The sequence below is a fragment of the Streptomyces sp. NPDC017979 genome (assembly GCF_044328175.1).
GTDB lineage: Bacteria > Actinomycetota > Actinomycetes > Streptomycetales > Streptomycetaceae > Streptomyces.
In genome coordinates this window covers 171,587-227,366 of record NZ_JBIRGU010000010.1, presented here as the reverse complement: position 1 = coordinate 227,366, position 55,780 = coordinate 171,587, and the positions used below count along the sequence as shown (strand labels likewise).

The following is a 55,780-nucleotide window of genomic DNA, read 5'->3' as shown; positions in this document are numbered from 1 at the left end:
AGGGCCGGCCCGCGTCGACCCCGTCCAACCGCACGCTGAGCGCGGTCTTCTCCGCGCTGGCGGGCGCCTTCACCTCGTTCAGGGACACGCTGAGGGGAAGGTTGACGGTCTTGTTGAGCAGGGAGACGTCCAGCCCGGTGCGCAGGACGACCGCGCTCGCGCGCCCCTCTTCGCCGCCGCCGGTGGCGTGGGCCGGGCCGGCGAGCGCCACGGGCGCCGCGACCAGGGCGACGGCCGCCGTGACGGCGGCGCAGCGGCGGGCGGGCACGCGCAAGGCATTGCTGTTCAAGGTGTGGAACCCCCACAAGAGGAATGACGTCGTCCGTCGACCGCGGGGACACGCGGCGACGACGACCGAGACGCCTCATCTTTACGCACTGAGAGTGAACTGACGGCTACCGGGGGTCAGTTCACTCCAAAGGGGGGTTTCCGGCCGTGCTTTCGATTCGTGAGGCACGTGCGTTCCTTCTGGCCCCTGTTTTCACACCGCACGGAGTACGTGACCCACCGCCGACCAGCCGTCGTTGGCTTCGGCCGAAAAGAGCTCAACGACGGCTCGCCGACGAACGTCACGGCCGGTCAACAGCGCGCCCCGGGCCGGACGGTGGCGGCTCAGCCGACGATCTGCCCGTCGAGGACCACCCGCAGCGGATCGGCCAACGCCCGGACGTCGGCGCGCGGATCGCTCCCGTACACCACCAGGTCGGCCGGTGCGCCTTCCTCCAGCGCCGGGCGGCCCAGCCACGCCCGCGCCTTCCAGGTGGTGGCCGCCAGGGCTTCGACGGGCGGGATGCCGGCCTTGACCAGCTCGCCGACCTCGGCGGCGACCAGGCCGTGCGGCAGCGAGCCGCCGGCGTCGGTGCCGACGAAGACGGGGATGCCGGCGTCGTAGGCGTTGCGGACCGTGTCGTAGCGGCGGGCGTGCAGCCGTCGCATGTGCGCCGCCCAGTCGGGGAACTTGGCCTCGCCGCCGTCCGCGAGCGACGGGAAGGTGGCGATGTTGACCAGGGTCGGGACGATGGCGACGCCGCGTTCGGCGAAGAGCGGAATGGTGTCGTCGGTGAGCCCGGTGGCGTGCTCGATGCAGTCGATTCCGGCCTCGACGAGGTCGCGCAGCGAGTCCTCGGCGAAGCAGTGCGCGGTGACCCGCGCGCCCAGCCGGTGGGCCTCGGCGATGGCCGCTTCGACCGCTCCGCGCGGCCAGCAGGCGGTCAGGTCGCCGGCTTCGCGGTCGATCCAGTCGCCGACGAGCTTCACCCAGCCGTCGCCGCGGCGCGCCTCCCTCGCGACGTAGGCGACCAGGTCGGCCGGCTCGATCTCGTGGGCGTAGTTGCGGATGTAGCGCCGGGTGCGGGCGATGTGCCGCCCCGCCCGGATGATCTTCGGCAGATCGGCGCGGTCGTCGATCCAGCGGGTGTCGGCGGCCGAGCCGGCGTCCCTGATCAGCAGGGCGCCGGCGGCCCGGTCGGTGAGCGCCTGCTTCTCGCTGGTGGCGTCGTCCACCGCGCCGTGCTGGTCCAGCCCCACGTGGCAGTGGGCGTCGACCAGCCCGGGCAGCGCCCAGCCCGTCACGGTCACCGCCGCACCGGCCGGCCGGTCGTAGGTGACGCGCCCGTCGACCACCCACAACTCGTCCCGGACGTCCTCCGGGCCGACGAGCACCCGCCCCTTCACGTGCAGCACCGCGTGATCGCTCATGCCTGCACTGTACGAGGCGGCTCGGCGCCGTACGAGGGGCTGCCGCGGCCTGGGTACCCTCGGTTGGGCGGCCGGATCGCACCGGCTGAAACCCATCGAAAGCGCCCCGGGGCCGCCCCGCCCCGGTGCCACCCGCTCGACGATCCGAAGAAGGCACCCACCGTGACCCATCCGTTCCTGGACCTGCCCCCGCTGACCGCCGAGCGCTTCGCGGCGATCGAGCGCCGGGTGGCCGCGCTGCTCGACACCGAGCAGGACGTCGTGATCACGCAGGGCGAGGCGCTGCTGCCGCTGGAGGGCTGCATCCGCTCCGGCGCCCGGCCCGGGTCGACCGCGCTGAACGTGGTCACCGGCCCGTACGGACAGACCTTCGGGAACTGGCTGCGGGACTGCGGTGCCACGGTGGTGGACCTGGAGGTGCCGTTCCACACCGCGGTCACCGCCGAGCAGGTGGCGCAGGCGCTGGCGGCACACCCGGAGATCGACTTCGTCTCCCTGGTGCACGCGGAGGCGGCGACCGGCAACACCAACCCGGTGGCGGAGATCGGCGAGGTCGTCCGGGCGCACGGCGCGCTGTTCATGCTGGACGCGGTGGCGTCGGTGGCCGCCGAGCCGCTGCTGCCGGACGCCTGGGGCGTGGACCTGTGCGTGATCGGCGCGCAGAAGGCGATGGGCGGGCCGGCGGGGGTGTCGGCGGTGTCCGTGAGCGGGCGCGCCTGGGAGCGCTTCGCGGCCAACCCGGCCGCGCCGCGCCGCTCGTACCTCTCACTGCTGGACTGGAAGGAGCGCTGGATCGACGGCGGGCGCCGGGCGCTGCTGCACGCGCCTGCGCAGTTGGAGATGTTGGCGCTGGAGGCGTGCGTGGAGCGCATCGAGTCGGAGGGGCTGGCTGCGGTGACGGCCCGGCACGCCTCCGCGGCGGCGGCCACCCGGGCGGGCGCGGTGGCGCTCGGCGGCGGCCTTGAGCCGTACGTCCACGACGCGCGGGACGCGGCGCCGGTGGCGACGACCCTGCGCGCGCCGTCCGGGGTGGACGCCTCCGAGCTGGTCACCCGGGCGCTGGCGGCCGACCCGTCGCTGCCCCTGGTCGCCGGCGGCGGGGCGCTCGCCAAGGAGATGATCCGGGTGAACCACTACGGGGTGGACGCGACCCGCGGCGCGGTGCGCTCCTCGCTGGCCGCGCTCGGCGCCGCACTGGTCGAACTCGCCCCGGGCACCACCGTGGACCTGGAGGCGGCCGGCCGCGCGGTCTCCGACACCTGGGCCTAGGGCGCTTCGGGGCGTATCCCCGCCGGATACGCCCCGACACCCGGCGAACCGAGAAATCAAAAGAAAATCCCGCGCAAAATCAAAATGACGGGGAGCCGCCTTTCAGTAGGCAGCTCCCCGTTTTCTTCTGCCCGGGTTCCCCCGACCTAAACGCTAAAGTTCCGACAGGGAAATCCGGCCGTCTTGAAGATGTGACGGACTCCACATCATGCCCGTTTAGCGGCTTATTTACCGGACAAAATGGCACATAGCACTGCCTCATCTTGGGCCAGGTCGCGCCCGCGCGATAACACATTACTGCGAATCACCCAACCCCTCGCCGCCATGCATATATCGAATTCCATCGGTAAATTGCCTGGACATGACCGCCGCGCAAGACGACCTTGTACGAGCCTCATCCTCCACCCCCCGAAGCGAATTCACCGTCATCGAAAGCCCACGGGTCGAAGACGGAGCCGCGATCTGGCGCATCGCCCGCGACTCCGAGGTCCTGGACCTCAACTCCCCGTACAGCTATCTGCTGTGGTGCCGTGACTTCGCCGCCACCTCGTTGGTGGCCCGGGACGACACCGGTGCGCCGATCGCCTTCGTCACCGGCTACCTACGCCCGGACCGGCCCGAGGCGCTGGTCGTCTGGCAGGTCGCGGTGGACCGGGACCACCGCGGACGCGGGCTCGCGGGCACCCTGCTGGACGCGCTGACCGCGCGCGTCACCGAGGGAGGGGGCGTGCACGAGGTGGAGACCACCGTCACCCCCGACAACACCGCGTCGGACCGGCTGTTCACCGCGTACGCCCGCCGCCGGGGCGCCCGACTGGAGCGCGAAGTGCTCTTCGCCGAAGAGCTCTTCCCCAGCCGGGAGACCGACCGCACCGGCGCGCCGGCCGGGGACCACCAGACCGAGATCCTCTACCGCATCGGTCCGTTGGCCGCCTGACCGGCGGCCCCGCGCACCGAAGCGCACCGAAGCGCACCGACGAACGGCACGGCGCGGCCACGGACGACGTCGCCCGCCTTTCACCTGCGCCCACCGCCCCGTCCGGCGACCACCCCCTGTTGGAGGCAGAGCCCCATGACCATCACCCCGCCCGCCATGAGCGTCTTCGAAGCCCTGGAGTCCGAGGTCCGCTCCTACTGCCGGGGGTGGCCCGCCGTCTTCGACCGCGCGCAGGGCAGCCGGCTGACCGACGAGGACGGCCACAGCTACCTCGACTTCTTCGCCGGCGCCGGCTCGCTCAACTACGGCCACAACAACCCGGTGCTCAAGCGTGCCCTGCTCGACTACCTCGAACGCGACGGGATCACCCACGGCCTGGACATGGCGACCACGGCGAAACGCACCTTCCTGGAAGCCTTCCAGAACATCGTGCTGAGCCCGCGCGACCTGCCGTACAAGGTCATGTTCCCCGGCCCGACCGGCACCAACGCGGTGGAGGCGGCGCTCAAGCTGGCCCGCAAGGCGAAGGGCCGCGAGCCCGTGGTCTCGTTCACCAACGCCTTCCACGGCATGTCGCTGGGGTCCCTCGCGGTCACCGGCAACGCCTTCAAGCGCGCCGGAGCCGGCATCCCGCTGGTGCACGGCACCCCGATGCCGTTCGACAACTACTTCGACGGCACCGTCCCGGACTTCCTCTGGTTCGAGCGGCTGCTGGAGGACCAGGGCTCCGGCCTGGACAAGCCCGCGGCCGTGATCGTGGAGACCGTGCAGGGCGAGGGCGGCGTGAACGTGGCCCGCCCCGAGTGGCTGCGCTCGCTCAAGGCCCTGTGCGAGCGGCAGGACATGCTGCTGATCGTCGACGACATCCAGATGGGCTGCGGGCGCACCGGGGGCTTCTTCTCCTTCGAGGAGGCGGGCATCACCCCGGACATCGTCACCCTGTCCAAGTCGATCAGCGGCTACGGACTGCCCATGTCCCTCTGCCTCTTCCTGCCGGAGCTCGACCTGTGGGAGCCGGGCGAGCACAACGGCACCTTCCGCGGCAACAACCCGGCGTTCGTCACGGCCACGGCGGCACTGGAGACGTACTGGACCGACCGCGAGATGGAGAAGCAGACCCTGGTGCGCGGCGAGCAGGTCGAGCAGGGGCTGCTCGCGCTCGCCGGGGAGAGCGCGCAGCCGGACTTCAGCTTCCGCGGCCGGGGCCTGGTCTGGGGGCTGGAGTTCGCCGACGGGGAGCGCGCGGGGGCGATCTGCGCCCGGGCCTTCGAGTTGGGGCTGCTGCTGGAGACCTCCGGGCCGCGCGGCGAAGTGGTGAAGCTGCTGCCCGCGCTCACCGTGACCCCCGCGGAGTTGGACGAGGGCCTGCGGATCCTCGCCCGGGCCGTGCGCGAGACCGCCTGACGCCCGCCGCCGCCCGGCACCTGACGTCCGTCGTCACCTTCGAGTTCAGAAAGGCACCAGCACTGTGATCGTACGTTCGCTCAAGGAGATCCAGGACACCGACCGCCACGTCAGAGCGGCCTCCGGGACCTGGGAGAGCAAGCGCCTGATCCTCGCCAAGGAGAAGGTCGGGTTCTCGCTCCACGAGACCGTGCTGTACGCCGGCACGGAGACGTCCATGTGGTACGCGAACCACGTCGAGGCCGTGCTCTGCGTCGAGGGCACCGCCGAGTTGACCGACGACGAGACCGGCGAGGTCCATCTGATCGAGCCGGGCACGATGTACCTGCTCGACGGCCACGAGCGGCACACGATGCGCCCCGTCACCGACTTCCGTTGCGTCTGCGTCTTCAACCCGCCGGTCACCGGCCGTGAGGACCACGACGAGAACGGCGTCTATCCGCTACTCACCGAGGAGGGCTGAAGCATGACCACCGCCACCCGCACCCCCGTCGTCGAGGACCTCTACCCGAGCCGCGGCCCCGCCGAGGTGGTGACGCCGCGTCAGGAGCCGGTCGTGTGGTCCGCGCCCGGTGCGCCCGGCCCCATCACCTCCGGTGACCTCGCCTCGTACGAACGCGACGGCTTCCTCGGCGTCGAGGACCAGATCACCGACGACGAGGTCCGCCTGTACCGCACCGAGATGGAGCGGCTGATCGCCGATCCCACGGTGCGCGCCGACGAGCGCGCCATCGTGGAGTCGCGGTCCCAGAAGGTGCGCTCGATCTTCGAGGTGCACCGGCTCAGCGAGGTCTTCGCCGCGCTGGTGCGCGACGAGCGCGTGGTGGGCCGGGCCCGCCAGATCCTCGGCTCGGACGTGTACGTCCACCAGTCCCGGATCAACGTGAAGCCGGGCTTCGGCGCATCGGGCTTCTACTGGCACTCGGACTTCGAGACCTGGCACGCCGAGGACGGCATGCCGAAGATGCGGGCGGTCTCGGTCTCCATCGCGCTGACGGAGAACCGGGACACCAACGGCGGGCTGATGATCATGCCCGGCTCGCACCGGACGTTCCTGGGGTGCGCGGGTGCGACGCCCGAGGACAACTACAAGAAGTCGCTCCAGATGCAGGACGCGGGCACGCCGTCCGACGGCGCGCTGACGCGGTTCGCCGACGACCACGGCATCCGGCTGTTCACCGGGCGGGCCGGCTCGGCGACCTGGTTCGACTGCAACTGCATGCACGGCTCGGGGGACAACATCACCCCGTACCCGCGCAGCAACGTCTTCATCGTCTTCAACAGCGTGGAGAACGCGTCGGTGGAGCCGTTCGCCGCGCCGGTGCGCCGGCCGGAGTTCATCGGGGCCCGCGACTTCACCCCGGTGCGGTAGGACGTGCAGCAACGGCGAGGGGCCCCGCGACGAACTGCGGGGCCCCTCGCCGTGCGGGCGTCAGCCGCGGCCGAGCGTCGGGTAGTCCGTGTAGCCGCGCTCGTCGCCACCGAAGAAGGTGGCGGAGTCCGGGGCGTTGTACGGGCCCCGGGTCCGCAGCCGCTCGGGCAGGTCGGGGTTGGCGAGGAAGAGCGCGCCGAAGGAGATCATGTCGGCGGTGCCGTCCTCGACGGCGGCGAGCTGGTCGTGGTCGGAGGGGGTCGGGGTGCCGTCGTTGAGGATCAGCGTCCCGGAGAACTCCTTGCGCACCGCCTCCACCAGTTCCCGGCGCTCCGGGCCGCACTGGAGCACGTGCAGGTACGCGAGCCCCAGCGGCTCCAGCGCGCGGACCAGCGCGAGGTACACCTCGTCCGGCTCGGGCTCGTGGACGTCGGTCATCGGGTTGCAGGGCGAGATGCGCAGGCCGACCCGGTCCGGGCCGATCGCCTCGGCCGTGGCGCGGACCGCCTCGACGGCGAACCGGATCCGGTCCTCGACGCTGCCGGCGCCCCACTCGTCGGTGCGCAGGTTGGTGTTCTGGCCGAGGAACTGGTGGATCAGGTAGCCGTTGGCACCGTGCAGCTCGACGCCGTCGAAGCCGGCGGCCACCGCGTTGCGGGCGGCGGAGACGAAGTCCTCGATGGTGGTGCGCACGTCCTCGCCGGTCAACTCCTGCGGGACGGGGAAGTCCTTCATGCCCTCGTGCGTGTAGAGCTGCCCGGCCGCGGCGACGGCGGAGGGGCCGACCGGGTGGAGGTCGCCCGGCAGCAGGTCCGGGTGGCCGATCCGACCGCTGTGCATCAGCTGGGCGAAGATCGTGCCGCCTTCGGCGTGCACGGCGTCGGTGACCTTGCGCCACCCCGCGACCTGCTCCTCGCTGTGCAGCCCCGGGGTGTCGGGGTAGCCCTGGCCCACCGCGGACGGCTGGACGCCCTCGGTGATGATCAGCCCGGCGGATGCGCGCTGGGCGTAGTACGTGGCCATGGCGTCGGTGGGCGAGAGGCCGGGGCCGTAGGCACGGGACCGGGTCATCGGCGCCATGGCGATGCGGTTCGCCAGCGTGCGGCCGGCGAGGTGGAGGGGGTCGAAGGCGGTGGTCATGAAGGCTCCCGAAGAAAGAAAGTATGGCCGGCCAAGCTTTGGCGCCGGAAGCAACCGTAACGCATTGATTGGCCAGCCAAAGATAAAGCTTGGTCAGCCAATGTAAAATTTCGGAGAAGTCCGCGAGACACTGGGAATCCACGGCCGGAGGACCGGCGGCGAGCGTGACCGGCGGAGTGAGGAGTCCCGATGACGAGCCAGGTCGAAGCGGAGGGCGTCGCCGTCCGGAACGCGCCCGACGGCGCGGGGCAGGCGTGCGACGGGGGCGGAGAGCCCGCGTGCAAGGCGGGCGGCCCCGTCGGCTACGCCGTGTCGCACGTGGCCCGGCTGCACCGGATGGTCGGGGGCAAGGCGCTGCGCGGCCTCGGCCTCTACCCCGGGCAGGAGTTCGTGATGCTCCACCTGTGGAAGTCCGGCCCGCTGCGCCAGTCGGACCTGATCAGGTTCGCGGAGCTGGACCCGTCCACCGTCACGAAGATGCTCCAGCGCCTGGAGCAGGCCGGTCACGTCCGCCGCCGGCCCGATCCGGCCGACCGGCGTGCGGTCCTCGTCGAGGCGACGGAGCAGAGCTGCGCCCTGCGGCTCGCGGTGGAGCAGTCGCTGAACACCCTGGAGGAGCGGATGCTCACCGGGCTCGACGACGGCGAGCGCACGGAACTGCTGCGGCTGCTGAACAAGGCCGAGCGCAATCTGTGCGCGGAGGCCGCGGAGTGCGACGAGGCGGGGTGACCCCGTAGGACGCGACCGGAGAGCCCGGCACAGGGAGCGCGCGGGGCTTTCCGGACCCGGCCCAGGAACTGCTAGGCGAGCGCGTCGAGCGCCCGGTCCACGTGCGCCGGCGTGTTGTAGAGGTGGAAGGACAGCCGCAGGTTCCCCGCCCGGGCCGAGGCGACGACCCCTGCCCGCGCGAGGTCCGCCAGCCGCTCGCCCTGCCCGGGCACGGCCACGATCGCCGAGTCCGTCGCCGCGGCCGGCAGGCCGAGCGAGGCCAGCCCCTGCGTGCAGCGCCGCGCCAGCCCGGTCACGTGCCGGTGCACCGCCGCCACCCCGACCTCCTCCAGCAGCGCCAACGACTCGACCGCACCGTGGTAGGCCGCGTACGCCGGTGACTCGTCGAAGCGCCGGGCGGTGGGTGCCAGGTGCTCGACCGGCCCGTACAGGGGCCAGTCGACGGAGGCGAAGGTCCCCGCGTACAGCGGCCGCAGCGTTTGCTGGGCCTCCTCGGTGACGGTGAGGAAGCACACCCCGCGCAGGCCCAGCAGGAACTTGTACCCGCAGGTGACGGTGTAGTCGAAGGAGCCCGCGTCCAGCGGCAGCCACCCCGCCGACTGGCTCAGGTCCACCAGCGTGCGCGCCCCGTGCACCGCCGCCGCCTCCCGTACGGCCGCCAAGTCGGCGATGCGTCCGTCGGCGGACTGCACCGCGGAGAACGCGACGAGCGCGGTGCCCGGGCGCACCGCGTCGGCGAGCGCCTCCAGCGGCGCGTACCGCAGCGCGAGGTCCCCGCGAACGGCGAAGGGCGTCACGACGGAGGTGTACTCGCCCTCCGGGAACAGCACCTCGGCCCCGGCGGGCAGGGCCGCCGCCACCAGCGCGACCTGCACGGCGAGCGAGCTGCCCACGGCGACCCGGTCCTCGGCGACCCCGCTCAGCCGGGCGAAGGAGGCCCGGGCCGGGCCGAGCACGGCATAGTCACCGGCGCCGCCCGGCCGGCCCGCGGCCAGCTCGTCGACGAGCGACGTGATCGCGGCGACGGCCCGGCGGGGCAGCACTCCGCAGCTCGCGGTGTTCAGATACGTCGAGGTCAGCGTGAACTCGGAACCGCCCGGAGTCTCCATGCGATCACCCTGCGCTGACCTGTGGGGCGGGTCAACCCCGCGCCTGCGCCGTGTCGGCGCCTTCCGCGGGGCGGCTCTGCCACGCCTTCTCCAGCACCTCGGCGAACAGCTCGGGCGGCTGTCCCCCGGAGAGCCCGTAGCGCCGGTCGACGACGAAGAACGGGACGCCACGCGCGCCCAGTTCGGCCGCCTCCCGCTCGTCGGCGCGGACGTCGGCGGCGTACGCCTGCTCGTCCGCGAGCACCGCGCGCGCCTCCGCGCCGTCCAATCCGGCTTCGACGGCGAGCTCGGCGAGGACCTCGTGGTCGAAGACGGAGCGCTGCTCGGCGAAGTTGGTCCGGTAGACGACGTCGAGGAGTTCGCGCTGTCGGCCGCGGGCCTTGGCCAGGTGCAGCAGCCGGTGCACGTCGAAGGTGTTGCCGTGGTCGCGTCCCTCGGTGAGGTACGGCAGGCCGTCGCCGCGGGCGCCCGCCGCGACGTGCTCCTCCTTCGCCTGCGCCTCCTCGCGCGTGCAGCCGTACACCTTCGTCAGCACGTCGATGACGGACGACGTCTCGCCCCGTGGCCGGTCCGCGTCCAGCTCGTAGGAGCGGTACACCACCTCGACCCGGTCGCGGTGGTCGAAGGCGGCGAGCCCCTTCTCGAAACGGGCCTTGCCCACGTAGCACCAGGGGCAGACGACGTCGCCCCAGATCTCGACGCGCATCCCGTCCCGTTCCGTCCCCATGTGTCGCCCTCTTCTGCTCTCTTGCCGTCGTCGTCGGAAAACCAGCGCGGCCGCGCCCCGAGGGGCGCGCCGTAGCGACGTCAACGCACGGCGGGCCCGACGCATTCCTGCGCCGGCGCGGTGGGGCGTGTCCGCACGGCCCCGCGACGTCCCCGTGCCGCAGGACTACGGTGCCTGTCCACCGGCACAGGGACATCCGCAGGACGGTGAAGACGGCCCTACGGAACGTCGAGTCGGCCGTCCACGCGGCGCGGCAGCCCGAGGGGGTTGTCCTCCGCGAGCTCCGGCGGCAGCAGTGCGGCGGGGGTGCTCTGGTACGTGACCGGGCGCAGCCAGCGTTCGACGGCGGTGGCGCCGACGGACGTGGCGGTGGAGGTGGTCGCCGGGTAGGGCCCGCCGTGGTGCTGCGCGGGGGCGACCGCCACTCCGGTGGGCCAGCCGTCGACGAGGATCCGGCCCGCGAGTGGCGTCAGTTCGGCGAGCAGCGCGGCGCCCCTCCCCCGCCCCTCCGCCTCGGCCGCCGACAGGTGCAGGGTCGCGGTGAGGTTGCCGGGGAGCCGGCCGAGCACCGCGGTGACGTCGTCGTCGGTGGCGTACCGGGCGACGACGGTGACGGGGCCGAAGCACTCCTCCAGCAGCAGTTCGTGCGGGCCGTCCGCGGTCAGCAGGGCCGCCGGGACGGTCAGGAAGCCGGCGTTGACGGTGTGCTCGCCGCCCGCGCCGGGGGTCAGCGGGGTTTCGACGGACGGCAGGAGGGCCCGCTCCCGTACGCCGTCGACGAAGGCCGCGCGCATCCGGTGGTCGAGCATCACGCCGGGTTCGGTGTTGCCGAGCGCGGCCGTCAGGGACTCCACGACCTGGTCGCCCGCGGCCGACTGCGGGACGAGGACGAAGCCGGGCTTGGTGCAGAACTGCCCTTCGCCGAGGGTCATGGAGCCGGCGAGTCCGGTGCCGATCTCGGCGGCGCGCTCGGCGGCCGCCCCTTCGGTGACGACGACGGGGTTCAGGGAGCCCAGCTCGCCGTGGAAGGGGATGGGGACGGGGCGGGCCGCCGCCGCGTCGAAGAGGGCGCGTCCGCCGCGTACGGAACCGGTGAAGCCGGCCGCGGCGACCGTCGGGTGGCCGACCAGCGTCACGCCGGCGTCGAAGCCGTGGACGACGGCGACCACGTCCTCGGGCAGCCCGGCCCGGGCGGCCGCGCGGCGCAGCAGGGTCGCGCAGAGTTCGGAGGTGGCGGGGTGGTCCGGGTGCGCCTTGACGACGACGGGGCAGCCGGCGGCGAGCGCGCTGGCGGTGTCGCCGCCGGGCACGGAGAAGGCGAGCGGAAAGTTGCTCGCCGCGTACACGGCGACGACCCCGAGCGGGATCTTGTAGCGGCGCAGGTCGGGCCAGGGCGGGGTGCGGCCGGCGTCGGCGTGGTCGATGCGCACGTCCAGGTAGGAGCCTTCGTCGACGACGTCGGCGAAGGCTCTCAATTGGGCCGTGGTGCGGGCGAGTTCGCCGGTCAGCCGGGTGGGACCGAGGGCGGTCTCCGCGTCGGCGACTTCGATGACCGGGTCCCGGGCCTCGTCGAGCAGGTCGGCCGCGGCGCGCAGTAGGGCGGCGCGGGCGGACCGGTCGGCGAGCGCGGCGGCGGACGCGTGCGCCGCGCGCACCGCGCGGTCGACCTCCGCGGCCGTGGACTCCACCGCGACCTGCTCCCGCGGCTTCCCGGTTCGGGGGTCGACACTCCAGACTGGTGCTGCTGTCACCGCGGCTTCCTCTCCGGTGTTCGTCGTCGCCGGCGACGTCAGTGCTGTCGTTGCCGGCACCGTCCACGACGTGCGTCGCATCGCACGGGCCGACCATCCCTCAGGGCTTGTTCGGTATCGTGAACGATGTTCCTGTTGATGAATGGCACGGGGGACTCCGGACTCTATTTCCGGGTGTTCCGGACGGTCAAGAAGGGGGCGTGGGGCCGATGTCGGCTGCCGATTCAGGCGGTTCGGGCGGTTCGGGCGGGGCGCAGGTCAAGTCCGCGGTGCGGACCGTGGAGTTGCTGGAGTACTTCGCCGGGCGTCCCGGGATGCACTCGCTCGCCGCGGTCCAGGAGGCGGTCGGCTACCCCAAGTCCAGCCTCTACATGCTCCTGCGGACCCTGGTGGAACTCGGCTGGGTGGAGACCGACGCGACCGGCACCCGGTACGGGATCGGGGTGCGCGCCCTGCTGGTCGGCACGTCGTACATCGACGGTGACGAGGTCGTCGCGGCGGCCCGCCCCACGCTCGACCGGCTCTCCGACGACACCACGGAGACCATCCACCTCGCCCGTCTCGACGGCACCAACGTGGTGTATCTGGCCACCCGCCAGTCCCAGCACTACCTGCGGCCCTTCACCCGGGTCGGACGCCGGCTGCCGGCGCACTCCACCTCGCTCGGCAAGGCGCTGCTCGCGACGTACAGCGACGAGCAGGTGCGCAAGATGCTGCCGAAGACGCTCTCGTCGCTGACGGAGCACACCGTCACGGACCGGGAGAAGCTCATCGAGGAGTTGCACGCGGTGCGGGAGCAGGGGTACGCGGTGGACCGCGAGGAGAACACCCTGGGCCTGCGCTGCTTCGGGGTGGCGATTCCTTACCGGACGCCGGCGCGGGACGCCATCAGTTGCTCGGTGCCGGTGGCCCGGCTGACCCCCGGGCACGAACAGCTCATCAAGGACGCCCTGTTCGACGCACGGGACAGGCTGACCCTCGCCACCAGACGGCTGTGAGGGCCGCCGACTTACGGGTTGACCGGGGGGCAGGAGTGGGGGGAGCTCCACAGGTACGGGTGGGGGCACGGGCGGTGTTGCGCGCGCTGTTCGGCAGGCGGGCGCGCGGGCGCTGGCTCCATCTGGTGCTGGGCGGCGCGCTGTTGATGCCGTTCTGGATGCTGGCCGGTGTGGTCGTCGGCCCGTTCACCGACGTGCGCTCGCTGGTGCCGACGTCCATCGGGGACCAGTTGCTGCTGTACGCGGTCGCGCTCCCACTGGCCACCGCGACGGCGCTGGTCTCCCAGCTGCGGCCGTTGTCGGTGGCGGCGGCACGGGCGCTGTGCACGCTGCCGGACGGGGCGCTGGCCGACGGGTCGGCGCGGTCGCGGGCGGCCCGGCTGCGGACCGCGGCCTGGTTCACGCTGCACACCGGGGTGGGTGCGCTGGTCAGCGGGGCGTCCTTGGCGCTGCCGCCGTTCGCGGCGAGTACGGCCCTGGTGCCGTTCGTCCCGCCGCTGCGCACCTGGCTGCGGGTGCCGGACCTCCCGATCTGGCTGCTCGCGCTCTTCCCCTTCGCCGGCGTCGCCATGCTGCTGGCGCTGGCGGGGGTCTCGGTGGCGGCCGGGGCGCTGTTGGCTCGGGCGGCACCGGTGCTGCTGGGGCCGACGCCCGCGGATCGGCTGGCGGCGGCCGAGCGGCGCGCGAACGAGTTGGCCGAGCGCAATCGGCTCGCGCGGGAGCTGCACGACTCGGTGGGGCACGCGCTGAGCGCGGTCACGCTCCAGGCCGGCGCCGCGCGCCGGGTCGTCGACCGCGATCCGGAGTTCGTACGGCAGGCGCTGGAGGCGATCGAGGAGACCGCCCGGCGCACGGTCGACGAGTTGGACGCGGTCCTCGGTCTGCTGCGGGACGACGGGGCGGCCCGGGCCCACGGAGCGGTGGCCGACGGACCCACGCTCACCGAGTTGGACGGGCTCCTGGCGCGCAGCGGGATGCCGGTGACGCGGGAGCGGGAGTCGCAGCGGATGACGGTCGGTGCGCTGGAGGGGATTCCGGCGCCGGTGTCGCGTGCCGCGTACCGCATCGTCCAAGAGGGGCTGAGCAACGCGCTGCGGCACGCGGGGGCGGTCCCGGTGTCCCTGCGGATCGCCCGGCGCGGCGCGGAATCGGATGGACCAGAAGCACTGGACGCATTGGAGATCACGATGGAGAACCCACTGCCGGGCCGGGCCCCGGTGGTCCGCCCGGGTGGCGGGCGCGGGGTGGCGGGCATGGTCGAACGGGCTGCGGCCCTCGGGGGCGTCGTCGCTGCGGGTCCCGCGGACGGAGTTTGGCGACTGTACGCCAAGCTCCCCCTGAACGACCGTTCGGGTGGCACGCTGGGATTCGATCGGTGAGCGCGGTGCGGGTCGTGATCGCCGATGACGAGCGGATGGTGCGCACTGCGCTGCGCGTGATCCTGGAAGCGGAGCCCGACCTGGAGGTGATCGGAGAGGCCAGTACCGGCGAGGAAGCCGTGTCCGCGGTGTGCGAGCTGCGGCCCGATGTGGTGCTGATGGACGTGCGGATGCCGGAGCTGGACGGCATCGGGGCGACCGAGCGGATCCTCGCCGCGTTGGACGCACCGCCGCGGATCCTGGTGGTGACGACGTTCGAGAACGACGCGTACGTGTACGACGCGCTGCGCGCCGGCGCGGCGGGCTTCCTGCTCAAGCGGGCCGAAGCGGACCACTTGGTGCAGACGGTCCGGCTGGTCGCCCGGGGCGATGCGCTGGTGTTCCCGTCGGCGGTGCGCGCACTGGCGGAGGCGTACGGCCCGGGGCCGTCCAGCGCTCCCCCGGCCTGGGTGGCGCGGCTGACCGAGCGGGAGGCGGACGTGCTGCGCCTGATGGCGAAGGGCCTGACGAACAGGGAGGTGGCCCGTGAGATGGAGGTGGGACCGGCGACGGTGAAGAGCCATGTGGCGGCGGTGCTGGCGAAGACGGGCACCCGCGACCGCACCCAGGCGGTGATCGCGGCGTACGACGCGGGGTTCGTGGCACCCCGCTGACCGGACGGGGCCGGCGGCACGTCTGAAGAAACTCTGAGAATCTCCGGAAAGGGAGGTGACGGGGAACCCGGCGGGGGACGCCGGTCGTCCTCAGGTGGGATGAACAGGACGATCAGACACAGCGCCGTCTTCTGTCTGCTGCTGGTGCTGGCCCTGCTGGTGCGGGCCACCTGGGTGCAGACGTACGACGCCGAGGCGCTCGCGGACAACGACAAGAACCGGCGCAAGGTCATCGACCAGTACGCACAGCCGCTGGGTGACATCGTGGTGGCCGGCACCCCGGTCACCGGCTCCACCCGCACCACCGGCAGCGACCTGGCGTACAAGCGGACGTACACCGACGGCGAGCTGTACTCGGCCGTGACGGGGTTCAGCTCGCAGGCGTACGGCTCGACGCAGTTGGAGGGCATTTACAGCGATGTGCTCGACGGCACGGACGACCGGCTCAAGGACCCGGTGGAGGCGCTCACCGGCAAGCAGTTGGCGCCCGGTGACGTCCTGACGACGATCGACCCCGAGGTGCAGCGCGCGGCGTTCGAGGCGCTGGGCGACATCAAGGGCGCGGCCGTCGCCATGGAGCCGTCGACGGGGAAGATCCTCGGCCTGGTCAGCACGCCGTCGTACGACCCGTCGACGATCGCCGGCACCTCCGACGGCAAGGAGTGGCAGCAGTTGCTGGACGACCCGGACAAGCCGATGGTCAACCGTGCACTGCGCCAGCCGCTGGCGCCGGGGTCGACGTTCAAGCTGGTCACGGCCGCCGCCGCGTTGGAGGAGGGGCTGTACGACTCGGTGGACGAGAAGACCGACAGCCCGATGCCGTACGTGCTGCCGAACAGCACCCACGTACTGCCGAACGACATCGCCGGCGCGCCCTGTGAGGACGCGTCGATCCGCACCGCGCTGCGCTGGTCGTGCAACAACGTCTTCGGGAAGATCGCGGAGGACCTGGGGGACGACAAGCTGCGGGCGATGGCGGAGAAGTTCGGCTTCAATGACGAGGAGCGGGACGTCCCGGTCCGGGCGTACGCCAGCGTCTACCCCGAGTCGCCGGACAAGCCGCAGACCGCGCTCACCGGCATCGGTCAGTTCGAGGTGACGGCGACCCCGTTGCAGATGGCGATGGTGTCATCGGCGATCGCCAACGACGGCGTCCTGATGGACCCGCACATGGTGAAGCAGGTGATCGACTCGGCGGGGACCGAGCTCCAGGCGTACGACGGCGCGCCGGGCGAGCGCATCGTCTCGAAGGAGACCGCGGAGCAGTTGCGCAGTGCGATGGTCACCGTCGTCGAGGACGGCACCGGCTCCAACGCCAAGGTCGGCGGCGCCGAGGTGGGCGGCAAGACGGGCACGGCGCAGCGGGGCGTGGACAACAAGGGCAAGCCGTACGCCTGGTTCACCTCGTACGCCAAGGACGCCGACAGCGGCAAGGAGGTCGCGGTGGCGGTGGTGATCGAGGACGCGGGCGGCCCCCGCTCCGAGGTCAGCGGCAACGGCCTGGCGGCGCCGGTGGCCCAGAAGGTGATGGCCGCCGCGCTGAAGTGATGCCCGGCCGGTCCGGGGCGGGGTCAGCCCGCGTACGGATCGGAGGTGTCCCCCGGGGAGGCTGAGGGCCTTCGCCTGCCGCTCCTGTTCGCCCTGAGGCCCTGGCGGGGCCTTCGGCTAGGGCAGTCGCCCGATCCCTCGCGGGGTCCTTAGTCGCCACGCTGGCTCGCGGCAGGAATGCGACGACGGCGGGGAACGAGCGGGGGACCACGGGTGGACAGGGGCTGGGCGGCCTTCGCGGTGCTACGGGACCGCAACGCCGGGCTGTACTTGGGCGGTGTGGTGGTCTCGGGTTTCGGCACGACCGCGCTCTGGCTGGTCGCCGGGATCTGGGTGAAGGAGCTGACCGGCTCGAACAGCCTCGCGGCGCTGACGACGTTCGCGATGTGGGCGCCCGTGCTGGTCGCGCCGCTGCTGGGCACGGTCGCCGACCGGGTGCGCCGTCGGCCGTTGCTCGTCGCGACGAACCTGGCGTCGGCGGCCGTCCTGGTGCCGCTGCTGGCGGTGGACTCGGCGGACCTGGTGTGGCTGCTGCTCGTGGCACTCGTGCTGTACGGGCTGTGCGCACAGGTCCACGACGCGGCGGAGACCGCGTTGGTGGCCACCGTGGTGGACGGCCGGCTGCTGGGTGACTTCAACGGGCTGCGGCTGACCGCCAAGGAGGGCACGAAGATGCTGGCGCCGCTGGTCGGCGCGGGCCTCTTCGCCCGGTTCGGGGCCGCGCCCGTGGTCCTGGTCGACATCGCCTCCTTTCTGCTCGCGGCCTGGGTGTGCGTCCTGCTGCGGGTGCGGGAGCCGCGGCCGGTGCGGGCGGCCGGCGGCGGTCTGCGCCGGGACGCGGTGGAGGGCGTCCGACAGATCCGGCGCTCGGCCGCGATGCGCCCGCTGGTGCTCGCGGGCGGGGTGACGATGTTCCTCGCGGGCGTCAACGGCGCCCTGGTCTTCGCGGTCGTCGACGCCGTCCTCGACCGCTCCCCCGCGTTCGTCGGCGTGCTGTACGCGGCGCAGGGCCTGGGCTCCGTCCTGGTCGGCCTCGTCACGGGCCCGCTGCTGCGCCGGCTGTCCGCGCGGCGGTTCGCCGCCGCGGGGATCGCGCTCTTCGCACTGGCCGCGGCGGCGCGGGCGCTGCCGTACGACGCCCTGGCCCTGGTGGGCAGCGTCGGCGTCGGTTTCGGGCTGCCGTGTGTCCTGATCGCCGCGATGACGACGGTGCAGCAGCACGCGCCGGCCGAGGCCCTGGGGCGCACCGCGGCGACCGCGAGCACGGTGATGTACGCGCCGAACGCGGTCGCGCTGGCGCTGGGCGCCGGGCTGGTCGCGGTGGTGGACGTGCGGGTGACGCTGGCGGTGTTGGGGGCGGCGGGCGTGGCGACGGCGCTGGTGCTGCTGCGGCGGCAACGCAGCGACGTGCCGTGATCCGGGCCCAGCTGGCGCGTGCCCAATCGGCCTGTGCTCAATCGACGGGCGCCCAGTCGGCGTGGCTCAGTTGGCAAGTGCCAGCGCCGCGGCGACGTGCGCCAGGTCCGCGTCCGACGCCAGTCCGGCGTGGTGCAGCCGCGCCTGCGTCGCCCCGGCCTCCTCGGCGCGCGCCAGGTCGTCGGCGAGCGTCTGCGGCCGTCCGCCCAGCGCGCTCACGACGGTGACGTTGGCCGCGACGACGGAGTCCGCCCGCCGGCCCGGGTCGACGAAGGGCTCCAGCGGCTGCGGCCCGTCGGTGCTGGGCATCACGACCCCGTCCGCGATCGACAGGACGTGCGCGGGGTCGACCCCGGCGTGGGCCCCGCAGTGGAGCGCCACGGGGTCGGCGTGCAGCAGCACCTGGAAGCCGCGCGGCGACCGTCTCCTCCTGGAAGGAGCGGGCGGTGCGGGTGCGGAAGGCCAACGTCGCGGTGGCGAGTTCGAAGCCGATGAGCTGCTCGATGCCCGCGTGCGCGGGGGCGTCGCCGCTCCAGACCGGTTCGAGTGCGGCACGCACGGCCGCGGCCAGCCGCTACGGCTCCAGCCCGTGCCGGGCGTACCCCTCGAAGCAGGACGAGCAGAAGCAGAGGGACATCAGGTACTGGGCGGCGTCCCCGAGCGCCACTCCGGCGATCTTGTCGTGGGCGTGCAGATGGGCGAGGCCGTACCAGCCGCAGGACTCCAACTCGGTGCCCGCGGCGCCGGGCCTGACGGCGGCTTCGGTGCGGGCGAGGGCGAGCACCGTCTCCGGGCTGAACAGGGCGTTGTCATGCTGGTAGACGATGACGTCGAGGTCGGTGGCGGCGGCCAGTTCGGCGTAGTGGCGGCGCAGCCCCGCCTGGTCGCCGACGACGAGGTACCGGGGGCAGGGCGAGGAGTCCGTCGGCGCCCGCGTCGGCGGCGAGCCGGGCGAACTCGACGGCGAGCGCCGTGCCGTAGCCGGCGCCCGCGACGACCGGGACGGCGCCGGCGGCGGCGCCCGCGGCCACCCCCCGCCGCACGTGGGTCCGGTAGACGTCGAGGTCGAGCACGCCGTCCGGTCCGTACGCCGTGACGGGGACGAAGAGCGGTCCTTGGACCCGGGTGAGCCGGGCGGCGAGCGGGGCTGTGGTCACGGGCGCTCCCTGAACCGTGCACCGGGGCCTGCATGCCCCCGTGCACCATTCTGATTGATGTCCATGTCCCTGAACGCCGTCACGCTAGGACAGCGCTCCAAGGCCGGCCAAGACGGAAAACCGCAACTCAGGGGCGGAATCGGCGCCCACGCGCAACACTTGACGGTGTTCGGCGCCGCTCCCTAGCGTGTCCATGCATGTGAATGGTGTTTGTCTATGTCTACAACCGTGAGCGTCCGCGGTCAGGGAGGCGCCGCGGGAGCCCCGGCCCGGCACAACGACGTACGGCATGACGACGTACGACGAGACGAGACGAAGCACGACGAGGAGACCCGTCCATGCCCGCTCCCCGCACGGTCCTGCTCACCGGCGCCGCAGGCGGACTCGGCACGCTGATGCGGGGACTCCTCCCCGCGTACGGCTACGAGCTCCGGCTCTTCGACGTCACCCCCATCGAGGGCGAGCCCGACGCCATCACGGCCGACCTGGCCGACCGGGCGGCGCTGCGCGCGGCGGTGGCGGGCGTCGACGCGGTGCTGCACCTGGCCGCCATCTCCCTGGAAGCGCCCTTCGAGAAGATCCTCCGCGCCAACGTCGAGGGGACGTACCACCTGTACGAGGCGGTACGGGAGGCCGGGGTGCCGCGCGTCGTCTTCGCCTCCAGCAACCACGCCGTCGGCTACACGCCGCGCCCCGCGGGCGGGCCGCCCGTCGCCCGTGACGAGCTGATCCCCATCGACACCCCGCGCCGCCCGGACACGTATTACGGCCTGTCGAAGTGCTTCGGCGAGGACCTGGCGCAGCTCTACTGCGACCGGCACGGGGTGGAGACGGTCTCGGTGCGGATCGGCTCCTGCTTCATGGAGCCCACCTCCGTGCGGATGCTGTCGGTGTGGCTGAGCCCCGGCGACGGCGCCCGGCTCTTCCACGCGGCGCTCACCGCGCCGGACGTGGGCCACAGCGTCGTCTACGGTTCGTCGGCGAACACCCGGCTGTGGTGGGACCTGTCGAGCGCGCGGGCGCTGGGGTACGAGCCGCAGGACGACTCCGAGCAGTTCGCCGCCAAGCTCGTCGCGGAGCAGGGCGAGCTGGACCCGGAGAACCCGGCCCACCGTTGCTTGGGCGGCCAGTTCGTCACCGACCCTCCGCAGTGGCCGCTCTGAGCCCGTCCGGGGCCGGCTCCGAGCCGGGCAAACGAGCGAAAAGTCGAAAGCGCGAAGGGTAAGGGAACGGCAAAGCGGTCCCGGTCGTTACTCCTGGCATGACCGTTATGACCCCTGGCTCGAACATCCCCCTCCCCACCGCGCGAGTGACGGTGGACGTCGCGGCCCCGGTGCGGCTCGACGTTTCGGGCCTGCTCCTCACCGCCGCCGGCAAGGTGCGCTCCGACGCCGACTTCATCTTCTACAACCAGCCGACGGGCCCGGGCGTGACCTATCGGTCCGGCGGAGGCTCCGCGCCGGACGCCATCGTGGTCGACACCTCCGCCGTCCCGCCCGGCATCGAGAAGATCGTGGTCACCGCCAGTCCGGACGCCGCGGGCCAGACCTTCCAGGGCATCGAGCCCACGGCCACCCTGCGCAGCGCCGACGACGGCACCCCGCTCGCCACCTTCACCCCGCCCCAGCTCGGCGGCGAGACCGCCCTCGTCGTCGTGGAGATCTACCTGCGCAACGGCGCGTGGAAGGCCCGTGCCGTGGGCCAGGGTTACGCCAACGGTCTGGCCGGCATCGCGACCGACTTCGGCGTCTCGGTCGACGAGGAGCCCACCCCGCCCCCCGCCGCCCCGGTCGCCCCGCCGACCGCCTTCTCCGCCCCCACCCCGCCGGCGCCGCCCGCTCCCCCGTCGGCCCCCGTCGCCCCTGCCGCTCCTGCTGCTCCGCCCGCTCCCGCGCCCGGCGCCGGCAAGATCAACCTCGACAAGGGCCGGGTCAACCTCCAGAAGAACCAGACGGTCTCCCTGGTCAAGGGCGGCCGGCCGTTGCTGTCCCAGGTCAAGATGGGCCTCGGCTGGGAGCCCGCCTACCGCGGCAAGGACATCGACCTCGACGCCTCCGTGATCGCCTACGGCCCCCAGCGCAACCACCTCGACAGCTGCTACTTCGGCAAGCTCGCCATCCTGAACGGCGCCATCAAGCACTCCGGCGACAACCTCACCGGCGAAGGCGCCGGTGACGACGAGGTCATCACGGTCGACCTCGGCCGCCTCCCCGCCGACGCCACCGGCCTCGTCTTCACGGTGAACTCCTTCTCCGGCCAGAAGTTCACCGAGGTCGCCAAGGCGTACTGCCGCCTGCTGGACGCGGCCACCGGCGAAGAACTGGTCCGCTTCGACCTCACGACCGCCGAGCCGCAGACGGGCGTGATGATGGCCAAGCTCATCCGCCAGTACTCCGGCGAGTGGGAGATGACCGCCATGGGCGACTTCGTGAAGTCCCGCACGGTCCGCGGCATGGTCAAGCCGGCAGCTCAGGCGCTGTAGCCGGCCCACTGGCGCCCTGCCGGGCACAGGGCGCCAGTGAGGTCGCCGGGACCCCGACGAGACGTCCCGGCGGTGGCGCTTTCAGGGGTTCCTGCCCCGGGCGCGGGGCGTCCGTCAGCTCAGTGCGCTGTACGCGTTCAGGGCCGGCTGGCCGCCCAGGTGGGCGTAGAGGACCGTGGAGGTCGGGGCGATCTCGCCGCGGGTGACGAGGTCGATCAGGGCGGCCATGGACTTGCCCTCGTACACGGGGTCGGTGATCATGCCCTCCGTGCGGGCCGCGAGGCGCATCGCTGCGAGGGTGGTGTCGTCCGGGACGCCGTAGGTGCCCGCGTGGTAGCGGTCGTCGAGTTCGATGGAGTCGTCCGTCAGTTCGCGGGTCACGCCGAGGAGGGCGTCGGTGGTGCGGGTGATGCGGGCGATCTGGGCGCGGGTGGCGTCGGGGGCCGCGGAGGCGTCGACGCCCAGGACGCGGCGGGGACGGGCGCCGGATCGTTCGAGGGCGGCGAAGCCGGAGAGCATGCCGGCCTGGGTGCCGCCGGTGACGGAGCAGACGACCACGGTGTCGAAGAAGACGCCGAGTTCGCGCTCCTGCTGGGCCACCTCGTAGGCCCAGTTGGCGAAGCCGAGGCCGCCGAGGGGGTGGTCCGATGCACCGGCGGGGATCGCGTAGGGGCGGCGGCCGCTGGCCGTCACTTCCTCAAGCGTCTGCTGCCAACTCTCCCTGATGCCGATGTCGAAGCCCGCGGGCGCCATGCGGACGTCCGCGCCCGCGAGCCGGCTGATCTGGATGTTGCCGACCTTGTCGTAGCCGGGGTCGGTCCAGTCCACCCAGTCCTCCTGGACCAGGACGCAGTCCAGGCCGACCCGGGCGGCGACGGCCGCGACCTGGCGGGTGTGGTTGGACTGGACGCCGCCGATGGAGACCAGGGTGTCGCAGCCCTGCGCCAGGGCGTCCGCGACCAGGTACTCCAACTTGCGGGTCTTGTTGCCGCCGTAGGCGATCGGAGAGTTGCAGTCCTCCCGCTTCGCCCACAGCTCGGCGCCGCCGAGGTGGGCGGTCAGCCGGTCGAGGCGGTGCACCGGGGAGGGGCCGAAGAGCAGCGGGAAGCGTTCGTACGCGTCAAGCGACATGGTCGACTCCAGCCGTGAGGTTCGTGAGGGAACTCCAGATGTGCGCGGTGACCGCGGTCGCCTCCGCAACGTCGCCCGTCTCGCACGCGGCGATCAGCCGCTCGTGCATCCCCGCCGACTCCCACGCGCCCCGGGTGGCGAACAGTCGCCACTCCAGCCGTCGGATCAGCGGGGTGTAGCGGGCGATGGTCGCCGTCACCGCGCGGTTGCCGCACACCCGCACCAGTACGTCGTGCAGCGCGTCGTCCGCGTTCAGGGCGTCACCGGTCGCACCGGCGGCGACGGCCGCGGCGAAGCGGTCGTTGGCCGCGCGCATCTCGGCGACGTCCGCGGCGGACAACGAAGGTACGGCGGTACGGGTCGCCAACTCGTGCATCGCGCCCACCACCGCCCCCGCTTCCCGCACCGCGCGCGTGTCGATGCGGGTCACCCGGGTGTAGCTCTGGGGCTTGGTCTCCACCAGGCCGTCTTCCACGAGCCGGGCGAGCGCGTCCCGCACCGGGGCCCGGGACAGGCCGAGGCGCGCGGCGAGTTCGACGTCGCGCACGGGCTCGCCCGGGGCCAGCTCACCGCAGACGATGGCGTCGCGCAGGGCGACGTACGCGGTGTCACGCAACAGGGTTCGCCCCACGGGCCGCAACGTCGACATGGCCGGGATGCTAGATGACTGACATGTTAGATGTCAGCCCCTGTGACAGCATCGCCCCGGCGGCACCGAGTCGTTCGGGCCGCCGGGGCGTGGTCGAAAGCCTCAGGCCGCCGCCGCGTCCTGCAGCCACGGCCAGTCCGCACTGCGCCCCCGTTCCAGCAGGGACACCATCCCGAACGCGGCGTCCGACAGGCCGCCGAAGGTGTGCCGGTTCGCGGTGCCCGACGGGGCGTGCCCCGCCCGGTAGCCCTCCAGGTTCCAGGTGTACACCGGCACGTGCGCCGGGACCTGGCTCGTCGGGTCGCCACCGCGGTGCGCGTCGGCCTGCTCGTCCGTGACGATGAGCACCCGGTCGTGCTTGCGGTAGTGCCGGCGCACCGCCTCCGTGGTGTCGGTGCCGCCGAGGTTGTCGAAGCGTTCCAGCACCTTGAGCACCGACTCGCCCCGGCGGAAGTCCACCGCGCCGCTGTCGGTGCCGAACTGCACCAGGTCGGCGCGCTCGGCCCGCATCGCCACCGCGGTGCCGAACACGGCTGCCGCGTCCGCCCGGTTCAGCTCGGAGCGCTTGGTCAGCATGGACCAGAACATGGAGCCCGAGCGGTCGACCAGGACCAGCGTGCGGCCCGGCAGCGCGGGCACCCGGGCCAGCGAGTGGCCGAGCGCCTGCTCCAGGGCGTACGCCCACCGCAGCGACGGCGCGTGCTGGTAGGCGGCGAGGTAGCGGAAGGGGAACTGCCGCGAGCGCGCGACCTCCGCCGGGTCCGAGATCCGCGCGGCGACCCGTGCGGCGACTTCGTCCGAGACGCCGGCCTCGTCGAAGTTCCGCAGGTTCCGCACCAGCGCCATCGTCCCCATGGAGGGGATGACGGCCTCCCAGGCGGCGGCGTCCATCGGCCCCTGGAGCCAGCCCGCCAGGGCCTCCCAGGTCATGCCGGCCGCGGCCAGCCGCTCGACGCCGTCGGGCGCGACGACCTGCGCGCGCCGCTCGGCGACGGGCAGTTCCATCAGCGCGCGGTGGGCGGCGACGACGGGCAGCGCCGCGGGCACGACGGCGGCCTCGGGGTGGTGGCGCCGGTCGAGCGCGTACCGGAACAACTCGCCCTGCCAGGGCTTGTCGGGCGCGGGCGTGGCGTGCACCAGGTTGAGGACGTCGCCGAAGCGGAAGCCCTTGGCAGCGGTGTCGTACTTCAACAGCGCCTTCTCGCCCCACATCCGCGCCACGGCGTCGCTGACGCCGCGCTTGACGGGCTTGGGCAGGGCGCGGCCGTACTGGGCGTGCCAGTACCCGAGCAGTTCGCCGGGCTCGTCGGGGCGGCGCAGCACGGACGCGATCACGCTGCGGTTCGACGGGCCGTCGCTCGCCGCGGCGGCCAGCCGGGCGTGCACGTACTCGGCGGCGCCGACGAGGGACGCGGTCCGCATGTTGCCTTCGCTGCGCAGCCAGCCGAGGAGGCCGGCGGTCCACTGCGGGTCCTCGACGGCGAGTCGCCGCACGAGGGTGCGGAAGCGGTGGTCGCGCTCGCCCCCGGACTCGTAGAAGGTGTTCTGGGAGACGAAGTTGGCGACGGCGAGCAGGAAGAGCTCCGACTTCGGGTCGCGCTCGGCGCCGGTTCCGCCCTGGTGGGTGCGGAGCTTGCGGCCGGTGGAACGCACCGCGGAAACGGGCTTCTTGAGAAGGCGCTTGTTGAAGCGGGCCATTGGATGAATCCCCCCGAATTCACGGGGAGGTACGGCGTACGGGACGTGCCCGAGATCGGATCGGGCACGGGGAATCAGCTAGTTCACCCCGGGCGTGGTTCCCTTCCACCACCAGCCCCGTAAAGGGCCGGGCGGGACTCGAACCCGCTTCTCCCGGTCCGTAGAAGTATCCGTGTCCGGCGCACCGGGCACGTCTCGTACGCCGTACCTCCCGAGGTCAGCGCACCGGGAGGTGCGTCAAAGCGAAGAAAAGGCGTGCCCAGAGATCAAAGCGGCTGGACTGACATTAGGTGCTCTACCAATTGAGCTACATCGGCTCGAAAGCCGATGACGGGACTCGAACCCGCAACCGCCCCATTTGCAGTGGAAGTAAGTCCTGCCTGCGCACCTGGGCACGAACATCACTTTAGGACGCCGGCGACGGGAGCCACCACGTATTTTCCCGCAACCGCCCCGTGCGGCCCGAGGGGCGTCAGGCGCCCCGGGGCGTACGGGACTTGGCGCGGAACGCCGCCCGACGGGCCTCCTTCGCGATGCGGCGGTCCGGGTGGAGCCGGCCGATCGCCTCCAGCACCTCCGCCGTCGCGGGGTGGTCCACCCGCCAGACCGCGTCGAAGAAGCCGCTGTGCTGTCCGACCAGGTCCTGTACGAGGCCCTGGAGCTCGGCCAGTTCGCCGCCGGCGTCGAGTTGGGCGGCGATCGTGTCGACGGAGAGCCAGAAGATCATCGCTTCGGACGGCGGCGGCACGTCGGCCGCCCTGCGCTCGGCGAGCCAGACCCGGGCGAGCCCGCCCAGCTCGGCGTCGTCGAGGACGGCGCGCACCTCCGGCTCGCCCTCCGGGCCGATGAGGGTCAGTGCCAACTGACAGCGCAGCCGGCGCAGCGGGGCGCCCTCGTCCGCGCCGCGCGCCGCCGCGAGCAGCTCGCGCGCCGCGGCGGCGGGCTCGTGCCGGTCGAGCCACAGCTCGGTCTCGGCGCGGGCGGCCGACTCGGGGTAGTGCGCCAGCCCGTCGAGCAGGACGTCGGCGCCCTTGGCGGCCAGGTCGCCCACGGCGGGAACGTCCAACCCGGCCTCCAGCATCCGGGCCCGCACCCCGTACAGCCCGAGCGGCGTCAGCCGCACCAGGCCGTAGCGGGAGACGTCCTCCTCGTCCACGGGCTCGCCCGGCGCGGCGGCGTCCGCGCCGACCTCCGCCATCAGGTCTTCGTCGACGGGTCGGAAGTCGACCAGCCCGACGGACTCCAGCAGCCGGAACTGGTCGTCGAGCCGGACCATGGCGGTGGAGACCTGTTCGAGGACGTCGTCCGTGGGCTCCCCCATGTCGTCCGGGACGATCATCGAGGCGGCGAGGGCGGGCAGGGGCACGGGGTCGTTGCCGGCGCCGCCGTCGGTGACGGTGAGCAGGTACAGATTGCCGAGGACGCCGTCGAGGAACTCCGCCTCCCCCTCCGGGTCCCAGTCGAGTGCGGCGTAGTCGATCTCGCCGTCCTCGCCGATCACGTCGCTGATGTCGTCCAGCAGGGGCGCGATGGCGTCGGAGTGGGCGGCTTCCAGGACCTCCAGCCAGATGGCGAGGATGTCCTGCGGTCCGCCGGAGGTGAGCAGGGGGAGGTTCTCGCCCGGGGTCACCGTGCCGTACGCGTCGTCCGGGGCGTCGTCAGCGGGGTCGTGCACGGCCACCAGCCCGGCGTCCACGGCCGCCCGCCACGCCTCGCTCGCGTACGCCCGCCCCTCGTCGTCCTGCTCCAGGCCGATCTGTCCGGCCGCGGCGGACAGCTGCTCCTCGACCAGTTCGCCGCCGGCGCCGACCCGGGTCTCGGCCCCGGCCCAGCGGGCGAGGCGCACGGCCCGGGAGAGCAGGGTCGTGGCGAGCGCGTCCCGCGCCAGCTCCGCGTCGGAGTGCAGCCGTACGGGCGGCATGGAGGGACGGTCCTGGGGCATCGGCTGGTTCTCCTCGGGGCGGGTTCGGATCCGGGCGTGGCCCCGGGGCAGGGTTCCCCAGCGTAGACGCTTTCCCCTGCTTTCCGCGGCGCCTGGACGGTTCCCGGCCGCGAAGACGGCGAAGCATCGCCCCTGCGGCCGGAGCGCCCCCGGCGGACGTCCCCGGCGGCACTCCTGACCAGCGGCGGCGGGGCGTGCGCCGCCCGTACGCCGGCGTCATCGACGCGACGCCCGCCGTACATCCGGACGCCCTTGACAAGTGCCCTGCCCAGACCGGAGATTGACGCGCGTAGAGCCGTGCGGGCAGGTGTGCGCCGTGGTACCGCGCTCCTCGACCGCGCCGCCCCGCTCGCCGCCCTCAACCGTCCCTCACTCGACTCCCGGAGCTTCGATGTCCTCCTCGTCCTCCTCCGCGTCCTCCGCCATACCGAGACCGGCCGCCGTCGCCGTCCTGACGGCCGCCGCCCTCGCCGCCGGTCTGCTGGCCGGATCCGCCCCCGCCGCTGCGGACCCGGGGGTCCGGATCCACGACGTCCAGGGCACCACCCGCGTCTCCCCGCTGGCCGGCAAGCCGGTCGCCGACGTCCCCGGCATCGTCACCGGGGTACGGACCTACGGCTCGTCGCGCGGCTTCTGGTTCCAGGATCCGGGCGGCGACGGCAACCCCGCCACCAGCGAAGGCGTCTTCGTCTTCACCGGCTCGGGCTCCACGCCCACCGTGAAGGTCGGGGACTCCGTGCTGGTCTCCGGCACGGTGGCCGAGTTCGTCCCGGGCGGCGCGTCGTCCGGGAACCAGTCCCTGACCCAACTCACCCGCCCCTCGGTGACCGTGGTCTCCAGCGGCAACGCCGTGCCCGAGCCGGTCACCGTCGCCGCGTGGACCGTCCCCGGCGCGTACGCCCCCGCCGGCGACCCGGCGGTCGGCGGCAGCATCAACGGTCTGCGCCTGGACCCGCGCCGCTACGCCCTGGACTACTACGAGTCCCTGGAGGGCACCAACGTCCGCATCGGCACCTCCCGGATCGTGGGTGCCACCGACCCGTACTCCGAGCTGTGGGTGACGGTGAAGCCGCAGGAGAACCCGACCGCGCGCGGCGGGGCGCGCTACGGCTCGTACGAGTCGCAGAACACCGGCCGACTCAAGGTGCAGTCCCTCGTCCCGCTGGCCGAGGAGCCGTTCCCGAAGGCGAACGTGGGCGACGTGCTGAAGGGCGGCACGGAAGGGCCGCTGGACTTCAACCAGTTCGGCGGCTACACCCTGGCCGCCCGCGAACTCGGCACCGTCGTGGACCGCGGTCTGGAGCGGGAGCGGACCCGGCCGCAGACGAAGAACGAACTCTCGGTGGCCACGTACAACGTCGAGAACCTCGACCCGGGCGACCCGCAGGAGAAGTTCGACGCGCTCGGCCGGGCCGTGGTGGAGAACCTGGCGTCACCGGACGTGCTCGCCCTGGAGGAGATCCAGGACAACACGGGTGCGAAGAACGACGGCACCGTCGCCGCCGACCAGACGGTGCGCAAGTTCGTCGACGCGATCAGGGCGGCCGGCGGCCCCGCCTACGAGTGGCGCGGCGTCGACCCGGAGAACAACAAGGACGGCGGCGAGCCCGGCGGCAACATCCGTCAGGTCTTCCTCTTCAACCCCGAGCGGGTCTCCTTCACCGACCGCCCCGGCGCCGACGCCACCACGGCGACGGGCGTCGTGCGCGAGGGGCGCACCGCGGCCCTCACCCACTCGCCGGGCCGCGTCGCGCCCGCCGACGCCGCCTGGGAGTCCAGCCGCAAGCCGCTCGCCGGCGAGTTCGCCTTCCGCGGCAAGAAGGTCTTCGTCGTCGCCAACCACTTCGGCTCCAAGGGCGGCGACGAGTCCCTGACCTCGCACCGCCAGCCGCCGAACCGCTCGTCCGAGGTCAAGCGGCTGGCGCAGGCGCAGGCGGTGAACACCTTCGTCAAGGACCTGCTGGCGGTGGACCGCCGGGCGGACGTCCTGGTCGTGGGCGACATCAACGACTTCGAGTTCTCCGCGACGACGAAGGCGCTGACCGCCGGCGGCGCCCTGTACCCGGCCGTGAAGTCGCTGCCGCGCGAGGACCGCTACTCGTACGTCTTCCAGGGCAACAGCCAGGTGCTGGACCAGATCCTGACCAGCCCCGGCATCGGGCGCTTCGAGTACGACAGCGTCCACATCAACGCCGAGTTCACGGCGCAGAACAGCGACCACGACCCGCAGGTGCTGCGCTTCAGGCCGTGACACGACGGGTGGACGGCGCCGCTCACGCGCCCGGGTGCAGGCTCAGCCCGGGCGTGTAGCGGTTCACCCGCGACTCGCGCACTCCGGGGTAGGAGTGCACCCGCTCCCACGCCTCGGTCGCGGAGCCGATGCCGTCGCCGGGCGCGGCGAGGGCGGCGACGTGGGAGGCGGCGTCCGTCCACTCGGCGTAGTTGAGCACCCGGGTGCCGTCGGCGCCCAGGTGGAACCAGCCGGAGATCCCGGCGGCGCCCGGACGGTCGTCGCCGTCGGGTCCTTCGGCCGCGGTGAGCCCGGGGTCGCTCGCCAGCGCGTCGAAGACGCCGTCCACCCAGTCCCGCTGCCGGTCCCGGTCCGGCCCGTCGAACTCCACCTCGACGATCACCACGCACCCGGGGATCCGCAGGTCGTCGGGGTTCCCCCGGCCGCCGCGGTACAGCTCGTACGAGTGGAGCCCCAGGCGCTGGATGCCGGGCACCGCCGCGTCGATCTCGGCGTTCCGCTCGTCCCGGAACCCGGCCGAGAAGAACTGCTGGTAGGCGTCCTCGTCGGTCCACTGCGAGTAGTGCAGCAGGGTGCGGCCGTCGTTCCCCACGTGCACCGTGTACGACAGCAGCCCCAGGTCCGGCCAACTCCGCTTGCGCCACGCCGCGCCGATGGCCTCGATCGCGGCCCGTTGGCGCTCGGGGGTGCCGACGTCCCAGGTGGACACCTTGACCAGACCGACGCCGCCACGGGCGATGTCGGGCCGGGCATCGACCTGGGTGACGGCCGCGTTCGTGTGCACGGGCATGGTGACTCCCCTCTATCCGGGCGGAGCCTCCGTGGCCCGCCCTCGATCGCCATCCTGGGACGTCAAGCGCGGTTGAGGTCAACCCGACGGCGCAGCAGCACGTTTCAGCACGTCTAATGGTTCATCCGAAGCAGATCTAAGTGGACCTGCATCGTGTCGCCGCCGCACACTGCGGAGCATGAGCACTTCCCGCCCCCGCCCCTTCGGCCGGTTCCTCTGCGCCATGATCACGCCGTTCACCGCCGACGGCGCGCTGGACCTGGACGCCGCAGCGCGGCTGGCCCACGGACTGGTCGCGGACGGTTGCGACGGCCTGGTCCTGAACGGGACCACCGGTGAGTCCCCGACCACCTCCGACGCCGAGAAGTCCGCGCTCGTGCGGGCCGTGCGCGCCGCCGTCGGCGACGGGGTCCCGCTCGTCGCGGGCGTCGGCAGCGCGGACACCCGGCACACGGTCGAGCTGGCCCGGTCCGCCGAATCGGCGGGCGCCGACGGCCTGCTGGTCGTCGCCCCGTACTACAGCCGGCCCCCGCAGGCGGCCGTCGAGGCGCACCTCAGGGCCGTCGCCGACGCGGTCGGCGTTCCGCTGGTGGTGTACGACATCCCGGGCCGTACCGGGGTCCGCATCGCGCCCGAGACGCTGCTGCGCCTGGCCGAACACCCCCGCGTCGTGGCGGTCAAGGACTGTTCGTACGACCTGCTGGGCGCGGCCAAGGTGATCGCGGGCTCGGACCTCGCGTACTACTCGGGCTGCGACGAACTGCACCTGCCGCTGTACGCGATCGGCGGGGCCGGCTGCATCAGCACCGTCGCCAACGCGGCGCCCCGTGCGGTGCGCGCGGTCCTGGACGCCTTCGACCGGGGCGACACGGACGGAGCCGCCCGGCTGCACCGGTCGCTGCTGCCGCTGACCGAGTTGATGATGTGCGCCGAGTTGCCGGGGGCGGTGACGGCGAAGGCGCTGCTGGACGCCGGTCCGGTACGGGCTCCGCTCCAGGGCGCCGACCCGGCGGCGACGGCGGCCCTGCGCGCCGCGCACGGCGTGCTCACGGCGCAGCTCGCAGCGGCGTGAAGGCGGTGGGCGCGGGCGGGAACGCCGCCGGCCGGGGCGCTGGCGGCGACCCCGGCCGGGCGACGGACTGCACGGCCGTCAGTTGTGGGAGTGCAGGACCTCGTTCAGGCCGCCCCACACCGCGTTGTTCGGGCGGGCTTCGACCGCGCCGCTGACGGAGTTGCGCCGGAAGAGGATGTTGCTCGCCCCGGAGAGGTCGCGCGCCTTGACGATCTCGCCGTCCGGCATGGTGATGCGAGTGCCGGCCGTGACGTAGAGACCGGCCTCCACCACGCACTCGTCGCCCAGCGCGATGCCGACGCCCGCCTCGGCGCCGACCAGGCAGCGCTCGCCGATGGAGATGATGACGTTGCCGCCGCCGGACAGGGTGCCCATGGTGGAGGCGCCGCCGCCGATGTCGGAGCCGTTGCCGACGACCACGCCGGCCGAGATGCGGCCTTCGACCATCGAGGTGCCCAGCGTGCCGGCGTTGAAGTTGACGAAGCCCTCGTGCATCACGGTGGTGCCCTCGGCCAGGTGCGCACCGAGGCGGACGCGGTCGGCGTCGGCGATCCGCACGCCCTTGGGGGCGACGTAGTCCGTCATCCGCGGGAACTTGTCGATGCTGGTGACCTGGAGGTGCAGGCCCTCGGCGCGGGCGTTCAGCCGCACCTTCTCGACGTCGTCGACGGCGACGGGGCCGAGCGAGGTCCAGGCGACGTTGGCCAGCAGGCCGAAGAGGCCGTCGAGGCTCTGCCCGTGCGGCTTGACCAGCCGGTGCGACAGCAGGTGCAGCCGCAGGTAGGCGTCGTGGGCGTCGAGGGGCTTCTCGTCGAGCGAGGAGATGACCGTACGGACGGCGACGACCTCGACGCCGCGGCGGGCGTCCACGCCGAGCGCCTTGGCGGCCCCGGTGCCCAGGAGCGTGACGGCGCGGTCGGCGTCGAGGCGCTCGGTGCCGGCCGGGCCGGGCTCCGCGGTCAGCTCGGGGGCCGGGAACCAGGTGTCGAGGACGGAGCCGTCGGCGGCGATGGTGGCGAGCCCGGCCGCGACGGCGCCGGTGGTGCGGGGAGGGGTGCTATCGGTCATGAGGAGAACCTAACCGGCGACCGGGTCCGCGGGCGAACCCGTCTCGCCGCCGTCCGGGGCGCCCGCCGCGCCGTCGGCCCCGGCCAGCAGCCGGCCCAGCATCGTGCGGGCGTACGCCTCGTCGTACTCCCGGTCCGTCAGCAGCACTTGGAGGCTGACGCCGTCCATCAGGGCCACCACCCCGTGCGCGGTGGCCGGGTCGACCCGGCGGGCCAGCGCTTCGGTGACGCTCGCCACCCACTCCTGGGCGATCGGGCGCAGCACCGGCTTGCGGAGCGCGGCCAGGTACAGCTCGTACTCCAACTCGTTGGTGCCGCGGTCGCCGGCCAGCCACTGGCCGAGGGCCCGCGCCAGATCGGCCGCGAGGTCGCGGTCCGGGTCGTCGAGCCGGACGTTTCGGAAGACGGTGTCGGAGAACGAGGCGTTGGTCTGGCGCAGGGCGGCGACGAGCAGTTCGTCGAGGGAGGCGAAGTGGTACGTCGTGGAGCCGAGCGGCACGTCGGCCTCGGCGGCGACGGAACGGTGGCTCAGCCCACCGATGCCCTCGCGGCGGACGACGCGGATCGCCGCGTCGATGATGCGCTGGCGCCGCTCGGGGTCGTAGCGGCGGGCCATCAGTGGGCCCCGCCGATGTTCAGCACCACGACGCCGGCGACGACCAGGCCGATGCCGGCGAACTTCACGAGGTCGGTGGACTCGTTCATGAACACCATCCCGATGGCGGCGACGGCGGCGGTGCCCACGCCGGCCCAGATCGCGTACGCGGTGCCGATGGAGAGGGTCTTCAGCGTCTGGGCGAGCAAGGAGAAGGCGATGACGTAGCCGACGACGGTGATCAGCGACGGCCAGAGCTTGGTGAAGCCCTCGCTGTACTTCATGGCGGTGGTGGCGAGCACCTCCGCCGCGATGGCCCCGGCGAGCAGTCCGTATCCCATGCGTACGACTGTACACAACGATGCGTACGCCCGTACACAACGGCGCCGGGAAGCGAAAACGACCGTGCCCACCGGGGTGAACCGGTGGGCACGGTCGTACTGCGCGACGGCGCCGGGCCGTGAGCCGGACGGGCTCAGACGTTGAACCCGAGGGCGCGGAGCTGCTCCCGCCCGTCGTCCGTGATCTTGTCCGGACCCCACGGCGGCATCCAGACCCAGTTGATCTTCAGCTCGTTGACCAGCCCCTCCGTCGCCGACTGGGCCTGGTCCTCGATCACGTCGGTCAGCGGACACGCCGCGGAGGTCAGGGTCATGTCCAGCGTGGCGACGTTGGAGTCGTCGACGTGGATGCCGTAGATCAGGCCGAGGTTGACGACGTCGATGCCCAGCTCGGGGTCGACGACGTCGTAGAGCGCCTCCCGGATCTCTTCCTCACTGGCCGGCTTGAGCGCGGCTGCTGCGTTCTCGGTCATGCCTTAGTCCTTAGGTCCTCTCAGGCGCTCTCGGGAACGCCGGATCCGCCGCCCAGCGCCTGGGCGGTCGCGTCCTTCCACGCCATCCAGCCGAGCAGCGCGCACTTCACCCGCGCCGGGTACTTGGAGACGCCGGCGAAGGCGACCGCGTCCTCCAGCACCTCCTCCATGGCGTCGTCGGGCTCGATCCGGCCCTTGGACTGCATCAGCTCCAGGAAGGTGGCCTGGATCTTCTGCGCCTCCGCCAGCTCCTTGCCGACCAGCAGTTCGTTCAGCACGGACACGCTGGCCTGGCTGATGGAACAGCCCTGCCCCTCGTACGAGACGTCCACGACGCGGGTGCCGTCGTACTTCACCCGCAGCGTGATCTCGTCGCCGCACGTGGGGTTCACGTGGTGCACCTCGGCGTCGCCGTCCCGAAGACCCCGACCGTGCGGGTTCTTGTAGTGGTCGAGGATGACGTCCTGGTACATCGAATCAAGCTTCACTGGGGCTCCGCTCTACCCGAAGAATTGACGGACGTGCTCCAGCCCGTCGACCAGGGCGTCCACCTCGCCGGGCGTGGAGTACAGATAGAACGACGCTCGCGTGGTCGCGGGAATTCCGTACCGCAGGCAGACCGGACGCGCGCAGTGGTGCCCGACGCGCACGGCGATGCCTTCTTCGTCCAGCACCTGGCCCACGTCGTGGGGGTGGATGTCACCGAGCGTGAAGGAGATCGCGGCACCGCGGTCCTCGGCCGTGACCGGGCCGATGATCCGCAGGTCCGGGACCTCCAGCAGGCGCTTGAGCGCGTACTCGGTGATCGCGTGCTCGTGCGCGGCGATCTTCTCCATGCCGATGGCGTTGAGGTAGTCCACCGCCGCACCGAGGCCGACGGCCTGGGCGATCGGCGGCGTGCCCGCCTCGAACTTGTGCGGCGCCGGTGCGTAGGTGGACGAGTGCATCGAGACGGTCTCGATCATCTCGCCGCCACCGAGGAACGGCGGCAGGTCCTCCAGCAGCTCCTGGCGGCCCCACAGCACGCCGATGCCGGTCGGGCCGCACATCTTGTGCCCGGTGAAGGCGACGAAGTCGGCGCCGAGCGCCTGGACGTCCAGCGGGGCGTGCGGGGCGGCCTGGGAGGCGTCGATCAGCACCAGGGCGCCGACCTCCTGGGCGCGGCGCACGATGGCCTCGACCGGGTTGATCGTGCCCAGGATGTTGGAGACCAGCACGAAGGAGACGATCTTCGTCTTCTCGGTGATGACCTCGTCGATGGCGCTCAGGTCGAGGTGGCCGTCGTCGGTGAGGCCGAACCACTTCAGCTTCGCGCCGGTGCGCTGGGCGAGCAGCTGCCACGGCACGATGTTGGAGTGGTGCTCCATCTCCGTGATGACGATCTCGGTGTCCCGGTCGACCCGGTAGGGCTCGTCGGCCCAGCCGAGCATGTTCGCCACCAGGTTCAGCGACTCCGAGGCGTTCTTGGTGAAGACCACCTCGTCGCGGCTGGGCGCGTTGATGAACTCGGCGACCTTGGTGCGGGCGTCCTCGTAGAGGGCCGTGGCCTCTTCGGCGAGCACGTGGACGCCGCGGTGCACGTTGGCGTGGTGGCGCTCGTAGTAGTTGCTCATCGCCTCGATGACCTGGCGGGGGCGCTGGGAGCTGGCCGCGCTGTCGAGGTAGACGAGCTTCTTGCCGTCGTGGATGACCCGGTCGAGGATCGGGAAGTCCTTGCGGATCGCCTCGGTGTCGAGGAGGCCCGGCAGTTGAGGTGTCACACCCTTCCCCTTCTCTCAGGTACTCCGCCCGCTGGACGCGGCGGAAGGTTTCGCATCACGCCGACGCGCCGCCCTTCACGTACGCCTCGTAGCCCTCCGCCTCCAGCTTGTCCGCCAGCTCGGGGCCGCCGGACTCGGCGATCCGCCCGCCGGCGAAGACGTGGACGTGGTCGGGCTTGATGTAGCGCAGGATGCGGGTGTAGTGGGTGATCAGCAGGGTGCCGACCTCGCCGCTCTCGCGGACCCGGTTGACGCCCTCGGAGACCACGCGCAGGGCGTCGACGTCCAGGCCGGAGTCGGTCTCGTCGAGGATCGCGATCTTCGGCTTGAGCAGTTCGAGCTGGAGGATCTCGTGGCGCTTCTTCTCGCCGCCGGAGAAGCCCTCGTTCACGTTGCGCTCGGCGAAGGCGGGGTCCATCTGGAGCCGCTCCATGGTCTCCTTGACCTCCTTCACCCAGGTGCGCAGCTTGGGTGCCTCGCCGCGGATGGCGGTGGCGGAGGTGCGCAGGAAGTTGGAGACGGAGACCCCGGGGACCTCGACCGGGTACTGCATGGCGAGGAAGAGGCCGGCGCGGGCGCGCTCGTCGACGGACATCTCCAGGACGTCCTCGCCGTCCAGGGTGACCTGGCCGCCGGTGATCGTGTACTTGGGGTGACCGGCGAGCGAGTAGGCGAGGGTGGACTTGCCGGAGCCGTTGGGGCCCATGATGGCGTGGGTCTCGCCCTGCTTCACGGTCAGGTCGACGCCCTTGAGGATCTCGCGGGAGCCGTTGTCGGCTTCGACGGAGACGTGCAGGTCGCGGATTTCAAGCGTTGCCATGGGTAGCTCAGGACTCCTGGGTGAGGGAGACGAGCACATCGTCCCCTTCGATCTTGACGGGGTATACGGGGACAGGGCGCGTCGCGGGCAGTCCGGACGGCTTGCCGGTGCGGAGGTCGAAGCTGGAGCCGTGCAGCCAGCACTCGATCTGACAGTCCTCCACCTCGCCCTCGGAGAGCGAGACGTTCGCGTGGGAGCAGATGTCGTGGATCGCGAAGACCTCGCCCTCGGTGCGCACGACCGAGACCGGCGTGCCGTCGAGTTCCACCCGCTTGGGGGTGTCCTCCTCCAGCTCGCTCAGCGCGCAGGCACGGACGAAGCTCATGCGACCGACGCCTCCAACTCTTCCTCGATCTTCGCGATCAGCCGCTCCTCGACGTCCGGGAGGCCGATCTGCTGCACCAGCTCCGCGAAGAAGCCGCGGACCACCAGACGGCGGGCCTCCTGCTCCGGGATGCCGCGGGCCATCAGGTAGAAGAGCTGCTCGTCGTCGAAGCGGCCGGTGGCCGATGCGTGGCCGGCGCCGACGATCTCGCCCGTCTCGATCTCCAGGTTCGGCACGGAGTCGACCCGGGCGCCGTCGGTGAGGACGAGGTTCCGGTTCATCTCGTAGGTGTCGGTGCCCTCGGCGGCGGCGCGGATGAGCACGTCGCCGATCCACACCGCGTGCGCCTCGTCGCCCTGGAGCGCGCCCTTGTAGACGACGTTGGACTTGTTGTGCGGCGAGTTGTGGTCCACCAGGAGGCGGTGCTCCTGGTGCTGGCCGCGGTCCGTGAAGTAGAGGCCGAAGAGTTCGGCCTCGCCGCCGGTCGCCGCGTAGGTGACGCGGGGGTGCAGCCGCACCAGGTCGCCGCCGAAGGTGACCACGACCGACTTGAAGGAGGCGTCCCGGCCGATCAGCGCGTTGTGCTGGGCGACGTGGACGGCCTTGTCGTCCCAGTCCTGGACGGAGACCACGGTCAGCTTCGCGCCGTCGCCCAGCAGGTAGTCGACGTTGCCGGCGAGCACCGCGTCACCGGTGTGGTCGATGACCACGACGGCCTCGGCGAACGCGCCGAGCTCGATGACCTGGTGCGCGTAGGCGACCCCGCCCTCGCCGTGCACGGCGATCCGGATCGGCTCGCTGAGCTGCGTCTCCTTGGCCACGGTGACCACGGACGCCTGCTCGAAGGAGGAGTACGCCTGCGCGGCCACGCGGTCCACCGGGGTGCCCGCCCTGCCGAGCCGGGCGTCGTCCCGACCGACGGTCTCCACGGTGACGCCCTCGGGCGCGTCGATGGCGACCTTCACGCCGCCGCTGGCGACGGCGGTGCCGTCGTGCAGCCCGGCCAGGCGCTCCAGCGGGGTGAAGCGCCACTCCTCCTCGCGGCCGTTCGGGACCGGGAAGTCGGCCACGTCGAACGACGGGGGCGCACTCATGCGAGTGGCTACGGTCGACTCGGCGGCCACCGCGATCGCGCCGGCGGTGGTGGAGCCCGCCGGGATGTTCTGAGCCTCAGCCATGGCTGTCGTCGTGCTCTCTCTCTGCCTGTGGGGTCAAGAAGTCAGTGCTGCACGGGGCGGGTGGGCTCACCCGCCCCGGGGAGGGCGGCGGTCAGCCGACCGAGCCCTCCATCTGCAGCTCGATCAGCCGGTTGAGCTCCAGGGCGTACTCCATCGGCAGCTCCTTGGCGATCGGCTCGACGAAGCCGCGGACGATCATGGCCATCGCCTCGAACTCGGTCATGCCGCGGCTCATCAGGTAGAAGAGCTGGTCCTCGGAGACCTTGGAGACGGTGGCCTCGTGGCCCATGGAGACGTCGTCCTCGCGGACGTCCACGTACGGGTACGTGTCGGAGCGGGAGATCGTGTCCACGAGCAGCGCGTCGCACAGCACGTTCGACTTGGCGCCGGGGGCGCCCTCGCCGATCTCGATCAGACCTCGGTAGGAGGTCCGGCCGCCGCCCCGCGCCACCGACTTGGAGACGATGTTCGAGGAGGTGTTGGGCGCCATGTGGACCATCTTGGCGCCGGCGTCCTGGTGCTGGCCCTCACCGGCGAAGGCGATGGAGAGCGTCTCACCCTTGGCGTGCTCGCCCATCAGGTACACGGCGGGGTACTTCATCGTGACCTTGGAGCCGATGTTGCCGTCGACCCACTCCATGGTCGCGCCCTCGTAGGCCACGGCGCGCTTGGTGACCAGGTTGTAGACGTTGTTCGACCAGTTCTGGATCGTCGTGTAGCGGCACCGGCCGCCCTTCTTGACGATGATCTCCACGACGGCGCTGTGCAGCGAGTCCGAGGAGTAGATCGGGGCGGTGCAGCCCTCGACGTAGTGGACGTAGGCGTCCTCGTCGACGATGATCAGCGTCCGCTCGAACTGGCCCATGTTCTCGGTGTTGATCCGGAAGTACGCCTGGAGCGGGATGTCGACCTGCACGCCCTTGGGCACGTAGATGAAGGAGCCGCCGGACCACACCGCGGTGTTCAGCGAGGCGAACTTGTTGTCGCCGACCGGGATGACCGTGCCGAAGTACTCCTTGAAGAGCTCCTCGTGCTCCTTCAGCGCGGTGTCGGTGTCGACGAAGATGACGCCCTGCGCCTCCAGGTCCTCGCGGATCTGGTGGTAGACGACCTCGGACTCGTACTGCGCTGCGACACCGGCGACCAGGCGCTGCTTCTCCGCCTCGGGGATGCCCAGCCGGTCGTAGGTGTTCTTGATGTCCTCGGGCAGCTCCTCCCAGGAGGTGGCCTGGCCCTCGGTGGAGCGGACGAAGTACTTGATGTTGTCGAAGTCGATGCCGGAGAGGTCGGAGCCCCAGTTCGGCATGGGCTTCTTGTCGAACAGCCGCAGGCCCTTGAGGCGCAGCTTCAGCATCCACTCCGGCTCGTTCTTCTTCCCGGAGATGTCGCGGACGACGTCCTCGGAAAGGCCGCGCTTGGCCGTGGCGCCCGCGGCGTCGGAGTCGGCCCAGCCGAATTCGTACGTACCCAGACCCTCCAGTTCGGGGTGGGCAGTCTCCGTGGGGAGAGTCATTCGGGGTTCCTCCCGGCTGTGCTTTCGGATGCTGATGATGTGGATGTGGCGGGCTGTGCCCCGGCGCCGTCGGACGACTCCGACTGCTCGGACACCCCGGGCGGCCTGGTGCCGCCCCGCGGGATGAACGTCGTGCACACCCCGTCGCCGTGGGCGATGGTGGCCAGACGCTGCACATGTGTCCCGAGGAGCTCGGAGAAGATCTCGGTCTCCGCCTCGCAGAGCTGCGGGAACTGCTCGGCGACGTGCGCCACCGGGCAGTGGTGCTGACAGAGCTGCTCGCCGGGCTGGAGGCCCGGGGCGCTGCGCGCCGTAGCAGCGTACCCGTCGGCACTGAGGGCCTCGGCCAGCGCTTGGGTGCGCCGGTCGGGCGGAGCCGCGGCGAGGGCCTTGCGGTACGGCTCGGCCTGGGCGCCGATGCGGTCGCGGGCGAAGGCGGCGACGGCCGTCTCCCCTCCGGCGTACCGCTCGATCCAGCGCAGGGCGTCCACGGCGAGCGCGTCGTACGACTGGTCGAAGGCGTCCCGACCGCAGTCGGTCAGGGCGAAGACCTTGGCGGGCCGGCCGCGGGTGCGTGCGCCGTAGACCCGCTTCTCGCGGGCCTCGACGACCTGCTCGGAGACGAGGGTGTCGAGGTGGCGACGGACCGCGGCCTGGGTGAGCCCGAGGCGACCGGCGAGGTCGGCCACGGTCGACGGGCCGTGGTCCAGGATGGAGCGCGCGACTCGGTTGCGCGTCGAGTGGTCCCACTTCTGCTCGAACCGCGTCCCGGTCGCCAGCTCCTCCCGCGGAGTCTCGCCGACGTTTTTCACAACGCCATTGTTGCGTAATTCCGCGAGGGCTGACAACCGCCGTCCGGGGCCGGCACGGTGCCGTTCGTCACTTAGGGTCACCTAATTCGGAGGGCGACTCCAGACGGTTCCCGCAGGCCGGACGTGGTGCCGACGGCCGCGAGGGGGCGGCCGTACGGGGGTCCCGCACGGCCCGCCTAGACTTCCCGGCATGCAGAGCGAGCCCGCCGTCCGGATCCAGGGCCTGGTGAAGCGGTACGGATCCAAGACGGCCGTGAACGGCCTCGACCTCCACGTCCCCCGAGGGCAGGTCACCGCCGTCCTCGGCCCCAACGGAGCCGGCAAGACCACCACCATCGAGACCTGCGAGGGCTACCGCCGCCCGGACGCCGGCACCGTGCGCGTCCTCGGGCTCGACCCCGTCGCCGAATCCGATCGGCTGCGCCCCCGCGTCGGAGTGATGCTCCAGTCCGGGGGCGTCTACTCGGGCGCGCGCGCCGACGAGATGCTGCGGCACGTGGCCAAGCTGCACGCGAACCCGCTGGACGTGGACGCGCTGATCGAACGGCTCGGCCTCGGCGACTGCGGCCGCACCACCTACCGGCGGCTCTCCGGCGGCCAGCAGCAGCGCCTCTCGCTCGCCATGGCCGTCGTCGGCCGCCCCGAGCTGGTCTTCCTGGACGAGCCCACCGCCGGACTCGACCCGCAGGCCCGCCGCGCCACCTGGCAGCTCGTGCGCGAGCTGCGCACCGACGGCGTCTCCACCGTGCTCACCACGCACTTCATGGACGAGGCCGAGGAACTGGCGGACGACGTCGCGATCATCGACGCCGGCCGGGTGATCGCCCAGGGCAGCCCCGACCAGCTCTGCCGCGGCGGCGCGGAGAACACCCTGCGCTTCACCGGCCGCCCCGGGCTCGACGTCGGCTCGCTGCTCAAGGCGCTGCCGGACGGTGCGGAGGCGTCGGAGCTGCTGCCGGGCACGTACCGGATAACCGGCGACGTGGGCCCGCAGATGCTCGCGACGGTCACCACCTGGTGCGCCCAGCACGGCGTCATGCCGGACGGCATCGCGGTCGAGCGGCACACCCTTGAGGACGTCTTCTTGGAGCTGACGGGCAGGGAGCTGCGCTGATGAGCACCGGTACGTACACCCCCCGCCCGGGCGCGGCCCCGCTCGGCAGGATGATCGCCGCGCAGGCCGCGTTCGAGACGAAGATGCTGCTGCGCAACGGTGAGCAACTGCTGCTCACCGTCGTCATCCCCTCGCTCCTGCTGGTGCTGTTCTCCGGGGTCGACATCATCGACACGGGTGACGGGAAGGCCGTCGACTTCCTCGCGCCGGGCGTGCTGGCGCTCGCGGTGATGTCCACCGCGTTCACCGGGCAGGCCATCGCGACCGGCTTCGAGCGCCGGTACGGGGTGCTCAAGCGGCTCGGTGCGTCCCCGATCCCCCGCCGGGCGCTGATGTGCGCCAAGACGCTCTCCGTACTGGCCGTGGAGCTGTTGCAGATCGCGCTGCTGACGGCGATCGCGCTGGGCCTCGGCTGGTCGCCGCAGGGCGGCGCGGCCGGGGTGGCCAGCGTCCTCGCGCTGCTGGCGCTGGGCACGGCCGCGTTCAGCGGGCTGGGCCTGCTGATGGCCGGCACGCTGCGCGCCGAGGCGACGCTCGCCGCGGCGAACTTGGTGTTCCTGCTGCTGCTGGTCGGCGGCGGGGTCGTGGTGCCGCTGGACCGCTTCCCCGACGGCGTCGCAGCGCTGCTGCAACTGCTGCCGATCACCGCGCTCTCGGACGGTCTGCGCGACGTGCTCCAAGACGGTGCGTCGCTCCCCTGGCGCGAGCTGGCCGTCCTGACCGCTTGGTCCGTGCTCGGCCTGGGCGCGGCGGCGCGCTTCTTCCGCTGGGAGTGACCCAAGCCCCGCTGCCTGCGGTGCGCGGTTGCGGGGTGTGCGCTTGCACCGTGCTGGCGGAGCGACGTTGGCGTCTGCGGCCGGTGGTGGGCTGGTCGCAGAGACCAACGCACCGCGCAGGAAGCGGCGAGTACGTCAGGGGCGCGGGGAACTGCGCGACCAGCCACAGACGCGCCGCAGAGACCAACGCACCCTCCGTGCAACGGCGAGACTGTCAGGGGCGCTGGGGCCCCGCCCGCAGGGCACAGGGGGCGGAACTGCGCGACCGGCCCACCACCAGGCCGCAGGCGCCGGCGCGGCGAGATCGCGTCCTTCGCCGGTGGAACCCGTCGTCGGGGTTCCCTCGTTCTGACGGGGGCGTCAGTATGAGGCTGCCGAGCCCGTGCCCGGGGCGACGCGCGGGTCGGCAGGTGGGAGGGCTGCGATGGAGCGAACTGCCGCGCTGCGACTGGACGCGGAGTGGACGACGGGCGGCGGCGTCGGCATCGGGCTGACGTCCGCCGAACGGCACCGCACCCTGGTGCGCCTGATCGACGCGCTCGCACCGCACGCCGACGGGGACCCGTCCGTCGCCGCCCGACTCGGCCTGCGCTACGCGGAACTCGCCCGGCACCACTTCGAAGCCGGCCGCCGGGCACCCGCGTTGAGCGCCGCGGGCGAAGCGGTGCGGCACTGCGCCGGCCCGGCCCGGCACGACCCCGAGCACGCCCGCTGGTACGCCAGGGCCCTCACCAGCCGGGCCATCTACCTGGCGCATCCGCTCAGCGACGAGCTCGGACTCCCCCGCTACGCGTTCCGGGGCCCCGGCAGCCGCCCGTCGAGCGCCGTGCGCGCCGACGGCTTCGCGGCGCTCGCCGCGACCCGGCGCGCCGTCGCGGTCTGGGCCGGCCTGGACCAGGCAGAGCCGGGCAACCGGGAGGGCCTGGCGCAGGCGTACGCCTTCCTCGGCGACCGCCTGGAGGAGCTGGGCGACCCGGTGGAGGCCGCCGCGTGGGCCGTACGGGCGGAGCGGGGGCTGTGCGCGCTGCGCGCGGACGACCGGGACGACCTGCGGGCCGTCGGCGACGCAGCGCCGGGAGAGCCCAAGCCGGGGCGGGACGGGCTGCACACCGCGCTGCTGGAGCACCTGGGCGACCAGTTGGAACGCCGGCTGCGCCGCTGCCCCTTCGCCGACGGACTGGCCCGGCTGCGCGCCGATGACCTGCTGCCGGAGCGCCTGTTGCCGCTGGCGGTGCTGGCGGCCCGGATCGACGGCGTCGAGGCCGGCGCCATCGCCGACGGGCTGCGGCTGGCGCTCCCCGAGGTGGAGCGCGTCCTACGGGCCCGCTCCTGGCGCGCGGTGTGGCGGTTCGACACCCGGGACGCGGACGGCGCGCCCTGGACCCCGATGGCGTACCCCTGGCGCGGCGCGACCGCGGTCACCGACCGGTCGGCCGCGGCGGTCGGGGCGGATCTCACGGACGCCTTCCTGACCTCCCCCGACCGGCCGCCGGCCCCGGTCCACTGGCGGCTCGCGGTGTGGTGGGAGGACGAGGACCACCTCGACGCGGCCCGTTTCCGCCACGACCGAACGCCCGGCGCCCGCTCCTGACCCGCCCGTCAACACGGTGCACCACGTCACACCCCCCTCGTGAAAACTTGCACAAGGCCCGGCATACGATGGAGCCCGTGCAAACACCCCTTGCTCTCATCGCCCGGCGCTGGACTCCCGCCCCGGGCGTCGTCCGGCGCGCAGCCCTGTCCGCCGTGGTGATGACCGTGGTCATCATCGTCACCGGGGGCGCGGTCCGGCTCACCGGATCCGGCCTGGGCTGCGACACCTGGCCCAAGTGCACGGACGACAGCCTCTTCGCCACCCCCGAGCAGGGGCTGCACGGCGCGATCGAGTTCGGCAACCGGATGCTGACGTACGTCCTGTCGGCGGCCGTCGGCTGGACCATCATCGCCGCGCGCTCCGCCAAGCCCCGGCGCCGCTCGCTGACCCGGCTGGGCTGGGCGCAGTTCTGGGTGGTCGTGCTGAACGCCGTCCTCGGCGGCATCACCGTGTGGATGGCGCTCAACCCCTGGATCGTCGCCGGCCACTTCGTCGCCGCGAACCTGCTGCTCACCATCGCCGTGATCACCTGGCACCGGGCCGGCGAGGGCGATGCGCCCCGGCGCCCGCGGGTGCCGCTGCCGGTGCGCCGACTGTCCTGGGCGATCGTCGTCGTCGCCGGCGCCGCGATCGTGCTGGGCACCGGAGTGACCGGCGCCGGCAAGCACGCGGGCGACAGCAGCGACGTGCCGCGCATGCCGTGGGACTGGGTCAACGCGGCGCAGTTGCACGCCGCGTCCGCTTGGGTGATCTGTGCGCTGGCGGTCGCGATGTGGCTGGTGCTGCGGGTGGTGGACGCCCCGACCGACGTCCGGGCGCGGGCCCGGGACCTGCTGGTCGTCCTGCTGCTCCAGGGCGGCATCGGCTACCTCCAGTACCTCACGGGCGTGCCCGAGGTGCTGGTCGGGGTGCACATGCTGGGGTCGTCGCTGCTGTGGGTCGCGGTGCTGCGGCTGGTGCTCAGCACCCGGGAGCGGCCGACCGAGGCCACCCCCTCGATCCCCGCGCAGACCGACCCCGCGCTCGCCCGGATCTGACCCGACGGAACGCGTACGACACCGGGCCGGCACCCACCACACGAGTGGGTGCCGGCCCGGTGTCGTACGTTCCCGCGGGCCCGTACGGACGTGCCTGCATACGGCAGCAGGACCCCGGCAGCTTCAGCCGGCCGCGCGACCGCCGATCTGGATGCCGGCCATCCGGCTCCACTCGTACGGTCCGGTGCGGACCTTCGCCGCGAACTCGCCGTCGAAGGAGTCGTGCAGGGCCAGCCCGGCCTGCTCGGCCGCGGCCGCGGCCACGGCGTGGGTCGGGGCCACCAGGTCGCCCCAGGCGCCGTCGGCGCCGACGAGGACGATGCGGGTGCCCGACTGGCCGATGTAGGCGAGCTGCCCCTCCGCGCCGCCGTGCGCCTTCGCGAAGGCGGTGATCTCCCGGGCGAGCTTGGCGGCCTTGCGGTCCGCGTGCTTGGTGTCTGCCATGGTCACGATGCTACGTACGGGTAACAGGCGCTGACCATGCCGGGTGCGCGTGGCGTGGGCCACTGGCGGCGCCCCGGCGCCGGACGGCGAAGAGCCGGTGCACGCACCAGGCGCACACCGGCTCGAAGGACCGGCCCGGGGAACGGGCGGCTTCTCAGCGCAGGAAGGGGTCCACCGCGACGGCGACGAAGAGCAGCGACACGTAGGTGATGGACCAGTGGAAGAGCCGCATCTCCTTCAGCTTGGCGCCCGTCACGCCGGCCTTGGCGCGCGACTGGAGCGCGTGCGCCTCCCACAGCCACCAGCCGCCCGCCGCCAGTGCCACGGCCGTGTAGAACCAGCCGGTGTAGCCGAGCGGGGTGAGCAGCAGGGAGACCGCGACCATCACCCAGCTGTAGAGCACGATCTGCCGGGCGACGACCCTGTTGGAGGCGATGACCGGCAGCATCGGCACGCCGACGCGCGCGTAGTCCTCGCGCACCCGCATGGACAGCGGCCAGTAGTGCGGCGGCGTCCAGAAGAAGATGACGAGGAAGAGGATGACGGCGGCCCACGACATCGAGTTGGTCACCGCGGACCAGCCGATCAGCACCGGCATGCAGCCGGCGATGCCGCCCCAGACGATGTTCTGCGAGGTGCGGCGCTTGAGGATCATCGTGTAGACGACCACGTAGAAGAGGAGCGCACCGAGCGAGAGCCAGGCGGAGAGCCAGTTGACCAGCAGGCCGAACCAGGCCGTGGAGACGACCGCGAGCACCAGGCCGAAGACCAGGCCCTCGCGGGGCGAGACCATGCCCGTGACCAGCGGACGCTGCGACGTGCGGTCCATCAGCGCGTCGATGTCGCGGTCGATGTACATGTTGAGCGCGTTGGCGCCGCCGGCGGAGAGGTAGCCGCCGATGCAGGTCGCCAGGACCAGCATCAGGTCCGGCACCCCTTGCGCGGCGAGGAACATCACCGGCACTGTGGTGATGAGCAGCAGTTCGATGATCCGCGGCTTGGTCAGCGCCACGAAGGCCATGACGCGGGCGCCGATCGGCCGGGCGCCGGAGCCTCCGCTGGATTTCCCCACGGCCCCGGAATGGGCGGTGCCCCCACCCGCTGGACGGGAATCGACGGCCGTCACGCACACCCCTGAAAGAGATTCCAGCAAGTCCCGGGCGCAGGACAGGACTGATGAAGGCCCGGGGGAACTTGCGCGTACCACGCCACTCTAGAGGTTGCTCCTCACTCGCTTCGCACGGGGGTGGGTCGTGTTGGAGGGGGTGCGCGGGGCCGTCGGGAGGCGAAGTCCACCCGTTGGCGGCAGGCTGGCACTGTGGCCGCGCTCGGTGCCCGGTCGCAGACGAATCGAATCGAAATGGCGCATGGCGCGCCAAGGGTAGGCTCGACGACGCCCGGTGCTTCCGTCGTCACCGGATATGACATGCGACATGTGAAGACCCTCAAGCGAAGACACATGTGGCGACATGTGGAGAGGAGCCCTGACGCAGGGTGAGCACCAAGCCGACCACCACAGACCTTCAGTGGACCGAACTGGACCAGCGGGCCGTCGACACCGCTCGCGTACTGGCCATGGACTCCGTACAGAAGGTCGGCAACGGCCACCCCGGTACGGCCATGAGCCTCGCGCCCGCCGCGTACGTCCTGTTCCAGAAGCTCATGCGGCACGACCCGGCCGACGCCGACTGGACGGGTCGCGACCGCTTCGTGCTCTCCGCCGGGCACTCGTCGCTGACCCTGTACGTCCAGCTCTACCTGGCCGGGTACGGCCTGGAGCTGGACGACCTCAAGGCGTTCCGGACCTGGGGCTCGAAGACCCCGGGCCACCCCGAGTACGGGCACACGGTCGGCGTCGAGACGACCACCGGCCCGCTGGGGCAGGGCGTGGCGAACGCGGTCGGCATGGCGATGGCCGCCCGCTACGAGCGCGGTCTGTTCGACCCGGACGCCGCCCCGGGCACCTCCCCGTTCGACCACACCATCTGGGCGATCGCCGGTGACGGCTGCCTCCAGGAGGGCATCGCCGCGGAGGCTTCCTCGCTCGCGGGCCACCAGAAGCTGGGCAATCTGGTGCTGCTCTGGGACGACAACCACATCTCCATCGAGGGCGACACCGAGACCGCCGTCTCCGAGGACACCCTCAAGCGGTACGAGGCGTACGGCTGGCACGTGCAGCGCGTGGCGCCGAAGGAGAACGGCGACCTCGACCCGCACGCGCTGTACGCGGCGCTGAAGGCGGCGCAGGCCGAGACGGAGCGCCCCTCCTTCATCGCGATGCGCTCGATCATCGCCTGGCCGGCCCCGCACGCGCAGAACACCGAGGCGGCGCACGGCTCGGCGCTCGGCGAGGAGGAGGTCGCGGCCACCAAGCGCGTCCTCGGCTTCGACCCGGAGCAGCACTTCGAGGTCTCCGACGAGGTCATCGGGCACACCCGCGAGGCGCTGGACCGCGGCCGCGAGGCGCGCGGCGAGTGGGAGAAGGGCTTCGCCGCCTGGCGTACGGCCAACGCGGAGCGCGCCGCCGAGTTCGACCGGATCAGCGCGGGCGAACTGCCGGCCGGCTGGGAGGACGCGCTGCCGGAGTTCGAGACCGGCAAGAGCGTCGCCACCCGCGCGGCGTCCGGCAAGGTGCTCCAGGCGCTGGGCGCGGTCGTGCCCGAGCTGTGGGGCGGCTCCGCCGACCTCGCGGGCTCGAACAACACCACGATCGACAAGTCGTCGTCCTTCCTGCCGGCGGACAACCCGCTGCCGGAGGCCCGCCCGTACGGCCGCACGATCCACTACGGCATCCGCGAGCACTCGATGGCCGCGGAGATGAACGGCATCGCGCTGCACGGCAACACCCGCATCTACGGCGGCACGTTCCTGGTCTTCTCGGACTACATGCGCAACGCGGTGCGGCTCTCCGCGCTGATGCACCTGCCGGTGACGTACGTGTGGACGCACGACTCGATCGGCCTGGGCGAGGACGGCCCGACGCACCAGCCGGTGGAGCACCTGGCGTCGCTGCGGGCGATCCCGGGGCTGAACGTGGTCCGTCCGGCGGACGCCAACGAGACCGTGATCGCCTGGCGCGAGATCCTCAAGCGCTACACCAAGGAGTTCGGCGTGGGTGCGCCGCACGGGCTGGCGCTGACCCGCCAGGGCGTGCCGACGTACGAGCGCAACGAGGACGCGGTCCGCGGCGGCTACGTGATGTTCGAGGCCGAGGGCGGCGCCCCCGAGGTCGTGCTCATCGGCACGGGCTCCGAGGTCCAGCTCGCCGTCGAGGCGCGCGAGCAGCTCCAGGCGGCCGGGGTGCCCACGCGGGTGGTCTCGATGCCGTCGGTGGAGTGGTTCGAGGAGCAGGACCAGGAGTACAAGGACGCGGTGCTGCCGCCGTCCGTGAAGGCGCGCGTGGCCGTGGAGGCCGGGATCGGGCTGACCTGGCACCGGTACGTCGGCGACGCCGGCCGCATCGTTTCGCTGGAGCACTTCGGTGCCTCGGCGGACGGCAAGTTGCTCTTCCGCGAGTTCGGATTCACCGCGGACGCGGTCGCCGCCGCCGCGCGGGAATCTCTCGACGCCGCCCGGCGCTGACGCGGGTACATGACGAAGTAGGAGATTGAACACTCATGACAGACGACGCACTGGGGCGCCTGACCGACGAAGGCGTCGCCATTTGGCTGGACGACCTGTCCCGCAAGCGCATCACCTCCGGGAACCTCGCGGAGTTGATCGGCGAGCAGCACGTGGTGGGTGTGACGACCAATCCGTCGATCTTCCAGAAGGCGATCAGCGGCGGCGACGGGTACGAGCAGCAGCTGCGGGAGCTGGCCGCGCGCAAGGTGACCGTGGACGAGGCCCTGCGCATGATCACGACGGCGGACGTGCGGGACGCCGCGGACGTCCTGCGTCCGGTCTTCGAGGCCACCGGAGGGCAGGACGGCCGGGTCTCCATCGAGGTGGACCCGCGGCTCGCCCATGACACCGAGGCCACGATCGCCGAGGCGAAGCAGCTCGCCTGGCTGGTGGACCGGCCCAACACCCTGATCAAGATCCCGGCGACCCGGGCGGGCCTGCCGGCGATCACCGAGACGATCGGCCTGGGCATCAGCGTCAACGTGACGCTGATCTTCTCGCTGGAGCGCTACCGCGAGGTGATGGACGCGTACCTGGCCGGTCTGGAGAAGGCCAAGGAGCGCGGACTGGACCTGTCCACGATCCACTCGGTGGCGTCGTTCTTCGTGTCCCGGGTGGACGCCGAGATCGACAAGCGGCTGGACGCGCTCGGCACGCCGGCGGCGAAGGCCGCCCGCGGCAAGGCCGCCCTGGCCAACGCCCGGCTCGCCTACGAGGCGTACGAGGAGGTCTTCTCCTCCGAGCGGTGGACGGCCCTGGACCGGGCGCAGGCCAACAAGCAGCGTCCGCTGTGGGCCTCCACCGGCGTGAAGGACCCGGCGTACAAGGACACGCTGTACGTGGACGAGCTGGTCGCCCCGGGCACGGTGAACACCATGCCGGAGGCCACCTTGGAGGCCACCGCGGCCCGCGGCTCGATCAGCGGCGACACGATCCGCGGCACGTACGACCGCTCGCGCGCCGAGCTGGCGGCCGTCGCGGAGCAGGGCGTCTCGTACGACGAGGTCGTCCAGCTGCTGGAGGACGAGGGCGTCGAGAAGTTCGAGGCGTCCTGGAACGACCTGCTCAAGTCGACCGAGGCGGCGCTCGCCCGCCTCGCTCCGGCGAAGGGCTGAGACCGTGTCCGGATCGAGCGAAGCCAATCCGCTTCGTGATCCCGCCGACCGACGGCTCCCGCGCATCGCGGGGCCGTCGGGCCTGGTCATCTTCGGCGTCACGGGCGACCTGTCCCGCAAGAAGCTGATGCCCGCGATCTACGACCTGGCGAACCGGGGGCTGCTGCCGCCGGGCTTCTCCCTGGTCGGGTTCGCCCGTCGGGAGTGGCAGGACGAGGACTTCGCCCAGGAGGTCCACGACGCGGTCAAGGAGCACGCCCGCACCCCCTTCCGCGAGGAGGTCTGGCAGCAGCTCAACCAGGGCATGCGGTTCGTCCAGGGCGACTTCGACGACGACGAAGCGTTCGAGACGTTGAAGAAGACGATCGCCGAGCTGGACCAGGCGCAGGGCACCGGGGGCAACTTCGCCTTCTACCTGTCCGTGCCGCCGAAGTTCTTCCCCAAGGTCGTCCAGCAGCTCAAGAAGCACGGGCTGGCGGACCAGAAGGAGGGCTCGTGGCGCCGGGCGGTCATCGAGAAGCCCTTCGGCCACGACCTCGCGTCCGCCATGGAGCTCAACAAGGTGGTGCACGAGGTCTTCCCGCCGAACGAGGTCTTCCGCATCGACCACTACCTCGGCAAGGAGACCGTCCAGAACATCCTGGCGCTCCGGTTCGCCAACACCCTCTTCGAGCCGATCTGGAACCGGTCGTACGTCGACCACGTCCAGATCACCATGGCCGAGGACATCGGCATCGGCGGCCGGGCCGGGTACTACGACGGCATCGGCGCCGCGCGTGACGTCATCCAGAACCACCTGCTGCAACTGCTGGCGCTGACCGCGATGGAGGAGCCCGCCTCCTTCGACGCGGACGCGCTGGCGGCGGAGAAGACGAAGGTCCTCGGGGCGGTGAAGGTGCCGCGGGACCTGGGTGAGGCCACGGTGCGCGGTCAGTACGCCGAGGGGTGGCAGGGCGGTGAGAAGGCGGTCGGCTACCTCCAGGAGGACGGCATCGACCCCGACTCCAAGACCGACACCTACGCGGCCATAAAGCTGGAGATCGACAACCGCCGCTGGGCGGGCGTGCCGTTCTACCTGCGGACGGGCAAGCGCCTGGGCCGCCGGGTCACCGAGATCGCGGTGGTCTTCCAGCGGGCCCCGCACTCCCCCTTCGACCACACCGCGACCGAGGAGCTGGGGCAGAACGCCCTGGTCGTCCGGGTCCAGCCGGACGAGGGCGTGACGATGCGGTTCGGCTCCAAGGTGCCGGGCACCTCCATGGAGGTGCGGGACGTGTCGATGGACTTCGCCTACGGCGAGTCCTTCACGGAGTCCAGCCCGGAGGCGTACGAGCGGCTCATCCTCGACGTGCTCCTCGGCGACTCCAACCTCTTCCCGCGGGTCGAGGAGGTCGAGCTGTCCTGGAAGATCCTCGACCCGATCGAGCAGTACTGGGACACCCACGGCAAGCCCGCCCAGTACTCGGCGGGGACGTGGGGGCCGATCGAGGCGGACGAAATGCTCGCACGAGACGGACGGAGCTGGCGCCGGCCATGAAGATCGACCTTACGGACACCACCTCCAGCAAGATCAACAAGGCGCTGGTGCAGGGCCGCCGGGCGATCGGCACCCCGGCCGTCGGCATGGTCCTGACCCTCGTGATCGTCACGGACGAGGAGAACGCCTACGACGCGCTGAAGGCGGCGAACGAGGCGTCGCGGGAGCACCCCTCCCGCACCCTCGTGGTCATCAAGCGGGTCTCCCGCACCCCCCGCGACCGGGCGCAGACCCGACTGGACGCGGAGGTGCGGGTCGGCGCGGACGCGGGCACCGGCGAGACGGTGGTGCTGCGGCTGTACGGGGACGTGACGGACCACGCCCAGTCGGTGGTGCTGCCGCTGCTGCTGCCCGACGCGCCCGTCGTGGCGTGGTGGCCGGTGAACGCCCCGCTGGACCCGGCGAAGGACCCGCTGGGCGCGCTGGCCCAGCGCCGGGTCACCGACACCTACGCCGCCGAGCAGCCCGTCCGGGAGCTGACGTCGCGCGCCGAGGCGTACACCCCCGGCGACACGGACCTGTCCTGGACCCGGATCACCCCCTGGCGCTCCATGCTGGCCGCCGCGCTCGACCAGGTGGTCTGCGAGGTCACCGCGGTCGAGGTGGAGGGCGAGGAGTTCAACCCGAGCGTGGAGCTGCTCGCGATGTGGCTCGCGGACCGGTTGGGCGTGCCGGTGCGGCGCACCCTGTCGCACGGCCCCGGTCTCACGGCGGTGCGGATGGAGACCGACTGCGGCCGGATCGTGCTCGACCGGGCGGACGGTGCGCTGGCGAACCTCTCCATCCAGGGCCAGCCGGACCGTGCGGTCGCCCTCAAGCGCCGGGAGACCTCCGAGCTGATCGCGGAGGAGCTGCGGCGGCTGGACCCGGACGACACCTACGCCTCCGCCCTGCGGTTCGGGGTGGACCGGCTCGATGACGGCGGGCCCGGCAGCGCTGCGGCTGCCCCGGCCGCCGTGGCGGCGGAAGCCGCTTCGGTGGCGGACGCCGAGGAAGCTCCGGCGCCGGCCGCCCCCGCGAAGGCGGCGACGGGCAAGAAGGCCGCCGCGCGGAAGGCGGCGGCGAAGTGAGCGCACCCCAGCTCGTCGTCCACCGCGACAAGGAGCTGATGGCCCAGGCCGCGGCGGCCCGGCTGATCACCAAGATCGTGGACGCCCAGGCGGCCCGGGGCACTGCCTCGGTGGTGCTGACGGGCGGACGCAACGGCAACGGCCTGCTGGCCGCGCTCGGGGCCTCGCCGGCCCGCGACGCGGTCGACTGGCGCCGGCTGGACCTGTGGTGGGGCGACGAAAGGTTCCTCCCCGAGGGGGACCCGGAGCGCAACGCCACCCAGGCGCGGGCCGCCCTGCTGGACCAGGTGCCGGTCGACCCGGCGCGGGTGCATCCGATGCCGGCGTCCGACGGTCCGTACGGCAGCGACGTGGAGGCGGCGGCCGCCGCGTACGCCACCGCGCTGGCGGCGGCCGCCGGGCCGGAGGACCACGGTCCGGTGCCGACCTTCGACGTCCTGATGCTCGGCGTCGGCCCGGACACCCACGTGGCGTCGCTCTTCCCGGAGCACCCCGCGGTCCGGGAGACCGAGCGCACGGTCGTCGGGGTGCACGGGGCGCCGAAGCCGCCGCCGACCAGGATCTCCCTGACGCTGCCCGCGATCCGGGCGGCGCGTGAGGTCTGGCTGCTCGCGGCGGGCGAGGACAAGGCGAACGCCGCGGCGATCGCGCTCTCCGGCGCGGGCGAGGTCCAGGCCCCGGCCGCGGGCGCCCGCGGCCGGGCCCGCACGCTGTGGCTGCTGGACTCCGCGGCGGCCGCGCAGTTGCCGCGGGAGCTGTATCCGCCGGCCGCGGCCTAGTCGCTGACGCTGCGGAAGCCGAGGCTCGTGAGGGCCCGGACGCCTAGGGAGGCGTCCGGGCCCTTCGCGTTGCCCGCCCTGTCCTGAAACACCCTCCTGCGGACCGAAGATCAGCCAAAAGGCCCGCGCCGCGCCGGGGAGCCCGGGAGGCGATCTTGCCGGGGACCGAAGTGGTGCGGCTAACTTGGGGCGCGGCGAGGGGGACGCCCTGTCTCCCCTTCTCTCCGCGCTACACGTACACGTGTACACGCACGTCTGCAAGCACGGCCTTTTCAACGCGTTCGACGGATGCACGGAAGGGGACCACGATGCTCGGTGAGACGGCCCGCACCTGGCTGCGGCGGTGGGACGAACAGCAGGAGCGGTACAGCCCGGACCGCGAGGAACGGTTCCAAGTGATCCTCGACGTGGTCCGGTGGTCCCTGGAGCGGGCCTCGCCCGGCCGTCCGCGGATCGTCGACCTGGGGTGCGGTACGGGTTCGCTCTCCGTCCGCCTCGCCCGCGCCCTGCCGCGCGCCGAGGTCGTGGGCGTCGACGCGGACCCGATGATGCTGGGCCTGGGCGAGGAGAACGTCGCCGGCACCGGCGCGCGCCTCCTCCTCGACGACCTGAACTCCCCCGACTGGCCGACCCGCGTCGCCCCGGGCGAGCCCTGGGACGCGGCGGTCTCCTCCACGGCGCTGCACTGGCTGGAAGCGGAGGACCTCGCGGCGCTCTACGGCCGGTTGGCGGCCAGGATCCGGCCGGGCGGCGTCTTCGTCGACGCCAACAACCGCATGCCCGAGGGCTCTTCGGACGCCCGCTCCCTGGCCCGCCGGGTCCGCGACGCCCGCGCCGAGCGCGCCGGCAAGGCGGACCGGGAGGACTGGGACTCCTGGTGGAAGGCGTTCCTCGCGGCACCGGAGCTCGCGGAGTTGGCGCGTCAGCGCGAGCAACGCGCCATCGCCGAACGCGCCTTCGCCCCTCCGCTGGACCTGACGTTCGACGAGCAGGCGGACCTGTTGAAGGCTGCGGGCTTCCGCACGGTCACCACGGTCTGGCAGTGCGGCGACGACAGCGTCCTGGTGGCCCTGCGCTGACCCCCGTGACGGGCCCGCCCGCCTCACGCGTCCGCGAGGACTTCGGCAACCGTGGAGGTCGGGGTGTGGAGGACCGCGTCGAACGCCTCGATGACGGGGGTGTGGAGGTAGGCGCTCTGTATCCGGATGCGGTCGGGGCCCGGGGCGGGGTCGGAGCTCCCCCGGGCCGCCTGCGGGCGCGCCCGGCGCAGGTCGGCGATGCTGAGCCCGAGCCCGGCATCGGCGAAGGCGGCTTCGACGCTTCCCGGCTCGGCCGGCCCCAGCGCGGTGGCGTCGATGGTGAAGCCGAAGGGTGAGTTCTCGTCGCGGGGCATGTCCGCGGTGTGCCCGGTGGTGCTGACCAGGCCGAGGGCGACGTAGTCGGCGCCGAGCGCGCGGTGCAGGTGCTGGCCCATGGGGAGTCCGGTGAGGTGGCCGTCGAAGGACACCGGCGTCTTCTGGATGTGGGCGTTGTGAGCGGCCAATACGACACGGGTGCCGGGCTCGAAGCGGTCCAGGTGCCACAGCACCGACTCGGCCATGTAGACGTCGCGGGCCGAGGTGTCGGCGCTCAGCCCCTTGCCGGCGAAGAGGTCGGCCATGGCGCGGAAGGCGTAGTCGGCGTGGCAGGCGCCTTCGATGCGGCGCAGGGCGACGTCGTGGCTCTGCCGGTCGCCGCGGGAGACGTACAGCGGTTCGAGGGAGCGGACCCTGATGAGCAGGCGGGCCAGGATCGCGCTGAGGGCGTCCTGTTCGGAGGTGGCCAGGCGAGCCCACGCGGGGGCGGCGACGGCCCCGGATCCGCCGGCGAACCGTGCGGCGATCCGCAGCGCCTCGTCGACCAACGGCAGGGTCTCGGGGTCGATCCGGCGCAGGTAGTCGGCGACCGGGGCCAGCGCGGGAATCAGGGACCCGCCGGCGGCCGGGACGTCGACGCCGGCGAAGCGCACCGGGGTCGGTGCGGTGCGGTTGTGCCGGCGCATCCAGCGCAGCGGCTCGCCGACTCCCACCGGGATCGTCCCGGCGAGGTGTGCCGACAGGTCGTCGTCCGTCCCCTCGCCCCGGGCCCACGCGTCGAGGGGGAAGCCTTCGCTGAAGCCGTACTCGAAGGCCAGGACGGTGAATCCGCAGCGCTCGGCCAGGAAGCGCAGGACGCGCTCGCGCATCGCCGCGAACTCCGCGATGAAGTGGGAGCTCTCGCCGATCGCCACGACCCGCGCATCGCCGACGACGGCGCGCAGCGGCTCCAGGTCGTCGAGGGGCGCCTCGGGGTCCAGGTGGTCGAGGGCGACGGCGTGGGTGCGGAGCCAGTCGGCGAACGGGTTGCGGTGGGGCGAAGCAGGCATGCGACGGCTCGATTCTCGGTCGGGCTGCTGCCCGGTCCGCTCCGGAGAACGAGCCCGCCGTTGGACGTCGCGCCGGCCGGGCGGACGCTTCGGAAGAGCA

Annotated in this window: 51 protein-coding genes and 1 pseudogene (1 of these 52 only partly in view); 25 read left to right on the top strand and 27 right to left on the bottom strand. The window is 72.3% G+C overall.

Going from position 1 to position 55,780, the window contains the following annotated elements; genetic code table 11:
• A protein-coding gene (locus tag ACH4E8_RS24855) for an SCO1860 family LAETG-anchored protein (protein WP_398451687.1) crosses the window boundary here: on the bottom strand, window positions 1-289 show its 5' end (the start). The gene continues 650 nt to the left of window position 1, outside the view; only the first 289 of its 939 coding nucleotides appear in the window; the start codon lies at window positions 287-289; its stop codon lies beyond the left edge, outside the window.
• A 323-nt stretch (window positions 290-612) separates the two neighbouring features.
• Window positions 613-1,698 (bottom strand): amidohydrolase family protein, encoded by a 1,086-nt coding sequence (locus ACH4E8_RS24850; RefSeq protein ID WP_398451685.1) that lies wholly within the window; start codon window positions 1,696-1,698, stop codon window positions 613-615.
• Window positions 1,699-1,860: 162 nt separating this feature from the next.
• On the opposite strand from ACH4E8_RS24850, the gene ACH4E8_RS24845 reads away from it, so the two are divergent.
• The 5 genes from ACH4E8_RS24845 (at window position 1,861) to thpD (ending at window position 6,680) form a co-directional block, all read left to right on the top strand.
• The gene (locus tag ACH4E8_RS24845; protein ID WP_398451683.1) at window positions 1,861-2,967 is read left to right on the top strand and encodes a pyridoxal-phosphate-dependent aminotransferase family protein; all 1,107 of its coding nucleotides are present in this window, start codon (window positions 1,861-1,863) and stop codon (window positions 2,965-2,967) included.
• A 361-nt stretch (window positions 2,968-3,328) separates the two neighbouring features.
• Window positions 3,329-3,904, top strand: coding sequence for a diaminobutyrate acetyltransferase (ectA, locus tag ACH4E8_RS24840; RefSeq protein WP_398451681.1), 576 nt, complete (start codon window positions 3,329-3,331; stop codon window positions 3,902-3,904).
• A gap of 135 nt (window positions 3,905-4,039) precedes the next feature.
• Window positions 4,040-5,308 (top strand): diaminobutyrate--2-oxoglutarate transaminase, encoded by a 1,269-nt coding sequence (gene ectB, locus ACH4E8_RS24835; RefSeq protein WP_398451678.1) that lies wholly within the window; start codon window positions 4,040-4,042, stop codon window positions 5,306-5,308.
• Window positions 5,309-5,372: 64 nt separating this feature from the next.
• On the top strand, window positions 5,373-5,771 hold the full coding sequence (locus tag ACH4E8_RS24830; RefSeq protein ID WP_398451675.1) for an ectoine synthase: 399 nt from the start codon (window positions 5,373-5,375) through the stop codon (window positions 5,769-5,771).
• Window positions 5,772-5,774: 3 nt separating this feature from the next.
• The gene (gene thpD, locus ACH4E8_RS24825) at window positions 5,775-6,680 is read left to right on the top strand and encodes an ectoine hydroxylase (RefSeq protein ID WP_398451673.1); all 906 of its coding nucleotides are present in this window, start codon (window positions 5,775-5,777) and stop codon (window positions 6,678-6,680) included.
• Window positions 6,681-6,740: 60 nt separating this feature from the next.
• Here thpD and ACH4E8_RS24820 read toward each other — a convergent pair whose 3' ends face one another.
• Complete coding sequence (locus ACH4E8_RS24820; protein WP_398451670.1) at window positions 6,741-7,820, bottom strand: alkene reductase; 1,080 nt, start codon at window positions 7,818-7,820, stop codon at window positions 6,741-6,743.
• Between the two features lie 189 nt (window positions 7,821-8,009).
• On the opposite strand from ACH4E8_RS24820, the gene ACH4E8_RS24815 reads away from it, so the two are divergent.
• Window positions 8,010-8,549 carry a MarR family winged helix-turn-helix transcriptional regulator gene (locus ACH4E8_RS24815; protein ID WP_398451667.1) on the top strand — a complete coding sequence of 180 codons (540 nt, stop codon included), beginning with the start codon at window positions 8,010-8,012 and terminating at the stop codon, window positions 8,547-8,549.
• Between the two features lie 71 nt (window positions 8,550-8,620).
• Here ACH4E8_RS24815 and ACH4E8_RS24810 read toward each other — a convergent pair whose 3' ends face one another.
• The 3 genes from ACH4E8_RS24810 to ACH4E8_RS24800 form a co-directional block, all read right to left on the bottom strand.
• Window positions 8,621-9,658, bottom strand: coding sequence for an aminotransferase class V-fold PLP-dependent enzyme (locus ACH4E8_RS24810; RefSeq protein WP_398451664.1), 1,038 nt, complete (start codon window positions 9,656-9,658; stop codon window positions 8,621-8,623).
• Between the two features lie 31 nt (window positions 9,659-9,689).
• Window positions 9,690-10,364, bottom strand: a complete 675-nt coding sequence (locus ACH4E8_RS24805) for a DsbA family oxidoreductase (protein ID WP_398451914.1) — start codon at window positions 10,362-10,364, stop codon at window positions 9,690-9,692.
• Window positions 10,365-10,603: 239 nt separating this feature from the next.
• Window positions 10,604-12,136 (bottom strand): aldehyde dehydrogenase (NADP(+)), encoded by a 1,533-nt coding sequence (locus ACH4E8_RS24800; protein WP_398451661.1) that lies wholly within the window; start codon window positions 12,134-12,136, stop codon window positions 10,604-10,606.
• Window positions 12,137-12,345: 209 nt separating this feature from the next.
• Between ACH4E8_RS24800 and ACH4E8_RS24795 the strand changes: the two genes are divergently transcribed.
• The 5 genes from ACH4E8_RS24795 (at window position 12,346) to ACH4E8_RS24775 (ending at window position 18,130) form a co-directional block, all read left to right on the top strand.
• Window positions 12,346-13,134 (top strand): IclR family transcriptional regulator, encoded by a 789-nt coding sequence (locus ACH4E8_RS24795; RefSeq protein WP_398451659.1) that lies wholly within the window; start codon window positions 12,346-12,348, stop codon window positions 13,132-13,134.
• 74 nt (window positions 13,135-13,208) lie between these two features.
• Entirely contained in the window at window positions 13,209-14,513 is a 1,305-nt protein-coding gene (locus ACH4E8_RS24790; protein WP_398451656.1) for a sensor histidine kinase, read from the top strand.
• A 5-nt stretch (window positions 14,514-14,518) separates the two neighbouring features.
• A complete protein-coding gene (locus tag ACH4E8_RS24785; protein ID WP_398451911.1) occupies window positions 14,519-15,166 on the top strand; it encodes a response regulator in 648 nt (215 codons plus the stop codon).
• 99 nt (window positions 15,167-15,265) lie between these two features.
• Window positions 15,266-16,714 carry a peptidoglycan D,D-transpeptidase FtsI family protein gene (locus ACH4E8_RS24780; RefSeq protein ID WP_398451653.1) on the top strand — a complete coding sequence of 483 codons (1,449 nt, stop codon included), beginning with the start codon at window positions 15,266-15,268 and terminating at the stop codon, window positions 16,712-16,714.
• A 213-nt stretch (window positions 16,715-16,927) separates the two neighbouring features.
• Entirely contained in the window at window positions 16,928-18,130 is a 1,203-nt protein-coding gene (locus tag ACH4E8_RS24775; protein ID WP_398451650.1) for an MFS transporter, read from the top strand.
• A gap of 66 nt (window positions 18,131-18,196) precedes the next feature.
• On the opposite strand, the gene ACH4E8_RS24770 is transcribed toward ACH4E8_RS24775, so the two are convergent.
• Window positions 18,197-18,532, bottom strand: coding sequence for a hypothetical protein (locus ACH4E8_RS24770; RefSeq protein ID WP_398451647.1), 336 nt, complete (start codon window positions 18,530-18,532; stop codon window positions 18,197-18,199).
• A gap of 349 nt (window positions 18,533-18,881) precedes the next feature.
• Window positions 18,882-19,287 (bottom strand): annotated as a pseudogene (locus tag ACH4E8_RS24765) (dihydrodipicolinate synthase family protein); the annotation flags it as partial.
• Window positions 19,288-19,625: 338 nt separating this feature from the next.
• Between ACH4E8_RS24765 and ACH4E8_RS24760 the strand changes: the two are divergent.
• The gene (locus tag ACH4E8_RS24760; RefSeq protein WP_398451645.1) at window positions 19,626-20,450 is read left to right on the top strand and encodes an NAD-dependent epimerase/dehydratase family protein; all 825 of its coding nucleotides are present in this window, start codon (window positions 19,626-19,628) and stop codon (window positions 20,448-20,450) included.
• Window positions 20,451-20,548: 98 nt separating this feature from the next.
• Window positions 20,549-21,769 carry a TerD family protein gene (locus tag ACH4E8_RS24755; protein WP_398451643.1) on the top strand — a complete coding sequence of 407 codons (1,221 nt, stop codon included), beginning with the start codon at window positions 20,549-20,551 and terminating at the stop codon, window positions 21,767-21,769.
• A gap of 114 nt (window positions 21,770-21,883) precedes the next feature.
• On the opposite strand, the gene ACH4E8_RS24750 is transcribed toward ACH4E8_RS24755, so the two are convergent.
• From ACH4E8_RS24750 to ACH4E8_RS24735, 4 genes are all read right to left on the bottom strand, one after another.
• Window positions 21,884-22,900 carry a 1-aminocyclopropane-1-carboxylate deaminase gene (locus ACH4E8_RS24750; protein ID WP_398451640.1) on the bottom strand — a complete coding sequence of 339 codons (1,017 nt, stop codon included), beginning with the start codon at window positions 22,898-22,900 and terminating at the stop codon, window positions 21,884-21,886.
• Window positions 22,890-23,549 (bottom strand): GntR family transcriptional regulator, encoded by a 660-nt coding sequence (locus tag ACH4E8_RS24745; RefSeq protein ID WP_398451637.1) that lies wholly within the window; start codon window positions 23,547-23,549, stop codon window positions 22,890-22,892. Before ACH4E8_RS24745 ends, ACH4E8_RS24750 begins: the two co-directional genes overlap by 11 nt.
• Before the next feature lie 102 nt (window positions 23,550-23,651).
• Complete coding sequence (locus ACH4E8_RS24740; protein ID WP_398451635.1) at window positions 23,652-25,247, bottom strand: TROVE domain-containing protein; 1,596 nt, start codon at window positions 25,245-25,247, stop codon at window positions 23,652-23,654.
• A gap of 472 nt (window positions 25,248-25,719) precedes the next feature.
• On the bottom strand, window positions 25,720-27,189 hold the full coding sequence (locus ACH4E8_RS24735) for a hypothetical protein (RefSeq protein WP_398451632.1): 1,470 nt from the start codon (window positions 27,187-27,189) through the stop codon (window positions 25,720-25,722).
• A gap of 391 nt (window positions 27,190-27,580) precedes the next feature.
• Between ACH4E8_RS24735 and ACH4E8_RS24730 the strand changes: the two genes are divergently transcribed.
• Entirely contained in the window at window positions 27,581-29,440 is a 1,860-nt protein-coding gene (locus ACH4E8_RS24730; RefSeq protein WP_398451630.1) for an endonuclease/exonuclease/phosphatase family protein, read from the top strand.
• 22 nt (window positions 29,441-29,462) lie between these two features.
• On the opposite strand, the gene ACH4E8_RS24725 is transcribed toward ACH4E8_RS24730, so the two are convergent.
• Window positions 29,463-30,230: an antibiotic biosynthesis monooxygenase gene (locus ACH4E8_RS24725; RefSeq protein ID WP_398451627.1), complete on the bottom strand. Its 768-nt coding sequence runs from the start codon at window positions 30,228-30,230 to the stop codon at window positions 29,463-29,465.
• A gap of 178 nt (window positions 30,231-30,408) precedes the next feature.
• Between ACH4E8_RS24725 and dapA the strand changes: the two genes are divergently transcribed.
• Window positions 30,409-31,302 carry a 4-hydroxy-tetrahydrodipicolinate synthase gene (gene dapA / locus ACH4E8_RS24720; protein WP_398451625.1) on the top strand — a complete coding sequence of 298 codons (894 nt, stop codon included), beginning with the start codon at window positions 30,409-30,411 and terminating at the stop codon, window positions 31,300-31,302.
• Between the two features lie 78 nt (window positions 31,303-31,380).
• Here dapA and dapD read toward each other — a convergent pair whose 3' ends face one another.
• From dapD to ACH4E8_RS24665, 11 genes are all read right to left on the bottom strand, one after another.
• On the bottom strand, window positions 31,381-32,370 hold the full coding sequence (dapD, locus tag ACH4E8_RS24715; RefSeq protein ID WP_398451623.1) for a 2,3,4,5-tetrahydropyridine-2,6-dicarboxylate N-succinyltransferase: 990 nt from the start codon (window positions 32,368-32,370) through the stop codon (window positions 31,381-31,383).
• Between the two features lie 9 nt (window positions 32,371-32,379).
• Window positions 32,380-32,985, bottom strand: a complete 606-nt coding sequence (locus ACH4E8_RS24710) for a TetR/AcrR family transcriptional regulator (RefSeq protein WP_398451620.1) — start codon at window positions 32,983-32,985, stop codon at window positions 32,380-32,382.
• Window positions 32,985-33,305, bottom strand: coding sequence for a multidrug efflux SMR transporter (locus ACH4E8_RS24705; RefSeq protein WP_361960350.1), 321 nt, complete (start codon window positions 33,303-33,305; stop codon window positions 32,985-32,987). The genes ACH4E8_RS24710 and ACH4E8_RS24705 overlap by 1 nt, the downstream gene beginning before the upstream one ends.
• A 134-nt stretch (window positions 33,306-33,439) precedes the next feature.
• Entirely contained in the window at window positions 33,440-33,778 is a 339-nt protein-coding gene (locus ACH4E8_RS24700) for a metal-sulfur cluster assembly factor (RefSeq protein WP_361537757.1), read from the bottom strand.
• Between the two features lie 20 nt (window positions 33,779-33,798).
• The gene (gene sufU, locus ACH4E8_RS24695; RefSeq protein WP_398451617.1) at window positions 33,799-34,266 is read right to left on the bottom strand and encodes a Fe-S cluster assembly sulfur transfer protein SufU; all 468 of its coding nucleotides are present in this window, start codon (window positions 34,264-34,266) and stop codon (window positions 33,799-33,801) included.
• 12 nt (window positions 34,267-34,278) lie between these two features.
• Complete coding sequence (locus ACH4E8_RS24690) at window positions 34,279-35,538, bottom strand: cysteine desulfurase (protein WP_398451615.1); 1,260 nt, start codon at window positions 35,536-35,538, stop codon at window positions 34,279-34,281.
• Between the two features lie 55 nt (window positions 35,539-35,593).
• On the bottom strand, window positions 35,594-36,358 hold the full coding sequence (gene sufC / locus ACH4E8_RS24685; protein WP_398451612.1) for a Fe-S cluster assembly ATPase SufC: 765 nt from the start codon (window positions 36,356-36,358) through the stop codon (window positions 35,594-35,596).
• 7 nt (window positions 36,359-36,365) lie between these two features.
• On the bottom strand, window positions 36,366-36,683 hold the full coding sequence (locus tag ACH4E8_RS24680; protein ID WP_398451610.1) for a bifunctional 3-phenylpropionate/cinnamic acid dioxygenase ferredoxin subunit: 318 nt from the start codon (window positions 36,681-36,683) through the stop codon (window positions 36,366-36,368).
• Complete coding sequence (gene sufD, locus ACH4E8_RS24675; RefSeq protein ID WP_398451608.1) at window positions 36,680-37,861, bottom strand: Fe-S cluster assembly protein SufD; 1,182 nt, start codon at window positions 37,859-37,861, stop codon at window positions 36,680-36,682. Before sufD ends, ACH4E8_RS24680 begins: the two co-directional genes overlap by 4 nt.
• Before the next feature lie 91 nt (window positions 37,862-37,952).
• Entirely contained in the window at window positions 37,953-39,374 is a 1,422-nt protein-coding gene (gene sufB, locus ACH4E8_RS24670) for a Fe-S cluster assembly protein SufB (RefSeq protein WP_398451606.1), read from the bottom strand.
• The gene (locus ACH4E8_RS24665) at window positions 39,371-40,186 is read right to left on the bottom strand and encodes a helix-turn-helix transcriptional regulator (protein WP_398451603.1); all 816 of its coding nucleotides are present in this window, start codon (window positions 40,184-40,186) and stop codon (window positions 39,371-39,373) included. Before ACH4E8_RS24665 ends, sufB begins: the two co-directional genes overlap by 4 nt.
• 190 nt (window positions 40,187-40,376) lie before the next feature.
• Here ACH4E8_RS24665 and ACH4E8_RS24660 point away from each other — a divergent pair, with 190 nt between their 5' ends.
• From ACH4E8_RS24660 to ACH4E8_RS24645, 4 genes are all read left to right on the top strand, one after another.
• Window positions 40,377-41,300: an ABC transporter ATP-binding protein gene (locus ACH4E8_RS24660; RefSeq protein WP_398451601.1), complete on the top strand. Its 924-nt coding sequence runs from the start codon at window positions 40,377-40,379 to the stop codon at window positions 41,298-41,300.
• Window positions 41,300-42,076 carry an ABC transporter permease gene (locus ACH4E8_RS24655; RefSeq protein WP_398451598.1) on the top strand — a complete coding sequence of 259 codons (777 nt, stop codon included), beginning with the start codon at window positions 41,300-41,302 and terminating at the stop codon, window positions 42,074-42,076. Before ACH4E8_RS24660 ends, ACH4E8_RS24655 begins: the two co-directional genes overlap by 1 nt.
• A 424-nt stretch (window positions 42,077-42,500) precedes the next feature.
• Window positions 42,501-43,667 carry a hypothetical protein gene (locus ACH4E8_RS24650; RefSeq protein ID WP_398451595.1) on the top strand — a complete coding sequence of 389 codons (1,167 nt, stop codon included), beginning with the start codon at window positions 42,501-42,503 and terminating at the stop codon, window positions 43,665-43,667.
• 68 nt (window positions 43,668-43,735) lie between these two features.
• Complete coding sequence (locus ACH4E8_RS24645) at window positions 43,736-44,707, top strand: heme A synthase (RefSeq protein WP_398451592.1); 972 nt, start codon at window positions 43,736-43,738, stop codon at window positions 44,705-44,707.
• Between the two features lie 123 nt (window positions 44,708-44,830).
• On the opposite strand, the gene ACH4E8_RS24640 is transcribed toward ACH4E8_RS24645, so the two are convergent.
• Together ACH4E8_RS24640 and ACH4E8_RS24635 are read right to left on the bottom strand one after the other, a co-directional pair.
• Window positions 44,831-45,151 (bottom strand): hypothetical protein, encoded by a 321-nt coding sequence (locus ACH4E8_RS24640; protein ID WP_398451590.1) that lies wholly within the window; start codon window positions 45,149-45,151, stop codon window positions 44,831-44,833.
• A gap of 154 nt (window positions 45,152-45,305) precedes the next feature.
• Window positions 45,306-46,277 carry a heme o synthase gene (locus ACH4E8_RS24635; RefSeq protein ID WP_398451588.1) on the bottom strand — a complete coding sequence of 324 codons (972 nt, stop codon included), beginning with the start codon at window positions 46,275-46,277 and terminating at the stop codon, window positions 45,306-45,308.
• A gap of 368 nt (window positions 46,278-46,645) precedes the next feature.
• Here ACH4E8_RS24635 and tkt point away from each other — a divergent pair, with 368 nt between their 5' ends.
• From tkt to ACH4E8_RS24605, 6 genes are all read left to right on the top strand, one after another.
• Window positions 46,646-48,733, top strand: a complete 2,088-nt coding sequence (tkt, locus tag ACH4E8_RS24630; RefSeq protein WP_398451585.1) for a transketolase — start codon at window positions 46,646-46,648, stop codon at window positions 48,731-48,733.
• A 35-nt stretch (window positions 48,734-48,768) separates the two neighbouring features.
• Window positions 48,769-49,890 carry a transaldolase gene (tal, locus tag ACH4E8_RS24625; RefSeq protein WP_398451582.1) on the top strand — a complete coding sequence of 374 codons (1,122 nt, stop codon included), beginning with the start codon at window positions 48,769-48,771 and terminating at the stop codon, window positions 49,888-49,890.
• A 4-nt stretch (window positions 49,891-49,894) separates the two neighbouring features.
• Window positions 49,895-51,427, top strand: a complete 1,533-nt coding sequence (gene zwf / locus ACH4E8_RS24620) for a glucose-6-phosphate dehydrogenase (RefSeq protein WP_398451579.1) — start codon at window positions 49,895-49,897, stop codon at window positions 51,425-51,427.
• Window positions 51,424-52,497 (top strand): glucose-6-phosphate dehydrogenase assembly protein OpcA, encoded by a 1,074-nt coding sequence (opcA, locus tag ACH4E8_RS24615; protein ID WP_398451577.1) that lies wholly within the window; start codon window positions 51,424-51,426, stop codon window positions 52,495-52,497. The genes zwf and opcA overlap by 4 nt, the downstream gene beginning before the upstream one ends.
• A complete protein-coding gene (gene pgl / locus ACH4E8_RS24610; RefSeq protein WP_398451574.1) occupies window positions 52,494-53,276 on the top strand; it encodes a 6-phosphogluconolactonase in 783 nt (260 codons plus the stop codon). Before opcA ends, pgl begins: the two co-directional genes overlap by 4 nt.
• Window positions 53,277-53,584: 308 nt before the next feature.
• On the top strand, window positions 53,585-54,355 hold the full coding sequence (locus tag ACH4E8_RS24605) for a class I SAM-dependent methyltransferase (protein WP_398451571.1): 771 nt from the start codon (window positions 53,585-53,587) through the stop codon (window positions 54,353-54,355).
• Window positions 54,356-54,378: 23 nt separating this feature from the next.
• On the opposite strand, the gene ACH4E8_RS24600 is transcribed toward ACH4E8_RS24605, so the two are convergent.
• A complete protein-coding gene (locus ACH4E8_RS24600; RefSeq protein WP_398451569.1) occupies window positions 54,379-55,680 on the bottom strand; it encodes an erythromycin esterase family protein in 1,302 nt (433 codons plus the stop codon).
• Window positions 55,681-55,780 lie beyond the last annotated feature (100 nt).

What these genes read in the sequence shown, in the direction of transcription:
- ACH4E8_RS24740 (WP_398451635.1), bottom strand. Translation starts at nt 25,247, where the DNA reads ATGGCCCGCTTCAACAAGCGCCTTCTCAAGAAGCCCGTTTCCGCGGTG.
- ACH4E8_RS24650 (WP_398451595.1), top strand. Translation starts at nt 42,501, where the DNA reads ATGGAGCGAACTGCCGCGCTGCGACTGGACGCGGAGTGGACGACGGGC.
- ACH4E8_RS24805 (WP_398451914.1), bottom strand. Translation starts at nt 10,364, where the DNA reads ATGCGCGTCGAGATCTGGGGCGACGTCGTCTGCCCCTGGTGCTACGTG.
- ACH4E8_RS24605 (WP_398451571.1), top strand. Translation starts at nt 53,585, where the DNA reads ATGCTCGGTGAGACGGCCCGCACCTGGCTGCGGCGGTGGGACGAACAG.
- ACH4E8_RS24680 (WP_398451610.1), bottom strand. Translation starts at nt 36,683, where the DNA reads ATGAGCTTCGTCCGTGCCTGCGCGCTGAGCGAGCTGGAGGAGGACACC.
- sufB (WP_398451606.1), bottom strand. Translation starts at nt 39,374, where the DNA reads ATGACTCTCCCCACGGAGACTGCCCACCCCGAACTGGAGGGTCTGGGT.
- ACH4E8_RS24810 (WP_398451664.1), bottom strand. Translation starts at nt 9,658, where the DNA reads ATGGAGACTCCGGGCGGTTCCGAGTTCACGCTGACCTCGACGTATCTG.
- ACH4E8_RS24600 (WP_398451569.1), bottom strand. Translation starts at nt 55,680, where the DNA reads ATGCCTGCTTCGCCCCACCGCAACCCGTTCGCCGACTGGCTCCGCACC.
- ACH4E8_RS24730 (WP_398451630.1), top strand. Translation starts at nt 27,581, where the DNA reads ATGTCCTCCTCGTCCTCCTCCGCGTCCTCCGCCATACCGAGACCGGCC.
- ACH4E8_RS24700 (WP_361537757.1), bottom strand. Translation starts at nt 33,778, where the DNA reads ATGACCGAGAACGCAGCAGCCGCGCTCAAGCCGGCCAGTGAGGAAGAG.
- ACH4E8_RS24795 (WP_398451659.1), top strand. Translation starts at nt 12,346, where the DNA reads ATGTCGGCTGCCGATTCAGGCGGTTCGGGCGGTTCGGGCGGGGCGCAG.
- ACH4E8_RS24755 (WP_398451643.1), top strand. Translation starts at nt 20,549, where the DNA reads ATGACCGTTATGACCCCTGGCTCGAACATCCCCCTCCCCACCGCGCGA.
- ectA (WP_398451681.1), top strand. Translation starts at nt 3,329, where the DNA reads ATGACCGCCGCGCAAGACGACCTTGTACGAGCCTCATCCTCCACCCCC.
- ectB (WP_398451678.1), top strand. Translation starts at nt 4,040, where the DNA reads ATGACCATCACCCCGCCCGCCATGAGCGTCTTCGAAGCCCTGGAGTCC.
- ACH4E8_RS24820 (WP_398451670.1), bottom strand. Translation starts at nt 7,820, where the DNA reads ATGACCACCGCCTTCGACCCCCTCCACCTCGCCGGCCGCACGCTGGCG.
- ACH4E8_RS24745 (WP_398451637.1), bottom strand. Translation starts at nt 23,549, where the DNA reads ATGTCGACGTTGCGGCCCGTGGGGCGAACCCTGTTGCGTGACACCGCG.
- dapD (WP_398451623.1), bottom strand. Translation starts at nt 32,370, where the DNA reads ATGACCGATAGCACCCCTCCCCGCACCACCGGCGCCGTCGCGGCCGGG.
- ACH4E8_RS24705 (WP_361960350.1), bottom strand. Translation starts at nt 33,305, where the DNA reads ATGGGATACGGACTGCTCGCCGGGGCCATCGCGGCGGAGGTGCTCGCC.
- ACH4E8_RS24750 (WP_398451640.1), bottom strand. Translation starts at nt 22,900, where the DNA reads ATGTCGCTTGACGCGTACGAACGCTTCCCGCTGCTCTTCGGCCCCTCC.
- ACH4E8_RS24850 (WP_398451685.1), bottom strand. Translation starts at nt 1,698, where the DNA reads ATGAGCGATCACGCGGTGCTGCACGTGAAGGGGCGGGTGCTCGTCGGC.
- ACH4E8_RS24655 (WP_398451598.1), top strand. Translation starts at nt 41,300, where the DNA reads ATGAGCACCGGTACGTACACCCCCCGCCCGGGCGCGGCCCCGCTCGGC.
- ACH4E8_RS24725 (WP_398451627.1), bottom strand. Translation starts at nt 30,230, where the DNA reads ATGCCCGTGCACACGAACGCGGCCGTCACCCAGGTCGATGCCCGGCCC.
- opcA (WP_398451577.1), top strand. Translation starts at nt 51,424, where the DNA reads ATGAAGATCGACCTTACGGACACCACCTCCAGCAAGATCAACAAGGCG.
- dapA (WP_398451625.1), top strand. Translation starts at nt 30,409, where the DNA reads ATGAGCACTTCCCGCCCCCGCCCCTTCGGCCGGTTCCTCTGCGCCATG.
- tal (WP_398451582.1), top strand. Translation starts at nt 48,769, where the DNA reads ATGACAGACGACGCACTGGGGCGCCTGACCGACGAAGGCGTCGCCATT.
- ACH4E8_RS24735 (WP_398451632.1), bottom strand. Translation starts at nt 27,189, where the DNA reads ATGCCCCAGGACCGTCCCTCCATGCCGCCCGTACGGCTGCACTCCGAC.
- ACH4E8_RS24760 (WP_398451645.1), top strand. Translation starts at nt 19,626, where the DNA reads ATGCCCGCTCCCCGCACGGTCCTGCTCACCGGCGCCGCAGGCGGACTC.
- ACH4E8_RS24815 (WP_398451667.1), top strand. Translation starts at nt 8,010, where the DNA reads ATGACGAGCCAGGTCGAAGCGGAGGGCGTCGCCGTCCGGAACGCGCCC.
- sufD (WP_398451608.1), bottom strand. Translation starts at nt 37,861, where the DNA reads ATGGCTGAGGCTCAGAACATCCCGGCGGGCTCCACCACCGCCGGCGCG.
- ACH4E8_RS24780 (WP_398451653.1), top strand. Translation starts at nt 15,266, where the DNA reads ATGAACAGGACGATCAGACACAGCGCCGTCTTCTGTCTGCTGCTGGTG.
- sufC (WP_398451612.1), bottom strand. Translation starts at nt 36,358, where the DNA reads ATGGCAACGCTTGAAATCCGCGACCTGCACGTCTCCGTCGAAGCCGAC.
- ACH4E8_RS24710 (WP_398451620.1), bottom strand. Translation starts at nt 32,985, where the DNA reads ATGGCCCGCCGCTACGACCCCGAGCGGCGCCAGCGCATCATCGACGCG.
- ACH4E8_RS24640 (WP_398451590.1), bottom strand. Translation starts at nt 45,151, where the DNA reads ATGGCAGACACCAAGCACGCGGACCGCAAGGCCGCCAAGCTCGCCCGG.
- thpD (WP_398451673.1), top strand. Translation starts at nt 5,775, where the DNA reads ATGACCACCGCCACCCGCACCCCCGTCGTCGAGGACCTCTACCCGAGC.
- ACH4E8_RS24645 (WP_398451592.1), top strand. Translation starts at nt 43,736, where the DNA reads ATGGAGCCCGTGCAAACACCCCTTGCTCTCATCGCCCGGCGCTGGACT.
- ACH4E8_RS24660 (WP_398451601.1), top strand. Translation starts at nt 40,377, where the DNA reads ATGCAGAGCGAGCCCGCCGTCCGGATCCAGGGCCTGGTGAAGCGGTAC.